Below are 57671 nucleotides of genomic sequence, written 5' to 3'. Positions count from 1 at the left end.
TGCAGCGGCCCGTTTCCGCGCGTCCGCGCGGCCGGGCGCTTCACGTTTCCGCGCGGCCGCGCGGCCGGTCGCATCCGCCGGATCGGCCACCTCACCATGGCGCGAGTCTTGCAGTAGGCTGGTTGAGCGCAGCGCAGCGCTCGCGTCGGCCCCCTGGGCGGCCGACCCGGTGCACGCCGACGTGGCACCGCCCCCCTGCCTGGCCGGCCCGGTGCCGGCGTGCCGCCCTCCCCTTTGACCGCTTCCGGTCGCCCGGGTGCCTCCTGCGAGGCGCCAACGGCGGCGGGCAGCCCACCTCCCGTACCCCCCATGGCTGGCTTCAAGACCTTCCTGCGCTCCGGACACTGGCCCACGCTGCTGGCGTCCTTCCTCTACTTCGACTTCTGCTTCGCGATCTGGGTGCTCAACGGCGCGATGGGCCCCTTCATCAGCGAGACCTACCAGCTCACCCCGGCGCAGAAGGGCTTCATGATCTCGGTGCCCATCCTGGCCGGGGCGCTGATGCGCTTCCCGCTGGGCGTGCTCTCGCAGTACATCGGCCGCAAGAACGCGGCGATGGTGGAGATGGGCCTGATCATCGGCGCGCTGGCCTTTGGCTACTTCTTCGTCGACAGCTACGACCGCGTGCTGGCGATGGGCGTGCTGCTGGGCATCGCCGGGGCCAGCTTCGGCGTGGCACTGAGCCTGGGCTCGGGCTGGTTCCCGCCCAAGTACAAGGGCCTGGCCATGGGCATCGCCGGGGCCGGCAACTCCGGCACGGTGCTGGCGGTGCTGTTCGCGCCGCCGCTGGCGATGAAGTTCGGCTGGCAGACCGTCTACGGCCTGGCCGCGCTGACGATGCTGCTGCCAATGGCGGTGATGTGGTTTGCCGCCAAGGAGCCGCCGGACCGCGAGCACCAGTCCTTCCGGGAACACATCGCCTGCCTGTTCGAGAAGGACGGCTGGGCCTTCAGCCTGATCTACATCGTCACCTTCGGCGGCTTCATCGGCCTGGCGAGCTTCCTGCCGACCTACTTCTACGACCAGTTCAAGGTCACCAAGGTCGAGGCCGGCCAGCTCACCATGCTGGCCACGCTGATGGGCTCGGGCGTACGGGTGGTGGGCGGCGCCATCTCCGACCGCGTGGGCGGCATCAACACGCTCAGCGGCGTGCTGGTGCTGGTGGCCGCCACGCTGGTGCTCTGCGGCTTTGCCGGCACCTCGCTGGCGGCAACCACGCTGCTGTTCATGCTGTGCTTTGCGGCGCTGGGTGCCGGCAACGGCGCGCTGTTCCAGCTGGTGCCGCTGCGCTGGCCACTGGCCACCGCGGTGGCGGGCTCGATGATCGGCGAGGTCGGCGCGCTGGGCGGCGGCTTCCTGCCCAACGCGATGGGCCTGTCCAAGCAGTACGCCGGCACCTACCTCTGGGGCTTCGTGGCCTTCGCGGTGCTGGCCCTGGCCATGCTCGCCATGCTGCGGCTGGTGCAGATCCGCTGGACGCGCACCTGGGCAGAGAAAGGCGGGCGCGCCCGCCCCGACGCCACTCACGGCGCCGCCATCGGCAGCAGCAGCGCGAGCCGCAGCTTTGCCCGCTGACGTGCTGCGTTCCTGCCAGCAGCCGCCGCGGATCCGGCTCTGCCGGTCCGCTGGTGGCGCCCCCTTGAGGGGGGTGAGTGTGGACGGCAGTTCCTGCCTGCGCAGGAACAGTCGCCTCACGAACCGCCGAAGCTCTGCGCAGGCGTGGACCGGCGTGAGCCGCTACGGGGGTGGGCCTATCGGGGCAGGAAGAGCAGCCAGATCACCAGCAGCAGGTTGAAGGCGACCGAGATCGCCAGCGCCACCTTCCACAGCGCGGCCGGGTCGCGCCGCACCAGCGGGGTGGCCGACGGTGCATGGAGCGGGCGCGAGGCCCCACGCTCCAGTGCGAGCGCAAACTCCTCGGCCGTCTCGAAACGCGCCCGGGGGTCGCGCGCCACCGCCTTGAGCACCACGTGATCGAGCCAGATCGGCACCTGCGGGCACAGGCGCGAGGGCGCGGTCGGGTCGCGGCGGTAGCGGGCGGTCTGCCAGGGCTCGATCTCGCCATAGGGCAGCCGCCCGGCCAGCCACTGGTAGAGCGTCACACCCAGCGCAAACAGGTCGCTGCCGGCGGAAGCAGGCTGGCCGTGGTCGCCCTCCCACTGCTCCGGGTTCATGTAGCTGGGCGTGCCGGCGTGCAGGGCGCGCACCGCCTCGGGCTCGCGGCCGGACACGGCCACCCCCAGGTCGAGCAGGCGCCACTGGCCGTCCTCGCCCAGGTGCAGGTTGCCGGGCTTGACGTCGCGGTGGATCACGCCCAGCCGGTGCAACCGGCCCAGCGCGCGGGCCACAGCCAGGCCGGCGCGCACCACCTCGGGGATGTCCAGCGCCGGCTCACCCACCTCGGGGCCGCCCGCCGACGGGGATCCGCGCTGCGCCAGCAGCTGCTCCAGCGTGCGGCCGCTGTGCCAGTCGAACACCGTGTAGAAGGCCGACGCGGCACGCTGCTCGCGCACCCGCACGAAGCCCTGGCTGCCCGCCCCGCCCTGCTCGCCCACGCGCAGGCCCAGCCAGGCCTCGTGCGCGAGCATCTCGCGCTCCTGCGCGTCGCTGACGCGGGACTCATGCAGCGTCTTGATCGCCACCAGCTCGCGCGTGGCGGCGTCGCGCGCCTGGTAGAGCCGGTGCACGCCGGTATCGGCCACCGCCGCGGTGATGGTGTAGCCATCCAGCGCATCGCCCACCTTCAGGCGCGCGGGCACCGGGAGTTGGGCGGCACCGACGCGGGTGTCGGCCAGCTGCCAGCCGGCCAGGCCGCGCACGCACAGCACCAGCGCGGTGGCGTTGTCGGGCGTGCGGGCGGCCAACGCCGCCTCGACCACCCGCACGCTCAGAGCCTGCGCATCCTGGGAGCCCCCTTCGGCGGGGGCAGCGGTCAGCACCGCCTGCAGCTTCGCGCGCGGCAGCACGCCGTGCACGCCGTCGCTGGTCAGCAGCAGCAGGTCACCCACCTGCAGCTCGCCCTGGAAGTAGTCGACGTGCACCGCCTGGTCCAGCCCCACCGCGCGGGTGAGCTGGCTGTGCAGGTCGATGTGGTCGAGCGCGTGGTCCTGCGTGAGCTGGGTCAGCTCGCCGCCGCGCAGCAGCCAGGCCCGGGTGTCGCCGATGTGCGCCACCGTCCAGGTGTGGCCCTGCAGCGCCAGCGCGGTCAGCGTGGTACGGCCGGACTGCTGGTCCCCGCCGGGCCCGCCGCGGCGCCGGTTGTGGTCGAACAGCCAGGCGTTCTGGGCGCCGATCAGGCGGTCCAGCACCACCGTGGTCTCCCAGGTCGCCGGTGCGGCGTGGAAGTCGCGCACCAGCGCCATCACGCTGGTCTGCGCCGCCTCGCGCCCCAGGCCGCCGGTGGACACGCCGTCGGCCACCGCGGCGATGAGGCCGCGCCCCACTTCATGGGCCGCCGGCCGCACGGCGGCGGCGAAGTCCTCGTTGTGCTCGCGTGGCCCGCTCGCGCTGCTGTGGCCGATGTCGACGTCGAAACTCATGGTGGCGCCTTGCAAGCAAGTCCCTTGCCGCGAAGCGGGGCGGTGTGGCGTCCCGAGCCGGTGCAACGAGCCGCCCTACGCACCCTGCTGGTGCACCCAACGCGGTGGCGCTCGGCCGGCCCGCAGCGGAGGCGGCCCCGGCCCGCCTCGGCAGGCCGGATCGACCCGGCACGCTGCTTGCTAATCCTGTGGCAGGGGCCGACGCGCTCCCGTCCCCGTCCAGGACGCGCCAACGGCGGCGCACGATGGTCTTCTGTTCCTGACCGGCTCCCGCCGGCCGGCAACGTGTGCCGGCCAGACCGCCCCTCCACCGGGCGATGTCCGCCGGCCGCCAGCCCACTCCATTCGTCCTTCTGACGCTGCCCCGGCAGCGCAGGCCCCGCTTTTCCTTCGTCTGCCTGGAACTCAGCCATGAAGAAACCTCGTCTCGTCCTGATCGGCAACGGCATGGCCGGAGTGCGCACGCTCGAAGAGCTGCTGAAGATCGCACCGGACCTGTACGACATCACCGTCTTCGGCGCCGAGCCGCACCCGAACTACAACCGCATCCTGCTGTCGCCGGTGCTGGCCGGCGAGCAGACGATTGAGCAGATCATCCTCAATCCGCTCGACTGGTACGCCGATGCGGGCATCACGCTGCACCTGGGCGCCAAGGTCACCCGCGTGCACCGCACCAAGCGCCTGGTCACGGCCCAGCGCGCCGACGGCAGTGTGATCGAGGCCGAGTACGACCGCCTGTTGATCGCCACCGGCTCCAACCCCTTCATCCTGCCGGTGCCGGGCCGCGACCTGCAGGGCGTGATCGCCTACCGCGACATCGCCGACACCGAGACGATGATCGACACGGCGAAGACGCACAAACATGCCGTGGTGATCGGTGGCGGCCTGCTTGGCCTGGAAGCGGCCAACGGCCTGATGCTGCGCGGCATGCAGGTCACGGTGGTGCACATCGCCCCCTGGTTGATGGAGCGCCAGCTCGACGACGTGGCCGGCAAGCTGCTGCAGCAGTCGCTGGCCGAGCGCGGCCTGACGTTCATGCTCGGCGCCCAGACGCAGGCGCTGATCGGCGACAGCGACGATGGCCAGGGCGGCCGTGTCAAGGCGGTGAAGTTCAAGGACGGCACCGAGATCCCGGCCGACCTGGTGGTGATGGCCGCGGGCATCCGCCCCAACAACGAGCTGGCCAAATCGATGGGCCTGCTGTGTGCCCAGGACGGGCGCGGCGGCATCGTCGTCAGCGACACCCTGCAGACCGCCACCGACCCGCGCATCTACGCGGTGGGCGAGTGCGCCGCGCACCGCGGCATCGCCTACGGCCTGGTGGCGCCGCTGTTCGAGCAGGGCAAGGTCTGCGCGAACCACCTGGCCGAGTTCGGCATCGGCCGCTACGTGGGCAGCCAGACCTCGACCAAGCTGAAGGTGACCGGCATCGACCTGTTTTCGGCCGGCGACTTCATGGGCGCCGCCTCCGGGCGTCCCGAGGACGCGAGCGCGGAGGAGATCGTGCTCTCCGACCCGATCGGCGGCGTCTACAAGAAGCTGGTGGTGAAGAACGACCAGTTGGTGGGCGCCTGCCTCTACGGCGACACGGTGGACGGCAGCTGGTACTTCAAGCTCATCCGCGAGGGCCGCAAGATCGCCGATATCCGCGACAAGCTGATGTTCGGCGAGAGCAACATCGGCGACGTCGGCCACCAGGGCCACAGCAAGGCCGCCGCGATGGCGGACAGCGACGAGGTCTGCGGCTGCAACGGCGTCACCAAGGGCGCCATCTGCAAGGCCATCAAGGACAAGGGCCTGTTCACGCTGGACGAGGTGCGCCGTCACACCAAGGCCAGCGCCAGCTGCGGCTCCTGCACCGGCCTGGTCGAGCAGCTGCTGATGTTCACCGCCGGCGGCGACTACTCCGCCACGCCGAAGAAGAGGGCGATCTGCGCCTGCACGGAGCACAGCCACCAGGAGGTGCGCGACGCCATCTTCACCCAGCACCTGACCAGCATCCCGGCGGTGCAGGCCACCCTCGGCTGGAAGACGCCGAATGGCTGCCCCACCTGCCGCCCGGCGCTGAACTACTACCTGATCTCCTCCTGGCCCAAGGAGGCCAAGGACGACCCGCAGAGCCGCTACATCAACGAGCGCAGCCACGCCAACATCCAGAAGGACGGCACCTACAGCGTGATCCCGCGCATGTGGGGGGGAGAGACCACCGCCGACGAGCTGCGCCGCATCGCCGACGCGGTGGACAAGTACCAGATCCCCACCGTCAAGGTCACCGGCGGCCAGCGCATCGACCTGCTGGGCGTGAAGAAGGAGGACCTGGTCAACGTCTGGAAGGACATCGGCATGCCCAGCGGCCACGCCTACGCCAAGGCGCTGCGCACCGTGAAGACCTGCGTGGGCAGCGAGTGGTGCCGCATGGGCACGCAGGACAGCACCCAGATGGGCAAGGACCTGGAGCGCGCGATGTGGCGCATGTACGCGCCGCACAAGGTCAAGTTCGCCGTCAGCGGCTGCCCGCGCAACTGCGCCGAGGCGGGCATCAAGGACGTGGGCATCATCGGCGTCGATTCCGGCTGGGAGATGTACGTGGCCGGCAACGGCGGCATCAAGACCGAGGTGGCGCACTTCCTCGTCAAGCTCAAGACCGCCGAGGAGGTGATGGAGTACACGGGCGCCTTCATGCAGCTCTACCGTCGTGAGGGCTGGTACCTGGAGCGCACCTGCCACTACGTCAGCCGCGTGGGCCTGGACCACGTGAAGAAGAAGATCCTGGACGACACCGAGGGCCGCCGCGCCCTGTGGGCCGAGCTGCAGTTTGCGCTCGACGGCGAGCCCGACCCCTGGTTCGAGTTCGACAAAGCCCGGGTCGACACCCGCCAGTTCATCCCGGTGCACGCCGCCTGAACCTGGGCCTGCGCCCGGGCCTGCACCCCACCCCCTTCTGCGCCCACGACTTCGACCCCGGATCGACCATGACCACCTGGACCACCATCTGCCGCATCGACGACATCCCGCTGCTGGGCGCGCGCCGCGTGGCGCGTGACAAGGGCGCCGCCGTGGCGCTGTTCCGCACCGCGGGCAACCGCGTCTTCGCGCTGCTGGACCGCTGCCCGCACAAGGGCGGCCAGCTCTCGCAGGGCATCGTCTTTGGCGAGAGCGTCGCCTGCCCGCTGCACAACTGGACCATCGGCCTGGGCAGCGGCTGCGCGGCGGCACCCGACGAGGGCTCGACCCCGTCCTTCCAGGTGAACCTGGTGGGCGAGGAGGTGCAGCTCGACGCCGACGAGCTGGCCACCCTGGGCACCGACCTGCCCCTGCCCACGGCCGGCCCCTGCGGCCGCCGCGCCGGCGCCTGCTGAGCCGGTCCTGACACCGCCAGGAGCCGGTTGCCATGCCAGAGACCAAGTCCACCTGCCCGTACTGCGGCGTCGGCTGCGGCGTGATCATCGAGAGTGAAGGGGCGCAGATCACCGGCGTGCGCGGCGACCCGGACCACCCGGCCAACTTCGGCCGCCTGTGCACCAAGGGCAGCACGCTGCACCTGACCGCCTCGCCCGCGGTGCAGCGCAGCGCCCGCCTGCTGCAGCCGCAATGGCGCCGCAAGCGGGGTGCTGCGCCGCAGCCGCTGGGCTGGGACGCCGCGCTGGCGCTGGCCGCGGACCGCTTTGCCGACGCCATCCGCGCCCACGGGCCGGACTCGGTGGGCCTGTACCTGAGCGGCCAGCTGCTCACCGAGGACTACTACGTCTTCAACAAGCTGGCCAAGGGCCTGATCGGCACGAACAACGTCGACACCAACTCGCGCCTGTGCATGAGCAGCGCGGTGGCCGGCTACAAGCGCACCCTGGGCGCGGATGCCCCGCCCTGCAGCTACGAGGACCTGGCCGAGGCGGACACGGTGTTCATCGCCGGCAGCAACATGGCCTGGGCGCACCCCGTGCTGTTCCGCCGGCTGGAAGACGCCAAGCGCGCGCGGCCCGAGCAGCGCTGGATCGTGGTGGACACCCGCCGCACCGAGACCGCCGAGGGCGCCGACCTCTTCCTGCAGATCCAGCCCGGCACCGACGTGGCGCTGTTCCACGGCATGCTGCACCTGATGTTCTGGGAGGGCCTGACCGACGCCGCCTACATCGCCGCGCACACCCGCGGCTTCGAGGCGCTGCGCGACGCGGTGCGCCCCTGGACACCCAAGGAGGCGGCCCGCGTGTGCGGCATCGCCGAGGCCGACCTGATCCAGGCCGCGCGCTGGTTCGCCCAGGCCGACCGGCCGGGCGAGGCGCCGGGCGCCACCCTGTCGATGTACTGCCAGGGCCTGAACCAGAGCGCGGCCGGCACCGACAAGAACGCCGCGCTGATCAACCTGCACCTCGCCACCGGCCAGATCGGCCGACCCGGCGCCGGCCCGTTCAGCCTCACCGGCCAACCCAACGCGATGGGCGGACGCGAGGTGGGCGGCCTGGCCAACCTGCTCGGCGCCCACCGCGACCTGGCCAACCCGGCGCACCGTGCCGAGGTGGCCGCGCTCTGGGGCCTCCCGTCGGTGCCCGAGCGGCCGGGGCTGAGCGCCGTGGAGATGTTCCAGGCCGCGGCCGACGGCGCGCTGCAGGCGCTGTGGATCGTCTGCACCAACCCGGCCCAGTCGCTGCCTGACCAGGCCACCGTGCGCCGCGCGCTGGAGCGCTGCCCCTTCGTGATCGTGCAGGAGGCCTTCGGCAGCACCGCCACCGTGGCCTATGCCGACCTGCTGCTGCCCGCCACCACCTGGGGCGAGAAGGTCGGCACCGTCACCAACAGCGAGCGGCGCATCAGCCGCGTGCGCGCCGCCGTGCCGCCACCGGGCGAGGCGCGGCACGACTGGGCCATCGGCGTGGACTTCGCGCACCGGCTGGAGCAGCGCCTGCCCGACCGGCTGAACGGCCGGCTGAACGGCAGGACCACGCTCTTCCCCTATGCCCTGCCCGAACAGGCCGGCGACGACGGCCGCAGCGGCGCCGAGCAGATCTGGAACGAGCACCGCGAGTCCACCCGCGGGCGCGACCTGGACATCACCGGCCTGAGCTGGGCCCTGCTCGACGAGATGGGGCCCCAGCAGTGGCCGCTGCCCGAGGGCGAGGCCCAGGGCCGGGTGCGCCTCTACGAGGACGGGCGCTTCCCGACCGACGACGGCCGGGCCCGCTTCAGCGCCGCCGAGTTCCGCCCGGTGGCCGAGCCGCGCGATGCGCGCTTCCCCTTTGCGCTGACCAGCGGCCGGCTGCGCGACCAGTGGCACGGCATGAGCCGCACCGGCACGCTGGGCCGGCTGTTCGGCCACGTCAGCGAACCGGTGGTGGAGGTGCACCCGCAGGACCTCGCCCGCCGCGGGCTGAAGGACGGCGAGCTGGTGCGCGTCACCTCCCGCCGCGGCAGTCTGGTGCTGCCCGTGCAGGCCAGCGACCGCGTGGCGCCGACGCTGGCGCACATCGCGATGCACTGGGGCAGCGAGGTGCTCACCGGGCTCGGCACGGACGGCACGCCGATCCCCGGCGTCAACGGCCTGACCAACCCGGCCTTCTGCCCGGGCTCCAAGCAGCCCGAGCTCAAGCACGCCGCGGTGTCCATCGAACCGGCCCGGCTGCCCTGGACCGTGCTGGTGCTGGCCTGGCTGCCGCAGGCGGAGGCGCTGGCCGCCCGCGAGGCGCTCAAGCCGCTGATGGGTGAAGTGGCCTATGCGAGCTGCGTGCCCTTTGGCCGCGAGCCGCATGCCCTCGGCCTGGGCGGCGTGCTGCTGCGCGCGGCAGACACCGACGCGCGGGACGCCGCCCAGGCGAAGCAGCGGCTGGACTGGCTCGACCGCGTCCAGGCCCTCCTCGGGCTCGGTGGGCCGCAGGCCCTGAGCTACGCCGACCCGCGGCGCGCGCATCGCCGCGTGATCCGGCTGGCGCAGAACGGCAACGCCGGGCAGGTGCTGCAGGGCCTGCTGATGGCCGGAGACACCCGCGCCGAGGCCTGGCTGCGCACGCTGCTGGAGGACGAACAGCCCGTGCAGGCCTACGGGCGCCTGCTGCTGTCGCCCGGCGACCAGCCCCCCGTGGCTTCCGCGCCACGCAGCCCGCAGGTTTGCAGTTGCTTCAACGTCAGCGAGGAGGCGATCCGCCTGCATCTGGGCGGCTGCGCAGGCAGCCCGGAAGACCGGGTCACCGGCCTGCAGGCGGCGCTGAAATGCGGCACCCAGTGCGGCTCCTGCCTGCCGACACTGCGGCGGCTGGTGCAACAGGTGGAGGTTGCGGCCTGACGGGCCGCCCGTCGCGCAGCGTGTATCGCGGCCCAAACGGGGTGCCACGGCTGGGGTTTCAGTATTTCCGACTTGGGTGTGTGCACAAATTCACAAATTGACACAATATTTATCAATTGCAACACTTGGTCCCGCAACAACAAGAGGGACCCCATGCTCGATCGTCGTACCGCTCTCAAGCGCAGTGCCCTGGCCGGCCTGACCGGCGCCGCCACGCTCACCCCCGCCACGTCGCAGGCCTTCGGCCTGCTGGGCAACCTGCTGGGAGGCCTGTTCCAGCTGCTGCAGACCGCGCTGCAGCAGATCGTCTACACGCTGCCCTCCGACAGCGGCGGCAGCATCACGAACCCCACTGCAGGCAGCACCCGCCTGAACGGCAACCTGCACCCCAAGTTCGTCAACGCCCTGCCGGACCCGAACCGCTCGCCCAACTGCTTCAACCCGGTCACCGTGGGTGGCTCGGCCTACGTGCTGCGCCTGCGTGAGTTCAACTCGCAGATCGGCCTGGTCAACACCGCCGGCCAGAAGCTGACCACCGTGCTCTGGGGCTATGGCACGACGCTGCAGGCCCCCACCTCGCCGGGCCGGACCTTCAACGTGCGCTCGGGCCGTGGCATCCAGGTCACCTATGTCAACGAGCTGGTCAAGTCGCTGCGGCCGATCCCGCACCGCCTGCCGGTGGACAGCACGCTGATGTGGGCCAACCCGGGCAACCTGGGCGGCCAGGCACCGGTGCCCCTGGTGGCGCACCGCCACGGCGGCAACCAGAAGGCGCTCAGCGACGGCCTGCCCGACGCCTGGAGCACGCCCGACGCCAACCTCAACGGCACCCCCGACTACAAGGGCCGGCTCTGGAGCGTGCCCTACGCCTTCGACAACGCGCAGGAGGCCGGCCACCTCTGGTACCACGACCACGCCCTGGGCGTGACGCGACTGAACGTGCACATGGGCCTGGCGGGCCACTACTTCATCCGCGATGCCAACGAGGACTATCTGGTGCAGCGCGCCATGCTGCCAGCCAGCCAGTTCGAGGTCCCGCTGGCGATCCAGGACCGCATGTACGACAGCACCGGCAAGCTGTACTACCCAGCCAAGGACCCGCTCAACCCCAGCGCCCCCGCGACGACACACCTGCCCGAGTTCTTCGGCGACTTCATCCTCGTCAACGGCGTGCCCTGGCCGAAGCACCAGGTCGAGCCGCGTGCCTACCGCCTGCGCCTGCTCAACGGCTCGGACTCGCGTTTCTACCGCCTGCGCTTCCAGACGGCCACCGGCTTCCTGGGCTTTCACCAGGTCGGCACCGAGCTGGGCCTGATGGACGCCCCGGTGGCGCTGACCGAGCTGCTGCTGGCGCCCGGTGAGCGGGCCGACGTGGTGGTGAACTTCAAGTCCGCCAAGGGCCAGGCGGTCGCGCTGGTCAACGACGCGCCGACCCCCTTCCCGAACGGCACCCCGGTCGACGCCGCCACCGCCGGGCAGATCATGGCCTTCCACGTGGTGCTGAAGTTCGACACCGCCTACCCCGATGTCACGCTGCCCGTCTTCCTGCGGCCGGTGCACGGGCCGCTCCCGGCGGTGAACACCGCGAGCGCCAGCGTGCGCAAGCTGCTGCTGCTCGAAGGCACCGACGCCTACGGCCGCCTGCAGACGATGCTCGGCACCGTCAACCCGGCGGCGGGCAACCCCACCAGCCCGGCGCACGGCACTTTCTTCTACTCGGACCCGGTGACGGAGAACATCCGCATGGGCAGCAGCGAGGTCTGGGAGATCCACAACACCACCGTGGACGCGCACCCCATCCACCTGCACCTGGTCGACTTCCGCGTGCTGAGCCGCCAGCCCTTCACCGGCACCGTGGTGCCCAAGCCGATGGGCGCCAACGGCTCGACCACCGGCGGCTGGCTGACCAACGTGGCCCTGTCCGGGCCGGCCCGCGCGGCCGAGGCGAACGAGGCTGGCCGCAAGGACACCGTGATCGCCTACCCGGGCGAGGTCACGCGCATCCTGGCCACCTTCCCGCGCGCAGGCGAGTACGTCTGGCACTGCCACATCCTCTCGCACGAAGACCACGAGATGATGCGCCGCTTCGTCGTCGCCTGAGCGCCATGACGACGAGCCCGCTGAACAGGCCCGCCCCCGGCCGCCGGACGGCGCTGCGTGCCGGCTGGGCCGCTGTGCTGGCGGGTGCAGCGGCGCCTGGCTGGGCCGCACCCGCTGCCCTGCCCGACCCCGCTGCCGACCTCTGCCACACGCCGCCCGCCGGTGCCGCCGCTTCGGGCAGCGACGGCCTGGTGCGCAGCAGCGCCGCCGTGCAGCTGCCGGCCGTGCGCCTGCGCCGCCACGACGGCGCCACGGTGCTGCTGCCCGCGGCGCTGGGCGAGGAGCAGCCGGTGCTGCTGAACTTCATCTTCACCAGCTGCACGACCATCTGCCCGCCGATGGCGCAGATCTTTGCCGCCACGCAGGAGCAGCTCGGCGCACGGCGCACGCAGGTGCAGATGGTGTCCATCTCGATCGACCCGGCGCACGACCACCCCGCGCGGCTGCGCGAGTACGCCGCCCGCTTCGACGCCGGCCCGCAGTGGCGCTTCCACACCGGCAGCCCGGCCGACATCGACGCCGTGCAGCGCGCCTTCAACGTCTACCGCCCCGACAAGATGGGCCACACGCCGGTGACCTTTGTGCGAGCGCGCGGCGCGCGGCGCTGGGTGCGGCTGGACGGCTTTGCCACCCCACAGCAGCTCATCCGCGAGGCCTTTGCCAGCGCATGAGGGGACGCCGTTCGACGTGGTTCCGGCCGCTCGCAGCGGGGCTGGTCGCCACCTGGCTGGGCGCCTGCGCCCCGGCCTGGGCGGCGCCGATGGACGAGCCGAGCGCCGATGTTGCTGCCAATGCCGCTGCCGATGCCGCCGCGGGTGAACGGCTGTACCGCGAGGGCCGGCGCACGGACGGCACGGCCATCACCGCCGAGCGCCTGCAGGGCCTGCAGGTGAGCGGGCGCGAGGCCGCCTGCGTGCACTGCCACCGGCCCAGTGGCATGGGCGGTGCCGAAGGCAGCCAGGCCGTGCCGCCCATCACCGGCGCCCTGCTGAATGCGCCGGGCCGCCCGGCTGCGGCACGCAGCGGCCGGCTCGCAGCGGGCCTGCAGCGGCAGGCGCCCGCCTCGGTGACCCGGCCGGGCTACACACCGGCCCTGCTGGCGCGCGCGCTGACCCAGGGCCTCGGCGCCGGCGGCCAGCCGCTGGACACCCTGATGCCGCGCTACCGGCTCGACGAGCAGGACCTGCGCCAGCTCGCCGCCTACCTCGACACGCTGGACACCACCGCTGCACCCGGCCTGGCCGACGGCGTGCTGCACCTGGCCACCATCGTCACCGCGGACACGCCCGCCAACGTGCAGCACGCCAGCGGCGACCTGCTGGCCGCCTGCCTGAGCAACCGCAGCCCACCAATTGCCGCACCCGTCACCGCATCTGGCGACAATCCACCCGCCCGGCCACCCGCCTGGCACCTGCACCGCTGGACCCTGGGCACCGACCCGTCCCGTTGGCCGGCCGAACTGGCCGAGTGGCAGCGCCGGCAGCCGGTCTTCGCGCTGATCGGCGGTGCCAGCGGCGCGGATGGGCGCGGGCCCTGGCAGGCGGTGCACCGCCACTGCGAGGCACAGGGCCTGCCCTGCATCCTGCCGAACACGGTGTCGGTGGACGACCAGCTGCCGTCGCGCTGGAGCGTCTACTTCTCGCGCGGCGTCGGCCTGGAGGCCTCCGGCATGGCCGAGCACCTGACGCTGCACGCCCCGCCCGGCGCCGAGGGTGCGCGCCGTGTGCACCAGATCGTGCCGCCCGACGACGAGGCGGCCGCCACCGGTGCCGCGGCCCTGCGCCGCCACCTCGCCGCCAGCGGCTGGCCCGTCATCGACCACCCCGCCGACGAGCCCGATGCCGTGCGTGCCGCCTGGTTGGCCACGCTGGGCCGCGACGACGCGCTGCTGCTCTGGCTGGACGCTGCGCACCTGCGCCGGATCAGCACGCGCCACCCGGCCCCGGCCACGGGTGCCCTGCTGCTGTCGGGCGAACTCCCCGGGCTGGACGCCCAGGCGCTGGCGCCGGCCTGGCGGCCCGCCGCCCGCATGGCGCACGCCTACGAGCCCGCCGAGCGCCAGCTGCCGCGCCTGCTGCGCAACACCGGCCGGCTGCTCGCCAGCCTCGGCCAGCAGCCGGCCGCCACGCCAGCGCTACTGCGCCTGCAGGGGCACAGCCTGTCGGCCTGCGAGATGACGGCCAACGCCCTGCGCCGCATGGGCAGCCAGGCCGGCCGTGCCTGGTTCATGGAGCTGATCGAAAGTGCGGACGAGGCCGCCGTGGCCACCGCCTACCCGCGCTTCACGCTGGGGCCGGGCCAGCGCCACGGTGCCCAGGGCATCGGCCTGATGCGCTACGCCTCGCCGGACCACCAGCGCCTGCAGCCCGCGGGCGAGTGGCTCACCCCGCCCTGACCGCGCTGCACTGCGCCAAATCTGATCCAGGGCAAGACGGGCAAGCCACTGCCGGCGGGCAGTGCCCGGTGCCTCGGTTAAGCTTGCCGGCGACATTCGTCACCATCGTTGTTCATCCCTTGCGTCCCTCGCGCCCCTCACCAGAGGGGGCTCGGCTGCTTCCGTGGCCGTGAAAAACACAGGAACTTGCCCATGACCCGCGTCTTCAATTTTTCCGCTGGCCCCGCCGCCCTTCCCGAAGTCGTGCTGCAACAAGCTGCTGCCGAGATGCTCGACTGGCATGGTTCCGGCATGTCGGTCATGGAAATGAGCCACCGTGGCAAGGAGTTCATCGCCATCCACGCCCAGGCCGAGAAGGACCTGCGCGAGCTGATGGGCATCCCCACCAACTACAAGGTGCTGTTCCTGCAGGGCGGCGCGATCGGCGAGAACGCCATCGTCCCGATGAACCTGCTGCGCGGCAAGGCCAGCTTCGACATCGTCAACACCGGCGAGTGGTCCAAGAAGACCATCAAGGAGGGCAAGAAGTACGCCAAGGTGAATGTGGTCGCCACCTCGGAGGCGGACAACTTCACCTCCGTGCCGGCCTTCGAGACCTGGAAGCGCGACCCGGACGCCGCCTACCTGCACATCTGCAGCAACGAGACCATCGGCGGCGTGGAATACAACTTCACGCCCGACACCGGTGACGTGCCGCTGGTGGCCGACATGTCGAGCAACATCCTGTCGCGCCCGATCGACGTCAGCAAGTACGGCCTGATCTACGCCGGCGCGCAGAAGAACATCGGCCCGGCCGGCCTGACCATCGTGATCGTGCGCGAGGACCTGATCGGCCAGGCGCTGCCGATCACCCCGTCCGCCTTCGACTTCAAGCAGCAGGCCGACGCCGACTCCATGTACAACACCCCGCCCACCTACGCGATCTACATCGCCGGGCTGGTGTTCCAGTGGATCAAGGCCCAAGGTGGCCTGGCCGCGATGGAAGCGCACAACCGCAAGAAGGCCGCGGTGCTGTACGACTACCTGGCGGCCTCCAGCTTCTACAGCAACCCGATCGCCGAGGGCTGCCGCTCGCTGATGAACGTGCCCTTCCGCCTCAAGGACGAGGCGCTCGACGAGGCCTTCCTCAAGGGCGCCAAGGAGCGTGGCATGGTGCAGCTCAAGGGCCACCGCTCGGTGGGCGGCATGCGCGCCTCGATCTACAACGCCATGCCGGTGGCCGGCGTGGAAGCGCTGGTGGCCTACATGAAGGAATTCGAGGCCGCCCATGCCTGATCGCGCCACCCAACGCTTCCCGGTCCTGGTGATGAACCAGATCTCGGCGTCCGGGCTGTCGCGCCTGAGCGCCGAGCGCTATCAGGTGGGCAAGGACGTCACGGACCCGGCCGCCGTCCTGGTGCGCTCGGCCGACCTGCACGGCGTGACCATCCCGGCGACGGTGCAGGCCATCTGCCGTGCCGGTGCCGGGGTCAACAACATCCCCGTGCCGGCGATGACCGCGCGCGGCGTGCCGGTGTTCAACGCGCCCGGCGCCAACGCCAACGCGGTCAAGGAGCTGGTGCTGGTGGGCATGCTGATGGCCGCGCGCCACATCGCCCCGGCGCTGGACTTCGTCGCCAAGCTGGACGGCGCCTCGCCCGATCTCGACAAGAAGGTCGAGGACGGCAAGAAGGCCTTCGCCGGCTTCGAGCTGGCCGGCCAGACGCTGGGCGTGATCGGCCTGGGCAAGATCGGCTGCCTGGTGGCGGACGCGGCCATCAAGCTCGGCATGGACGTGCTGGGCTTTGATCCGGAGATCACCGTCGATGCCGCCTGGAGCCTGCCCTCGCAGGTGCGGCGCGCCGGCAGCGTCAACGAGGTGCTGCGCGCCAGCCGCTTCGTCACGCTGCACGTGCCGCTGGTGGCCGCCACCAAGGGCCTGGTCAACGAGAGCAACATCGGCCTGATGCGGGCTGACGGCGTGTTGCTGAACTTCTCCCGCGAGGGCGTGGTCAGCAACTCCGCGGTGCTGGACGCGCTGGGCGCCAAGGAGCTGGCGCACTACGTGTGCGACTTCCCCGAGGCCAGCCTGCTGGGCCACCCGAAGGTCATCGCGCTGCCGCATCTGGGCGCCTCCACCCGCGAGGCCGAGGAGAACTGCGCCGTGATGGTGGTCGACCAACTGCGCGAGTACCTGGAGCAGGGCCACATCAGCAACGCGGTGAACTTCCCGAACGTCAGCATGGCGCGTGAGTCGGCCTATCGCATCGCGATCGCCAACAGCAACGTGCCCAACATGCTCGGGCAGATCTCCACCGCGATGGCCGCCGCCGGCCTGAACATCCACAACATGGTCAACAAGTCGCGCGGCGAGATGGCCTACACCCTGGTGGACGTGGACAGCCCGGTGACCGAGGACGCGCTGGCCCACATCGCCGCGATTCCGGGCGTGCTGAAGGTGCGCTACCTGCCGGTGCAGGCCTAGCCGCACGCTCGGACTCCCGATCCTCTGGGCGTCCGGGGGAGAGGCTGCGGGGCAGAATGTCGCGATGACGATCGCCCCTTACCTCAAGATCATCGGCCGCGGCCGGGAGGGCGCCCGGGCGCTGGATCGCCTCCAGGCGCGCGACCTGATGCAGCGCATCCTGTCCGGCCGGGTCAGTGACCTGGAGCTGGGCGCCTTCGCGCTGGCCATGCGCATCAAGGGCGAGACGCCCCAGGAGCTGGCTGGCTTCGTCGAGGCAGCACAGGCCCACAGCCTGGCGCTGGCCAGCGCCACCCCGGCGGTGCTGCTGCCCAGCTACAACGGGGCGCGCAAGCTGCCCAACTACACCCCGCTGCTGGCACTGCTGCTGGCCCGCGCCGGCCTGCCGGTGCTGGTGCACGGCCCGCTGCACGATGCGGGGCGCGTGACCAGCGCGGAGATCTTCGAGGCGCTGGGGCTGCCGCCGGCAACCGACGCCGCCAGCCTGCAGGCCCGCTGGGCCGCCGAGCAGCCGGCCTTCATGGCGCTGGAGCTGCTCAACCGCCCGCTGGCGCAGCTGCTCGCCCTGCGCAACGTGCTGGGCCTGCGCAACCCGGGGCACACCATTGCCAAGCTGCTGCCGGCGATCCCCGGCGCGCTGCAGGTGGTCAACTACACCCACCCCGAGTACGCCCGCAGCCTGGCGGACTACCTGCGCCTGCTGGGCAGCGATGCCATGCTGATGCGCGGCACCGAGGGCGAGCCCGTGGCCGATTGCCGGCGCCAGCCGCGCTTTGACGTCTACCTGAGCGGGGAGCCGCAACCGCAGTTCTCGCACGAGCCCGAGACCGGTTCGCTGCTGGCCCTGCCGCCGCTGCCGGACGGCATCGACGCCCACACCACGGCGCGGCACATCGAGGCCATTCTGGCCGGCGCACTGCCGGTGCCGGCCCCCATCGCCACGCAGGTGCACTGCCTGGTCGGGGCCCAGCAGGCCATGAGCGTGCGCGGCTGACGCCCCCATCCCGTGATCCCGTGATCCCGTGATCCCGGGGCCCGGCCGAGCCTCGCTCAGGCGAGGGAGACCACCGTGCGGCCGCGGAACTGCCCCGCCATGATGGCCGCGGCGCGTGCGAACACCGCCTCCCCCAGCGCGATCTCGTCCGTCATCTGCGCCAGCAGCGCGGGGTCGAGGTCGCGCGCCAGCCGAGCCCAGGCGCGCTCGCGCTTCGCGCGCGGCGCCATCACGCTGTCCACGCCGGCCAGGGTGACGCCGCGCAGGATGAAGGGCGCCACCGAGGCCGGCAGGTCCATGCCGGCCGCCAGGCCGCAGGCCGCCACGCAACCGCCGTAGCGGGTCTGTGCGATGGCGTTGGCCAAGGCGGTGCTGCCCAGCGTGTCGACCACGCCGGCCCAGCGCTCCTTCTGCAGCGGCTTGCCGGGGGCGGTGAGCTCGGCCCGGTCGATCACCTGCGCGGCACCGAGCGCGCGCAGGTAGTCCGCCTCGGCCGCCTTGCCGGTGGCCGCCACCACGGTGTAGCCCAGCCGGTGCAGCAGCGCGATCGCCACGCTGCCCACCCCGCCGGTGGCGCCAGTGACCAGCACCTCGCCCGACTCGGGCGCCACGCCGTGGTCCTCCAGCGCCATCACGCAGAGCATCGCGGTGTAGCCCGCAGTGCCGATGGCCATGGCCTGCTTTGCCGAGAAGGCCTCGGGCCGCCGCACCAGCCAGCCGCCCTTGAGCCGGGCGCGCTCGGCCAGGCAGCCCCAGTGGGTCTCGCCCACGCCCCAGCCGTTGTGCACGACGCGGTCGCCCACCTGCCAGTCGGGGTGGCTGCTCTCCAGCACGGTGCCGGCGCCGTCGATGCCCGGCACCATCGGCCAGGACCGCACCACCGGGCTCTTGTTGGTGAGCGCCAGTGCGTCCTTGAAGTTCAGTGTGGAGGCCTCGATGGCCACCAGCACGTCGCCCGCAGGCAGGCGGGACTCGTCCAGCTCGGTGAGGCGGGCGGCAAAGCCCTGGTCGTTCTTTTCCAGCAGGATGGCGCGGAACATGGTGGGCGGTCTCCAGGGTTCGAGGATCGGGGGATTCAGGATGCGGACAACGGCAGGAGCCTAGCAGGCTGGCGGCGAGCACGGCCAGGCCAACCACCCGTCGGCGATGCCCGTGCACCCTGCACGCCGCGCCGCGCCCGGCGGCCGCAGCGGGTGACTTTTGGCTATGGAGCCGCCCTGGCCGGCGAGTCAGTATGGGCTGTTACGAAAGCCGAGCATGTCGCTGCCCTCCGACACCCTCCACCCCGCCTCCACGCCCGCCCCCGATCCCGACCGGCCCGACGACCCGGACGCCACGGTGGTTGTGCCCGCCACGCCGCTGCCCCCGCGGGTGAGCCAGACGCTGCCCACCGGCTCGATCGCCAACGGCGCGCCGGTGCGGCAGGTGGGGCGCTACCAGATCATCGACCTGCTCGGCCGCGGTGGCATGGCCACGGTGTTCAAGGCCCACGACCCTGACATCGACCGCATCATCGCGATCAAGTTCCTGCACGCCGCGCTGTGCGAGGACGAGCAGTACCGCACCCGCTTCCTGCGTGAGGCCCGTGCGGCCGGCGGGCTGTCGCACCCCAACATCGTGACGGTGCACGACGTCGGCGAGATCGAGGGCCGGCCCTACATGGCCATGGAGCTGCTCGACGGTGAGCCGCTCAACGACCTGATGGAGTCGCGCCAGCCGCTGCCACTGAAGGAGGCGATGGAGATCACGCTGCAGCTCGCGCGCGCGCTGGACTACGCGCACGCCCGGGGCATCGTGCACCGCGACATCAAGCCCGCCAACATCGTGCGGCTCAAGGACGGCCACACCATCAAGGTGACGGACTTCGGCATCGCCCACGTCTCGGGCGCGGGCGGCGCTGGCGGCGAGCAGACCCGCGTGGGCGATGTGCTGGGCACACCGCAGTACATGTCGCCCGAGCAGACCCTGGGCAGCGCGGTGGACGGGCGCTCGGACCTGTTCTCCGTGGGCATCGTGCTCTACCAGATGCTGACCGGCCAGCGCCCGTTCGAGAGCGACAGCATCGTCGCGCTGGCGGTGAAGATCGCCCGCGAGGAGCCGCCTGCGCTGAACAAGCAGCGCCCCGACCTGCCGCCCACGGTGCGGCGCATCGTCGAACGCTGCCTGGCCAAGCAGCCGGCCAAGCGCTTCCAGAGCGGCAAGGAGCTGGCCGACGCGGTGCTGAAGGTGCTGCGCGACCTGGACGAGGAGGCGCGCGAGAAGGCGCGCGCGCGCATCGTGCCGCTGCGCGTGAAGTGGGCCGGCATGATGGCGCTGATCGTCGCGGCGGTGATGGCCGCCAGCGCCACGCTGATCTCGCAGCGCCAGAACGCCGCGCTGACGGAGCAGGTGATGGACTACGGCGCCTCGCTGGCGCGCTTCATCGCCGCGCAGAACGCCGTCTCCGCCCTGGAAGAGGAATGGGTGCCGGTGGAGGTGACGGTCCAGGAGGTGATGAAGTCGGGCGACTTCCAGTCCCTCACCGTCATCGACCGCGGTGGCGTGGTGCGTGCCGCCGGCGACGTGGCCCTCGTCGGCCAGCCGTACAAGGCGCCTTCGGCCAGCCGGCTGGCCGCCCTGGCCGGTGGCGTGAACGTGGCCCGCCACCGCCTGGCCAACGAGGAGGACGTGCTCCAGTTCGAGGCGCCCATCACCTTCCAGGGCAAGGCGGTCGGGCGGGTGGTGCTTGGCCTGGCGGAAAAGCCACTGGTGCGCGTGGCGCAGCTCAGCCAGATGCTGATGCTGGCGCTGGTGCTGGTGACCGTGGCCGCCGTGGCGGTGGCGATGTACTTCGTTGCCAACTGGTTCGCCCGGCCGATCAAGCAGCTCGGCGACGCGATGTCCGAGCTGGCGCAGGGGCGGCTCGACCATCGCATCGGCGAGAAGCGCAACGACGAGTTCGGCCTCGCCTACGAGGCCTTCGATGCGATGGCCGCCAGCCTGCAGGCGCGCTATGGCACCGATGAAGAGCCGCTGCCCGGCACGGGCGATGCCCCGCCACCGGACAGCCCCCCCACCGAGCCGCTGCCCCGGCGCAGCGAAGCGACGAGCGAGCCGTCATGACCCCGCGGCAGCCCGCAGCTTGGCGGTGGCCCGCCCGGGTTTCAGCCAGGGTGGCCGCAGCCGGGGTTGCTGCTGCCAGAGCAGCTTTGGCCACCGCTGTGCTGCTGGCTGGCTGCGGCAGCACGCCGCCGCCCATCCCCGGCCCACCGGCCCCCAACACCGCGCCGGCGCCTCGCACCGAGGCAGCGGCGGGCCCGGAGGGCCTGCTGCTGGCCCGCAGCGAGCAGGTGCTGCTGGTGCGCCCCGGTCCTGGCGCCACCTGGGCCAACCTGGCCCGCCACTGGCTGAACGACGCCAGCCGGGCCTGGGAAGTGGCCGCACTCAATGCCACCGATCCGGCCACGCCCGCACCCGCCCCCACGGCCCCGCTTCCGCCTGGCAGAGAGCCGGTGATGCTGCCGCTGCGCCCGGTCAACCCGACCGGTCTGCAGGGCGAGCAGCAGCAGACCGTGACCATCCTGTGCTATCACCGCATCGGCACCGGCCTGGGCCGCATGGGCGTACCACCAGAGCGTTTTGCGCAGCAGATGGAATGGCTGGCCGGCAACGGCTACACGGTGCTGCCGCTGGCCCAGGTCAGCGGCTTCCTGAATGCAGCGCGGGCCCTGCCGCCGCGCAGCGTGGTGGTGACCTTCGACGACGGCTATGAGTCGGTCTACCGACATGCCTTCCCGGTGCTGCGGCGCCTCGGCTTTCCCGCCACCCTCTTCCTCTACACCGACTTCGTCGGCGCCGGTGGCGATGCCCTCAGCTGGGCGCAGGCGCGCGAGATGGCCGCCACCGGCCTGATCGACTTCCAGGCCCACTCGCGCTCCCATGCCAACCTGACGCAGCGTCACGCCGACGAAGCGGAGCCGACCTACCGCCAGCGCATCGACGAGGAGGTGCGCGCACCCCGCGACGCCATCCAGCGTGAACTGGCCGGCGCGACGGCCGGCACGGCGGCGCCCTCGCGCAGCAGGACGGCCACGCGGTCATCGCGCACGGTCCCGGGATCGACACAGGCACCGGCACCAACGCCTGCAGCGCCGACGGCAAGGATGGAGGCGGCCCCGGCCGACCCGGCCGCCGCCGCGGTGCAGCACTTCGCCTACCCCTTCGGCGATGGCAACGAGGCCGCGCGCGAGGCGCTGCGCCGCCAGCGCTACGAGCTGGGGCTGACGGTGAACCCCGGCGGCAATCCCTTCCAGGCCCATCCGCTCATGCTGCGCCGCACCATGATCTTCGGCAGCCATGACCTGGAGGCCTTCAAGGCCCGGCTGCAGGCCCAGCGCCCACTGCCCCCCGCCCGCTCCTGAGCCCAGTGATCATGTCGCACCGTGCCCGGCATCACCTTCCCCGGTGGCTGGCGCCCGGCCTGCTCGGTGTGGCCGGCGTGGTGCTGCTCGGCTGCGCGGGCCAGCGCCCCTCGGCCAGTGGCAGCCCCGCGGCGCCACGGCCATCGGCGACCGGACCCGCTGCAGTGCCCATGGATGCCGACACCGCCTGGCGCATCCGCCAGCGCGAGCGCGCCCGGCGGCTCGAAGACAGCGGCGACTGGCCGCAGGCGCTGCGGCTGTGGGACGCACTCGCCCTGCTCCCGCCCGGGGACGAGGCGGCCCGCCGCGAGCACCACCGGCTGGCCGGTCGCATGGCCGAGGCCGCCTCCGATCACTGGCAGCGCGCCAGCGCCGCGCTGAAGCGCAACGACCTCGACAGCGCGGAGCACCACCTCGTGAAGCTGATGGCGCTGGACCCCGGCCACGCCGAGGCGCTGCAGGCGCTGCGCCGCATCGACCTGCAGCGCCAGCGGCGTCCCAACCCGTCGACACCGCCCTCACCCGCCACGATGCCGCCGTCCGCACCACGCGGTGGCCCGTAGCCACCGGGATCAGGGAGCGAGGTCCCGGGTCAGAGCCTTTCAGCCTTGGCCTTCAGTTTCTCCACCCGCTGCCGCTCGACGCGCGCGGTGTCGTTGCCCGGATCAAGCTCCAGCACGCGGTCCCAGTGGCGCAGCGCCGCATCGAGCTTCTGCTGCGCCACGGCCGCCCGGGCGTCGCGGCTGTGGCGCTCCACCAGCGCCTTGCGCACCTCGGCCACCTGGGCCGCCGCCTTGGGGTGGCCGGCGGCCTCCGCCTTCTGGAACTGCACCAGCGCCGCGTCCAGTTGGCCCGCCCGGCGCGCTGCTGAACCCGCCGCGAAGGCCCGCTCCGCCTCGCTCACCACCGGCGGGGGTGCCGGGGGTGCAGGCGTCGCAGGTGGGGGTGGAGCGGGAGGCACCGGGGCAGGCACCGGGGCTGGGGCTGGCGCAGGTGGGGTCGGGGCAGGCGCCGGCGTTGGAGGCGCCGACGGGTGGCGCTCGGTTGTTCGCACCACCGTCGCGCAGCGCGCCGGGATGCGCACCACCTGGCCTTCGGCCACCCGGCTGGGCACCTTGATGTCGTTGTAGCGGGCCAGGATGTAGAACAGGTGCACGTCGCCCAGACAGGTCCTGGCCAGCTTGGACAGCGAATCGTTCGGCCGCAGCGTGTAGGGCGACGACTCCTTGCCGAGGCGCACCACCGGATCGTCGGTGATCTGCTGCATCAGCAACTGCCCCAGCTTGTGACCCGGGTCGGCCGCCAGGGCGCGCTGCAGGTCGGCACGGGCACGATCTTCCTGTCCGTCCTGCAGGGCGGCCTCGGCACTGCTGACGAGCTTGCTCACCTCGGCCGCGGGCAGCGCCACCGCCGCAGGCGCGGCACCGGCCGGCTCCTTCGTCGTGGGCGCGGGGTCGGCGCCACCGCGCTCCGGCTCGGCGGCCGAGCTTGGCGCGGAGGGCGTGGCGTGGGTCGTGTCGCCGCGTTTTCGTCCCATGGAGCAGCCTGCACACAGCAGCACGGCGATCATCACCGCCGCCCACAGGACCGGGGGCCATGCCCGTGACAGGCGGGACGGGGTGCGCCCAACGGCGAGGCACGCAACGTCGCCGCACGAGGACAGGGCAAGGGGTTTGACGAAGTCGGGCATGACGTGAAGGGGCAGCCGCCGGGCAACCATGATATTGCGCCGCCCCCCTCGCGCGGGCGAGTGACTTTCGGACATTGCCCAGGGGCAGCCCGTGGAAGACGATGCGCCGGTCCCCTGGTGCCCTGGTACCCCGCCAGGGGCCGGCGAGGCGTTGCCCCATGACCCTGACCCTCAGTGCCCTGTCCCTGAACGATCAGCCGCTCACCCAGCCGGTGGTGGCGCATTTCGATGCGTCGGGCGGCACGATCGGCCGCGGTGACCACAACACGCTGACGCTGCCCGACCCGGAGCGCCACATCTCGCGCCAGCACGCCAGCATCCAGGCCGAGGGGGCCGGCTGGCGCATCACCAACCTCAGCGCCGCCAACGCCGTGACCGTGGCCGGGCGCACCCTGGCACAGGGCGAGTCCGCGCCGGTGCGGCACCGCGACCTGGTGCGCATCGGCGGCTTCCTGCTGGAAGTGAGCGATGACGCGATGCCAGGCGAGGCGGTACGCACCATCACGCGCGGCCGGGCCTCGGTGAGCCGGCCCGCGGCGGGGGTGGCCGACCCGTTCGCACCGGCAGCCACCCGCGACGCCCCCCCCGCGCCGCTGCCCCCCTTGCCCCCGGCCACACCCACGGCAGCCTTCACTCCCCCTGCGGCAGGCGCACCGGGCGCCACCGGCGGCGCCGCAGACGACCCCTTCCTGGCCCTGTTCGGCCCAGCGGTGGCCAGTCCTGCCCCCCGCAACAGCGCCACCCCAGCCACAGGCGGTGGAACGCCGCCAACATCCACCGTCGACCCCTTCGCCGTGCTCAACGAGCCCCTGCCAGCCCGGGTGGGTGCAGCATCGGCGGCGACCACGCCCCCGCCTGCGGTTGGCCCGGACCCGTTCGACGACTGGCTGCGCGCGCCACCCCCTCCTGCCGCCGCGGCGAGGCCGGCCGGCGCACCCTCACGGCCCACGGCCGGCGACGCGGCGGCGGCCGACCCCTTTGCTGCGCTGGGTGCGATGCCCGAGCAGTCGATCGACGCCCTGTTCGGCTCCCCCGGCACGGCCGGCTCGGACATCGACGCCTTCCTGCGCCAACCGCTCAGCCCGAGCGAGGCCACAGCGGCGCAGCGCCCGGAGCACTCGGCCACGCCTGCAGCCGATGCCGGCTCCCTGCCGGCATGGCCCGACCATGTCCCCGCCACCCAGGCGGCGCTGGAACTGCCGGCGGTGCGAACGGCACCTGCGGCGATCGAGCCACCGTTGCCGCCACTGCAACAGTCAGCCCCCACACCAATCGCTCCGGCTGAACCCACGCCAGCGGCCTCCCTTGCGCCGCGTGCACGACCAGCCCCCATCCCAACAGCAGGAGCAAGCGCAACAGCAACGGCAACCACACCGGCGCCCGTGCGCCCCCCCATGCCCGCCGCGCCGGCCGAGCCCCTGCGTTGGTCCGAGCCGGTGTCAGCGCCACCCGTGGTCACTGCCGGAACGGGCGCAGCCACCCCGCCCCCCAGCGCCAGCGCGGCCGACGACGACGCCCTCTGGCGCGCCTTCTGCGAGAGCGCCGGCGTGCGCATTGAGCTGCCGCAGGGGCTCAACCCCGAGCTGATGCGCGTGATCGGCAGCCTGCTGCGCGCCTCGATCGACGGCGTCGTGCAGCTGATGGCGATCCGCGCCGCCACCAAGCACGAGCTGCGGGCCGACGTGACGATGATCCAGTCGCGCAACAACAACCCGCTGAAGTTCTCGCCCGATGCCCAGGGCGCGCTGGAACAGCTGCTGCAGCCGCCGCTGCGCGGCTTCATGGCCGGGCCGGCCGCGGTCAACGATGCGATGCACGACCTCGTCGGCCACACCATCGGCACCATGGCCGGCATGCGCGCGGCGCTCGAAGGCGTGCTGCAACGCTTCCAGCCCTCGGTGCTGGAGGGCAAGCTGGTGGGCTCCTCGGTGCTGGACACGCTGCTGCCGATGAACCGGCGCGCGCGGCTCTGGGAGCTTTACCTGCAGCACTACGAGACGATCCGGCAGGAAGCCCAGGAGGACTTCCACGCCCTGTTCGGCAAGGCCTTCGTGGCCGCCTACGAGCAGCAGCTCGACCGCCTGCACGAACAGCAGCACGCCCGCCAGCGTGCCACCCCTGCGGCGCCCGAGGGGCCTGAGGGGCCTGCTTCCGCTGGCGACGCCCGCCATGCCATCCACCGTGGCTGAGGTTGCGTTGCCCGACCTGCTCCCGCTCACGCTGGCCTACCGCAGCGAGACCGGCCAGCGCAGCCGCAACGAGGATGCGCTGCGCGTGGCCCAAATCGGCCCGGTGTGCCACTTCATCGTCTCCGACGGCGCAGGCGGGCACCAGCGCGGCGAGGAGGCCTCGCGCCGCGTCGTCGACCACCTCGACGCCCGGCTGGCCGAGCACGCCCAGAGCGGCGCCAGCCCGGACGCCACGGTGCTGGCAGAGGCGATCTGCGCCGCGCACGACGAACTGCGCCAGCTCCAGAGCGACCAGCACGCCAGCCGGCGCATGCACGCCACCGTGGTGGCACTGTGGATCGACCGCGAAACGCGCGAAGCAGTCTGGTCGCACGTGGGCGATTCGCGCCTGTACCGGCTGCGCCACGGCCGGCTCGACCACGTCAGCGAGGACGACAGCGTCGTCCAGCAGATGGTGCGCGCCGGCTGGCTCAGCCCGGTGCAGGCCCGCACCCACCCGAACAAGAACCAGCTCGTCGCCGCGCTGGGCATGGCCGAGCAGGTACAGCCGCACAGCCACCACGACCACATCGAGGAGGGCGACGCCTACCTGCTGTGCAGCGATGGCTGGTGGGACCCGCTGGACGCGCGGGTGCTGGAGGACACGCTGGCCCGCAGCCTGACGGCGCAGGCCTGGCTGGCGGCCCTGCTCGAACACATCACCGCCCACGCCCCGGCTCGGCAGGACAACCACAGCGCCATCGCGGTGTGGATCGGCCAGCCCGGCGACGTGACGCGCCCGCCCTTCCCATCGCCCCTGTCGAGGTGACGCCCCATGTCGATGCCCCGCGCTCCCCTTCACTCCCCCCCCGTCAACACGCTGAACCGCAGCTTGGTGGCCACCGCGCTGGTCCTCGCTGCCGGGCTCCTGCCTGGCGCCGTCCACGCCCAGGAGGGGGCCGCCGACACCACAGTGCTGCGCGGCGGCGACGTCAACTCAAAAAAGCTGATCGAGGTGCTGACCCCGCCTCCGCAGGTGAAGACACGCAGCCTGCGCGTGGACCGCGAGTCCAGCAAGCCGGCTGCGGTCCGGCGGCCGAGTGCCTCGCTGCTGATCACCTTCCAGACCAACTCCACCGAGCTGACACCGGCCGCCCAGCAGCAGCTGGACGTGGTGGCCGCCGCACTCAAGAGCGACAAGCTGCAGTCCTACCAGTTTGAGCTGGAAGGCCACGCCGACCGGCGCGGCAGCACCGAGAACAACCTGTCGCTGTCGCAGGGACGGGCCGAAAGCGTGCGCGACTACCTGGTGCGCACGCACGGCATCGACGCTGCCCGGCTGGCCCCGGTGGGCAAGGGCGACGCCGAGCCATTGAACAAGGCGGTGGTGGCCGCGCCAGAAAACCGCCGCGTCACGATCATCACGCGCATGCCCTGAGCCCCTCCCGCAGCGGCGCTCAGCGACCCGGCGCCGCCACCTCGTCGATGCGCAGCAGCACGGCGCCGTAGCGCGGGTCGCAGTCCGCACCGGTCGGACAGGCCGCCTCCCCCGCGAAAGCGCTGCGGGGGCCCGCCGGGGCAGCCCAGGCCCGCCGCGCCAACGCGAGGTCGAACCCGGTGAGCGCCTCGCGGGCATCACGCCGGGCCCCGGCGGCCTCGAAGCGGCGCGGCTGCGGTGACAGCAGCACCAGCACGTGGTCGGTGCCTGGCGCACCACCCGCGGTGATGCGCCACTTCGGCCGCGGCAGCACCAGCTCCTGCCCGGCGGCCAGGCGGTTGTCGGCGTCGATCGCATTCGGGAACAGCATCTGCAACGCTCGCCCGTCGGTGCCGACGAAGAGCACGTAAACGTGACCGGTGACGTTGCCGCGCAGGCGGAACTGCAGGCGGTCGCGGTCGATCACGAGACGCTCCTGGTCCGCCCGGGCATCGACCTGGATGGCCGCATCGGCCGTGCGCAAGACCTCCTCCAGCGCCGCGACCGGGCTGAACGGCCCACGTGCCGGCGGTGGCGGGAGGGGGGGCACAGCCACGGCGGAGCCGACGGCAGTGCCCGGCGATGACGCCGCCGCCGCGGCGCCCCCCAGGCCGGGGGCGATGGCCGACGCTGCCGGTGTGGCTGCCGTTGCTCCGGCCACCGAGGCGTCCGGCGGCGCCGGTCGGCGGCCCAGCAGGACCCACCCGGCGGCGAGCAGCACCAGGGTCGCAGCCACGGCACCGACCACCCACCGCCCGCCGCGACGGACTGCTGGGGCGGCGGTGGCGGTGGAAGGCAACGCGGAGGTTGCCGCACCGGCCGTCGCTGCCGATACGCCGACAGCGCCCGGGGGCGGCGCAGCGGCGGCCCGCACCGGCTGCCCGCGCTGCGGCACCAATCCGAGCCGCTGCGCCAGCGCGGCCATGTCCTGCGGGCGGTCCTCGGGCCGCACAGCCAGGCCGGCGTCGATGGTGGCCAGGAAGTCCTCGCTGTAGCGGCCCGCGCAGGCCACGCGCACCGGCACGCACTCGTCGCGGACCATGCGCCCCACCGCGGGCGGTGGCGGCGCGCCGGTCAGCGCGCAGTACAGCACCGCGCACAGGGCGTAGACATCGGTCCACGGACCCTGCTTCATCGAGGCGACTTCGGCGTACTGCTCCACCGGCGCATAGCCCGGCTTGAGGATGACGGTGAGCGCCTGCGTGGCGTCGCCGATGACGCGGCGCGCGGCGCCGAAATCCAGCAGCAGCGGCTGCAGCGCCTCCCCCACCAGCATGATGTTGTCGGGCGCGACGTCGCGGTGGTAGCAGTGCTGGCCGTGCATCAGCGCCAGCGCGTCCAGCAGCGGCGGCAGCCGCTCGCGCCACCAGGCCTCGTCCGGGGGCTGGCCGGTAGCGGCTCTGCGCTCCTTCAACCAGTCCTTGAGCGTGATGCCCTCGTAACAGGGCATCACCATGTAGGCCGTGCCATGGTCTTCCCAGAAGCGGTAGACCTTGAGCAGCGCCGGGTGGTCGAAGGCGGCGAGCAGCCGCGCCTCGTTGATGAAGCTGCGCAGCCCCAGCTCGAAGGTCTCGCGGTGGCGCTCGCTGCGCAGCGTGATCTGGCCGTCGCCCGCGCGCATCGCCAGCGAAGCGGGCATGTACTCCTTGACCGCCACGGTGCGCTGCAGCTGCGTGTCGTGGGCCCGGTAGACGATCCCGAAGCCGCCCTCGCCGATCGTGCCCTCGATGACGAACTCGGCCAGCGCCGTGCCCGGTGGCAGCGCCGCCGGCGGCAGCGCGGTGGTCAGCGTGGTGGCGGCCGACCGGGTCGCCCCGGCGGGCGGCATCCGCGTGCGGTCGTCATCCGGCATGGTCATGGGGTCGCGGCGCCGATGGCGGATCAAGGGCCGATCAGGCCGCCGGCGCCATCAGCTCGGCAAAGGCCCGGCCGTCCGGCAGGCCCCGCAGCACGGTGACGGGCGAGGCCGTTCCGGCCGGTGTCTGGGGCCACCAGACGCTGCAGCCCTCCAGCTGCGCCTGCAGCGCCTGCGCCGCCATGGCAGCCAGGCCGTCGCCCAGGCCGGTGCGGGCGGGCCACTGCAGCCGCTGCGCCGACACCGATGCGCCCGGGACCCATGGCGAAGCCTGCGGCGCACGCTGCAACGACAGGCCGGCCCAGGCAGCGGAGGCCCCCGAGCGGGCCGTCGGCCAGGGAGCAAGGTCCGCCAGCGCGGCCTCGAAGTCCTCCACGGTGGCGCCCTCAGCCAGCGTCAACAGTGCCGCCTGTCCCAGCTGCTGCCACCACAGCTCGAGGTGGTCCAGCGCGATGCGGTCCTGCGGTGGCTGGCGCCGTGACTGCGCCAGCAGCAGCGGGAAGTAGCGGCCCACGGCATCGCAGCTGGGCATCAGCACGCCAAACCACCAAAGCCCTTCGTCCGCCGCGCCCGCCACCCCCGGCGCCCAGGCGTAGCGCCACAGCGGCGCCTGGAGGTAGGCCTGCAGCCAGCGCTCGCCCAGGACGGCGTGGCTGCCGTCCATCACGGTCGCCAGCCAGCGGTCACAGGCCTGCACGTGCGCCTCGGGCAGACGGCGTGTGGCGAAATCCCCCAGCGCGCCGAGCTTGCCGTACCAGCCGGGGGCGTCGATCAACATGGGCAAGGCGGACATCGTGGCGGCTCTCACAGCCCCTGCGGGCAACCGAATTCGGCCAGCTCGCGCAGGCGCAGCGGGTTGCGCACGCTGCTGGCGGTGACCTCGAAGACCGCCTTGCGGCCATCGAGGTCGAAGGTCACCCGCAAGCGCTCGCTGCCGCGCCCGGCCTCGACCTGCATGCGGTCGAACAGGCGATGCAGCGCCCAGGGGCCATCGATGCCGATGCCGTTGCCGCTCGGCCCGGGCGGGCTCAGCTGCAGCCGGATCTGGTTGCTGCCCCGCGGGCCGGGCCACTGCACGGCCGCGGGGATCTGCGGGCCGTGGGCATAGCGCACCACCTGGCCGTCGACGTCCAGCACGAACTGGGTGATGCGCGCATCCATCTCCACCGGCTTGAACTCCAGCCGCATTGCCGGCAGGTTGCCCCCGGCGGCAAAGAAGGTCTCGCGGATCACCTGGGCGCGCTGGAACTGCCGCAGCGTGCCGGCGTCCTCGCCCAGGTCCTTGTTGCGGAAACGCCAGACCGGACGCGCGCTCGTGTCCACCTGGGCCGCCAGTTTTTCCTGGAAGACCCGGTCCATGCGCCCGCCGGGGCCGAACAGCTCGCCGAAGTCGGCCGGCCGCACGTCCGCGCTGGCGCGCGGGTTGAGCGGGTAGCGCCCCGCCACCGCCTGGGTGCAGAAGTCCCCCACCGCCGAGCGGACCTCGCGCGAGAGCTGCTCGCGCAGCAACTCACCAAAGAGGTTGGCACTGCGGGCGGCCAATTCGTTGAGCAGCCCGGATGCCGGAGCGGTAGCCCTTCCCCCTTCGTTCTTCAACCGCAGCGGCACATCGGACGGCGGTGGCTGCCCCCCGCCGCGCAGCGCCAGATCTGCTGCCGCCATGTACAGCTGCGCCTCGGCGAGCAGGGCGATGCTCTCGTCCATCGGCGCCTTGCCGCCGCCTGGGGGCGCCTGCACGTAGCGGCGCAGCAGGGCGAAGCGGTCGTCGACCAGCGTCTTCTCCAGCGGCGGCTGGCCCTGCAGCGCGCCTGGCACCGCCTGGTCGCCCGCCACGCTGGCAATGCCCTCCTTCACCGCCTGGGTGACCTCGCGCACCTTGTCCGTCAGCGCCGCCTTGCGGCTGCCGGGGTCGTCGGGCTCAGCCAGCGTGGTCTCGCGCACCACCGCCTTGAGCAGCGTGCCCATCGGGTTGTCAGGGCCTGAGAGCACGCGGGTCAGCTGCACCAGGTCCGACATGCCCTGCGCCGGGCGCAGGCGCACATCGGCGATGAAGGCCTCCCAGGTGCTGGCGTACTCGTTCAGGTAGAGGCGCCGGGCGTTGTCGGCGATCTGCCGCACGTCGGCCGCCGCCGCTGCGGGCGCCGCGATGCCCAGCACCCAGCCCTGTTCCTCGGCCAGCTCGCGCGCCACGGCATCGAGCCGGGCGCTCACCTCCTGGTGGCCGGCACGGGTGAACAGGCCGGCCACACCCTTGGCCAGAGGCTCGCCGCTGCGGCGCACGAACACCAGGCTGGCCGCGGTTCCGCCGGCCTTGGCAATGACGAAGTCCGGCGCGTTGGCGCCCACGCCCTGCTGGCGCAGCCGGTTGTAGACCCGCTGCGGCAGCGGCAACGCCACCAACCGGGCCCGCGTCTCGTTGACCATCGCCTGGTCCTGCGGCAGCGGCGACACCGCCGGACCCAGCGCCAGCAGCGCCGCCAGGTGCTGGCGCAGCTGCTCGCGCTCGGCCGTGCCCACGGAGCGGGGCAGCGCGGCCTCCCAGTCGGCACGCACCAACTCGCCCAGCGCCTTGGCGTCGAAGTGCTGCGGATCGTGCAGCATCAGATAGGCTTTGAGCGACTCGTACTGCAACTCGGGCGCATCGGCACGCTGGCGCAGCTGCTCCTCGATGCGCAGCGCCAGCCGCGGCAGCACCGCGTCCACCAGCATGCGCTCATAGACGGTGCGCGAGGCCGCATCCAGCTTGGGTCCCTGGAACAGGCCGAAGCCCAGGCCCGGCGGCACCTCGCCCTCGCTGCGCCCGGCCTGGGCCAGCTCGCGCGTGGCGGCCAGCGCCGGCAGCAGGGGCAGCAGATCGGGCGTGGCCCGGTTGGGCGTGGTCTGCACCAGCTGGCGCACCTGCTCGACGCGCGCACGCACCTCGTCCACGTAGCGGCGGTTGTTGGACCAGCTCACCGTCCAGGCCGCCAGCGCGCCGACGCTCAGCAGCGCCAGCAGCGCATAGCCGACGCCCAGCAGCAGGTTGCGGCGGCGCTCCCAGCGCCGCTGGGTACCGGCCAGACCGGCCTCGGCGAACACCACCTCGCCAAGCAGGCGCTCCAGGAAATAGCTGCGCCCGCTGGACTGCAGCGGCGGCAACACCGCCCGGTCGAGCTGCCAGCTGCGCGCGATGCTGCCCAGCAGCCGGTCGATCGGCGAGCCCTCCTGGGTGCCGCTGACGAAGTAGACGCCGCGCAGGAAGGGCTGGGCCTCGAACGGCGACGGCGCGAAGACCTGGCGCACGTAGGGCAGCAGCAGCTCCTGCAGGGCGCTGAACTGCAGCGGGAAGCCGTACATGCGCTGGCGGCGCGGCGCATCCGGCTCGGCCTGCAGGCGGTCGATCAGCCCGGCCTGCAGCCGCTGCGTGAGCGCCTGCAGCTCGCCCGGCAGGCCGTCCAGGCTGCCGGCGGCGGTTTCGCCATCGGGGCCGAGGCGGAAGGTCACGCCCCAGGGGGTGGCACGGCTGTCCTTGTCCAGCGTGGCGAAGTAGTCGGTGAAGCCGGGCAGCAGGTCCGTCTTGGTCACCAGCAGGTAGATCGGGAAGCGGATGCCCAGCTGCTCGTGCAGCTCGTGCAGGCGCTGGCGCACCCGGGTGGCCTGCTCCTCGCGCTCGGCCAGGCTGCGCGCCAGCAGGTCCTGCGCCGACACGGTGACCAGCACGCCGTTGACCGGCTGGCGCGCTCGCGCCCGGCCGAGCAGGCCGAGGAAGCCGCTCCAGGTGTCGCGGTCGCGCGCGGCATCGCTGTCCTGGGTGGTGAAGCGCCCGGCGGTGTCGATCAGCACCGCCTGGCTGGTGAACCACCAGTCGCAGTCGCGCGTGCCGCCCACGCCCCGCACGCGCTCCTGGCCGAGCGCATCGCCGAGCGGGAAGTGGAGGCCGGCGTTGCGCAGCGCGGTGGTCTTGCCCGAGCCGGGCGCACCGATGATCAGGTACCAGGGCAGCTCGTAGAGGTAGCGCCCGCCCAGCTGGCCGAAGCGCCCCGCGAGGCGGTCGCGCCAGGCAGGCCAGCCCTTCTTGCCGACCGCAGCGGCCCCGCTGCCGCCCACCGCCGGGCCTTCAAAGCGCGCCCGCCGCAGGGTGAGCATCGCCTTTTCGAAGCGCTGGCGCACGGCGGCCAGGTCAGCGCTTTCCGCCGGTGTGGCCGCCCCGGCGGCGGGCGCCGCGAGCAGTTGATCCACCACCGCCTGGTTGCGCCGCCCGGCACGCCAGTGCTGCCAGAGCAGGCCGCCCAGCACCAGCAGCCACAGCAGGCCGATGCAGGTCCAGCGCACCGTGGCGCGCTCGAAGGGGCGCGCCGTGCCCACCGCCACCGCCGGCCCGATCCACGCGATCACCAGGCTCAGTGCCAGCAGGCCGAGCACCGCCAGAGTCCAGCGACTGAAGATCCAGCCCAGGAGCTTGCGGATCATGATGCACTCCCGCCCGATTGGGCCGAGGGGGCCGCCTGCGAGGCGGCCGGCGCCGTCGGCCTGGGCACGGCCGCCGCCTGGCCCGGCTCGCGGCCGACGAACAGCGTCACTTCCACCCGGCGGTTCAGCGCCCGGTTGCCCGGCGTGTCGTTGGCCACGACCGGCTCGCCGTCGGCACGGCCCTCGGCTCGCACACGCGCGGCATCGACGCGGCGCGCCACCAGCAGGTCGCGCACCGTGCGGGCGCGCTCCTCGGACAGGTGCCAATTGGAGGGAAAGCGTGCCGAACGGATCGGCTGGCTGTCGGTGTGGCCGGTCACCAGGACCGCCCCGCGCACCTGCGTGAGCGCCTCGGCAATGCGCCCGAGCAGCGCCTCGCGGGCCGGCTGCAGCTGGGCACTACCGGCATCGAACAGGCCGTCGCCACGCAGGATGACCACGCTGCGGTCCACCTCGTCACGCACCGCCACCTGCGCCGCGGCGATCTCCGGCCGCAGGAACTGCGCCAGCCGCGGTTCGGCCGCCGGCTGTGCCACCGCCGCCACCGGGGCGGGCAGGCGCAGGCCCTGGATCTGGCCGAACACCGGGTCGGAGCGCTCGCCCAGCGCGTAGCTGAAGCCCATGTAGGACAGGCTCAGCAGCAGGCAGGCCAGCGCCGCACTCACCCCCCAGGGCAGCCAGCCGGGCAGGCGCCGCCGCGCCGCGGGCGTGCCCTGCCAGTGCTGCGCCAGCCCCTGCGGGTAGTCGCCGCGGGCCTGGCGCAGGATGCGACCGAGCTTGTCGCGCACCGCGTCCAGCTGGGCGCGGCCGTTCTCGACGGCGCGAAAGCGCCCCTCGAAGCCCAGCGCCAGCGCCACGTAGATCAGCTCCAGCAGGTCGAGGTGCTGCTCGGGCTGGGCCGCCAGCTTGGCCATGAGCTGGAAGAGCTTCTCGCCGCCCCAGGCCTCGTTGTGGAAGAGCACCAGCAGGCTGTGCTGGGCCCACACGCCCGAGCCACCCCAGGGCGTGTCGCCGGCCGCCTCGTCGATCAGGGTGCACAGCACGTAGCGGGCCGCCATCGCCGTCTGCGGCGTGATGCCCTGCGCGGCCGTGGCGGAGGCGAAGTCGCGCAGCGCCTGCGCCAGGCTGTGCTTCAGCGCCGCCGGGTCGGCCACGTGGCGGGTCGAGCGGATCTGCGGCACCGCCAGCAGCAGCCGATTGGCCAGCGCGAGCAGCGGGTTGAGGGCCTGGTCGGGCCAGGCCACGTCCGGCAGCCCTGCACTGCCCAGGCCGGCCATCGCAGGACGCGCTGGCGCGGGCCGCCCGCCCGGGTTCGGGCGGATGATGGTCGCGCCGCTGTCGGGCAGGGCGAAGGGATCGTTGGGGTCGATGGGGTTGCTGGGACCAGGAACGGACATGGGCAAGCCTCCTCAGCTCGTCGCAGTGCATCAGGGCCGGATGGCCCAGAGCTGCAGTTCCAGGCCGGGGAAATCGCCCGCCACGTGCAGCGCCAGGTTGCCGCTGCGCTCGAACTGCTTCCACAGCTCGCCGCTGCGGTCCACCTCGAAGTAGTGGTAGCCGGCGTGGTAGGGCAGCTGCCGCGGCGCCACCGGCAGGTTGCGCAGGCCCATGCCGGGCAGCGCCAGGCTGACGATCTCGCGGATGCGCTCCACCGGGCCAACCTTGGCCTGGGCCAGGAAACGCTGGCAGAGCTGTTCGGCGGGCAGCTGGGCCTGCACCGCCAGCACGTAGCTGGCCTGCTGCAGCAGCTCCGTGTCACGCACCACGGCGGTCCGGAAGCCGTGCTGGCGGTCGGTCAGCTCGATGATCGTCGCACGCGGCACCGGCACCTGCGCCAGCTGCACCGCGATGAACTGCAGCAGGGGCGCAAAGCAGCCCTGCAGGTCGTCATGCCGGTAAGGTGGGAAGGCCTGGGGCAGGCGCGCACCGGCATCGCTGCCGAAGCTGCTCAGCTCACCGGCCAGGTACAGGCAGGCCAGGTGCAGCGTCTCTGGGTGCACGTGGGGGCCCAGCGCAAACTGGCGCAGCACCGGCTGGTGGCGGTTGAGCAGCATCAGCATCAGGAAGTCGGCGATCTCCGACACGCCCTGGCGGGCGTCGCCCATGCGCGCCGTCAGGGCCCGCGCATAGGCGTCCATCGCCGCAACCAGCTTGCCGGCCTGATCGGAAAGCTGGCGGCTGGCGTCGATGCGCAGCTGTGGCGCGATGTAGCCCCGCTCCAGCACCAGCTGCCGGTCGGCACGGCGCTCCAGCACCCGCACCACGCCCAGCGCGGCCTCGCCATCGTTGAGGTCACGCCGGCGCACCAGGCGCAGGCGCAGGCGCCCGGTCTGGATCGGCACCGGGTCCTCCGTCGCATCGGTCAGGTCTCGCACCGCATCCTCCTGCACCGCATAGCGGCAGGGGCCGGGCGCCACCTCGGCACCGAAATCGAAGTCCGTCGCCCCCACCCGCTGCAGCGGCGCGGCCAGGAAGACCACCTCGTCCTTCAAGTCGTCGCCGACGTCCAGCGGCGCGGGCAACGGCAGCTGGTCGGGCACAGAGAAGGGCGTGCCATCGGGCAGCACGCCGCGCGCGCGGGTCAGGCCCACGCGGCCCTGGGCCAGCAGCGCCTCGTCGATCACCAGCTCGGCATGGCCCCAGCCGTGGGCCCGCAGCGCCTGCGCCCGGGCCTCGACCAGCTGCTCCAGGTGGCGGGTTTCCTGCTGGAAATGCTGCGGCTGCAGGAACATGCCCTGCGACCACACGACCTTGTCGTAAACGCTCATGGGTCGCCCCGGTTCCTGCTGGGCGCTCAGCGCGCCGGGTTGATCGACACGCCCAGCGCGTCCGCCTTGATCTCCCAGGTCTGGCTGGCCCCCACCTTGAGCGGCGCCAGCGCCCGCCAGCGCGCCCGGTCCAGATCGCGATAGGCAGCGAAGACGCCCACGAAGCGCGCCTGGGCATCGACGGTGCGATCGAGCTTGCGGCTCTCGCCGGGCTGGAGGATGAACTCCTCGCGGGCGACGACATCGGCGCCCAGCTCGGCCTGGTCGCGCTGGAACAGCGACATGAAGTCGAGGTTCGAAAACACCGCCGCGGCCTTGAGCTCGTACAACCGCAGCAGGATCGGCGAGGGCCGGCGGCGCAGGTCCGGATTCACGTCGGTGGAAGCCTGCACCACGCCACCCAGGCGGGTGAGCTTCTGGCCGATGACTGCATCGACCACGCCGGAGCCGCGGCTGGCACAGCCGGCCAGGGCCCACAGCCCCAGTGCGGCCATGGGAAGGAGCAGCCCGCGGCGCGCCGCATCAGCGCCGACATCGCCGCCGAAGGCGCCGCTTGGCTGTGGCGGGGCGGAGGGAAATCCAACAACGGTGGGGAGCATCTTCACGCTGCCTCTGGTGGCCGCCTCTGGTGGCTGCCTGTGGTGGTGACCTTGTGGGGCCGCCGAGGTGGCCCGCTCATGCAGGCACCGCACGGCCTGCAATCAGCTTAGTCACTCGCTGCGGCCGCCCAGGGTGACTTAGGTAACGCAGCGGCGCCCCCCGTCCACACAGCGCACCACTCATTCAAAGCAGTGTTCGGCATCGGCCACCAGGCACACCGGCAGGGCCGCGCTGCCGCGCATCGCCGGCCGCGCCCTGGTGAACCACTCGCGCGCTTCGGCCCTGGGCACCAGCAGCCAGACCCGGCCGCGGTGGTTGGTCCGCGCCGCCTGCCGCCCGGCCTCACGGCCGAAGCCCCAGAAGTGGTCGATGCGTACCGCGCCGCGGATCGCACCGCCGGTGTCCTGTGCAAACACCAGCTTGCGCATGCCCCCACCGCCAGCCCGGTCGGATTCGGCCGTGAGGAACAGCGGGTAGCCCAGCGGTGCGCTGCGGGGATCGACCGCCACCGAACGGCCGGCCGTCAGTGCCACACCCAGCGCCCCGACCGGCCCGGGGTCGGGTGCCTGATCCTCGGCGATGCGGAAGAACACATAGCTGGGGTCGCGGGCCAGGGCCTCGGCCACTCCCGGGCGGGCGGCCTTCGTGGGGGCTGTGGCAGGCGCTGCCGGGGCGGCTGAAGTGACTGAAGGGGCTGAAGGAGCCGGACGGGCCGCCGCGGGCCGGGCGGGCGGGCGGGCCCGGGCGCGCGCCGGCGCGGCTGCGCCGTCCTGCGCCGGCAGGAGCTGTTCGATCACCGCCCGGGTGGCCTCCTGGCCATCGGCCGCCGCGCCACGCCGGGGCTCCGGCTTCGCTGCGGGGCGCTGCAGGCCGCGCGTGGGCGGCGCCGGTTCGGGCGGCATGTCCCCTTCGAGTTCAAAGGTCTGCGGCTCCTCACCAGCCGGCTCACCGGCGGCGAGGCCCAGGCCGCGCGTGCGCAAGGCGGGCGCCACATCGCGCGGCTTTACCCGCAGCGGGCGGAAGGGGTGGCCGTTCTGCTCACCATAGAACAGGCGCAGCACCCGGCCGTCGGTGAGCCGGATGCGCCCGGAGCCCTGGATCTGCATCGCGTACAGCGCCAGTGGGTCATCCACCCAGGCAATGACCGGGGCATCGACCTCGCCGCGGCTGGTCAGCTCGGCCCGGCTGAAGTAGGGCACCGCCCGGTCGCCTTCCCGGCGCAGGCGCAGGCGGCGGTCGTGCGGCTCGCCGGCCACGCTGTCGAGGTCCAGCCGCAGGCTGCCGGGCTCGGCGCGCGCCAGTGGACGCAGCTCGCGCCCCTCCTGCCGCACGTCGATGACCCCGCTGCGCTGCGTTGGCGCCAGCTCACGCCGGTCGAGCAGCAGCAGGTCGCGCGGCACGCCGTAGACCGGCACGCGGAAGCCCCCCTGCGGCTGAAGCGCGCCGGCCAGCAGGGGCTCGAAGTAGCCGGTGACGGCCCCTTCGGCCGAGGCATCGGGGTGCAGCAACTGCAGCGCCGTGAAGGATCGCTCGAAGAAGGCCCGCAGTGCCTCGCTGCTGCGCTCACGCTGTGCCAGCGCCTGGGCGCAGGGTGCGGCCCAGTGCGCACGCCGGGCCAGTACCTTGCAGGAGCGCTGGAAGGCGTCCCAACCCGCGGCGGGATCGTCGTCCGACCAGCCCGGCAGGTCCTCGAAGCGGGCCACCCGCAGCCGGGCCGTGCGCGTGCGCAACTCGGCCCCGGGCACCGGGTCCGCGCGGCTGCCCGCCGGCAAGGCCTCGCGGTCTCGATCGGGCTCCGTGGGCCCGCTGGCCGCGGCCCCGGGCGGCACGGGCGACACGCCGCCGCGGGCCCCCTCGACGGTCCCGGCGGGCGCCATCCGGTCCGTGTCGGCCGGGCTGGCCGCAGCGGGCGACACCGGCCGCGACACGGTTCCCCCCGTGGAACAGGCCGTCCCCACCAGCATCAGGGTGACCCCGATCAGGCCGCACACCCCCCTTATGGGTGACCAACGGGGTACAAGCGAGGCTAGACACTGTTCAGTCATGGCAGCGCGGACCTTACGCAGCGCAACAGATCCCTGCCGCTGACCAAGGTAATGTCGACGGCCCAACGGAGCGTGACTAAAGTCACAAAAGACGACACTCTGCGCCGCAAGGAGACAACGCAGGTCAATAGCAGGTCTTGCCAGTGTTTTCAAATCAGACCATGGAGGGTGGTGCCAGATGTTTCGGGCCACGATCCATGGGAGGCACGGAGGAACAGCCTTATGGAAATGATCGCCAGCGCACCCGAGGTCACGCGAGTGACACGGCCCTTCGACGGGCCGCCCCAGGCCGCCGGGCGCCGAGCACGCGTACTCCTCGTTGACGACCATGAGTTGGTACGCTGCGGTGTCAAGTCGATGTACAGCCGCATCGACGATCTGGACATCGAGTGGCTCGAAGCCTCGACGCTGCAGGAAGCGATCCAGGTCCACCAGCGCGAGCAGGGCATTGACGCCGTGCTGCTGGACCTCAACCTGAGCGATTGCAAGGGCCTGCAGGGCCTGCGTCAGTTCCTGCAGAGCCAGCCTGATGCCCGTGTGGCGATCTTCAGCGGCACGCAGGACGAGTTCGTCGTGCGCCAGGCCCGCGCGCTCGGCGCGGTGGCCTATGTCGGCAAGGGGGGCGACGCGGCATCGCTGCGCACCGCCCTGCTGAACCTGCTGCGGCCGGCCGGCACCCCCGCCCCTGCGCCCGGTGGCATGCCCAGTTCGGCCCTGTTCCCACGCTTCCCCTCATCGGCCATGTATGACCGCGTGGCCGAACTCGGTGCGCGGCACCTGGAGATCCTGGAGCTGGTCTTGTCGGGCTGCACCAACCAGGAGATCAGCAGCGCCACCCAGCTGTCGCTCGGCACGGTGAAGAACTACGTGTCCTCACTGCTGCTGGCATTGGACGTGCGTTCGCGCTCGCACCTGATCAGCCTGTTCCGCTGAGTCCCCTGTGACCGCCGCGGCAGCGCAGCCAACCCCTGCTAACGCCCCCCCGCCTGCCTCCGAGACACCCCAGCAGGCCGTGACGACGCGGCTGCAGATCGTCCCGGAACCGTCCGAGGCCGCCATGCGCGGCGCGGCGCGGCAGCCCGAGCGCCGCAGCGCGGCGCGGCGCAGCAGGGACGCCGGGACGGGCTACTTCTTTCGCGCGGCGCTGCCGCTGGCGGGGCTGCACACGGCCGCCCTGCTGATGGGCGGGCTCAACGGCCTTTGGACCTTCCCCTTCGGTGGCGTGCGCACCGAGGCCGCAGCGCTGGACGGCCTGCTGCTGCTCATCGGCATTGCCCTGCTGGCCGCCTGGTGGGCCGCGCTGTGGGCCTACCGGCATCGCCGGCCGGCCTGGTCGGCACGCTGGCAGGACCGGCGCCGCTGGCAGCGCACGCTGGAGACGCTGGTGGGCGCCAACCTGGTCTGGCTCGGTGTCACCTCGTGGCTGGACGGGGTGGCCGGCAGCGAGCGGCTGGCCGTGGCCACGCTGCTGCACGTGACCGTGGCCGTGACCGCAGCCGCCACGCTGCCGATGGCGCCGCGGGCCGCCGGGTGGAGCCTCGCCGGGCTGGCCTCCCCGACGCTGGCCTGGTGGCTCACCGGCCAGCCGCTGGGCCACGGCATGGCGGCCCTGCTGCTGATCGCCGCGCTGGCCGTGGCCGCCCTGCTGTGGCGCCATGGATCGCATTGGCAGCGCATGGGGCAGCGCCTGATCGAGGTGGGCGACCGCGTCCGCCACCTCACCGAAGAGCGCGACGCGGCCATCCGCGCCGACCACGACAAGCTGCGCTTCGTGGCCGCGGCCAGCCACGACCTGCGCCAGCCGATGCACGCGCTCGGCCTGTTCGTCGCCACGCTGGAGGGCCGACTGCAGGGCACGCCCGACGAGCCGCTCACGCACAGCATGATGCGCTCGGTCGAGACGCTGGACCGCTCGTTCACCGCGCTGCTGGACATCTCGCGCCTGGACGCCGGCACCGTCTGCCCCAACCTGCAGCGCTTCCCGCTGCGCGACCTGTTCCGGCGCCTGCACATGCACTTCGCCGGGCTGGCCGAGGAGCATGGCCTCGGGCTGCGCTTCTCCCCGGGTGGCAAGACGGTCACCAGCGACCCGCAGCTGCTGGAGCGCATCTTGGCCAACCTGATCCAGAACGCGCTGCGCTACACCCGCGAGGGGGGCGTGGTGGTGCTGGCGCGCACGACGCGCAGCCACATCCACGTGGAGGTGTGGGACAGCGGCTGCGGCATCTCGGCGGCCGACCTGCCGCACATCTTCGATGAGTTCTACCGCGCCGGGCACGCCGGGCGCGACGCCGCCCAGGGCCTGGGCATGGGGCTGGCCATCGTCAAGCGCCTGGCGGTCCTGCTGGGCCTCACGCTGGAGGTGGCCTCGCGCCCGGGGCGGGGCACCATGTTCCGCGTCGGCATCCCGATCGGCAGCGCCCCCGACGTGGCCGATGCCACCGCGGCGGCCGACACCATCCCGGCCCCGGTGCTGCAGGCCGGCACCATCCTGGTGATCGACGACGAGGCCGACATCCGCGACGGCCTGGCCACGCTGCTGCGCTCCTGGGGGTTCGACGCGCACGCCGCCGCGGACATCGCGGCCGCACGGTCGGTGGCGCAGGTGCTGGACGGCCAGCTCGACCTGGTGATCTCGGACCTGCACCTGCTCGACGGCGAGGACGGCCTCGACGCCGTGGCCGCCGTGCGGCAGGCCTGCGGGCGGCGCGTACCGGCCATGATCGTCACCGGCGACACCAGCCCGGCCGAGATCCGGCGCGCCTCGGCCAGCGGCAACATGGTCCTGTTCAAGCCGCTGCAGCCCAGCAAGCTGTTCGGTGTGCTGCGCAGCATCGTGCGCTGAACGGCGCGCCACCGTCAGCAGTCACGGCTCACCCCCTCTCCCCAGCCCTCTCCCCAGCCCTCTCCCCAGCCCTCTCCCGCAAAGGAAGAGGGAGCCGTCGCGGCAACTGCCCAGGGCCACGCCGGCAGTGACTTTCGGCTACTGCCGCCGGCAGGGCCGCTCGCTACATTGGATTCATCATCTGCTGTGCGAGGCCACCGTTCATGTCGTCGGACTTCGATCTGGAAGCCCTGTTGTCCCCCCTGGAAGGCGATGCCCCCAGCGGACCCAACCTGGAGTACGACAGCGCCTTCATCGCGATGAACGAGGCGGGCCGCGCGCGCGCGGAGCAGGAGTACGGTGCCACGCTGATCGAGGGCGAGGGACCGGACTGGAGCGCGGTGCAGCAGCACGCCCTGGCGCTGCTGGCGCGCAGCCGCGACCTGCGCCCCGCCGTGTGGCTGGCACGCTGCGGCGCGCGCCGCGGCGGGCTGGCGGGTGCGGTCCAGGGCCTGGCACTGGTGCACGGCCTGCTGGACCGGTTCTGGGACAGCCTGCACCCGCAGCTCGACGCCGACGACGGCAACGACCCCACCGAGCGGCTCAACGCCCTGGCGCCCCTGGTGCACTACGCCGAGTTCATGGCCGACCTGCGCGCCGCCGCACTGACCAGCGGGCGTGGCGCGGCGCTGCGGGTGCGCGACGTCGAACTCGCCCTGGGGCATGCCACGCCGACCGAAGGCGAGTCCCCGCCCACCGAGACCGGCGTGCGCGAGGCGCTGCGCGATGCGATCGCCGCGGCACCGGCGTTGAGCGACACGCTGCGCCGCGGCTGGGAAACCGCCCGCGCCATCGTGGCGCTGATCGACGAGCGCGCTGGCGGCGCCCAGGGCCCCGACCTGGCGCCACTGGTGCAACTGCTGCGCGTGCTGGCCAAGGCCGCGCCCGACGATGCCACCGATGCCGCAGGGGCCCAGCCCGGCGCGGCCGAGGACCAGGGCGCGGGCAATGCGACCGGCCCCGCCGAGGCCCGGCTGCCTCGGGCTGCGGCGGCGCAACCGGGTGCCATCGGCAGCCGCCAGGACGCCATCGACGCCTTGGGGCGCGTGTGCAGTTGGATCGAGACGAACGAACCCAGCCACCCGGCGCCGCTGCTGATCCGCCGCGCCCAGCGGCTGATGAGCAAGAGCTTCATCGAGATCATCCAGGACCTCACCCCGGAGGCCGAGGCGGAGGTGCGCCGGCTGGCCGGCGTCACCGGCGATTGACCCGTCCGCCTGTCACTCCCGTCCCCAAAGCCGCCCCTCAACATCCCTGTCCCCTTCTTCCCCTTCTTCCACGGAGCCACCCATGGCCACCAGCAGCCAGAAGTTCATCGCCCGCAACCGCGCCCCGCGGGTGCAGATCGAATACGACGTCGAGTTGTACGGCGCCGAGAAGAAGGTGCAGCTGCCCTTCGTGATGGGCGTGCTCTCGGACCTCTCGGGCAAATCCAACAGCGAGCTGGCGCCGGTGGCCGAGCGCAAGTTCGTCGACATCGACGTCGACAACTTCGATGCGCGCATGAAGAGCATGAAGCCCAGCGTGGCCTTCCAGGTGCCCAACACGCTGACCGGCGAGGGCAACCTCTCGGTGGCGATCACCTTCGAGAACATGGACGACTTCTCGCCCGCCCGCGTGGCCGAGAAAGTCGACGGCCTGAAGCAGCTGCTCGAAGCCCGCAAGCAACTGGCCAACCTCATCAACTACATGGACGGCAAGACTGCCGCCGAGGAGCTGCTGGCCAAGGTGATCAAGGACCCGGCGCTGCTCGAATCGCTCAAGGCCGTCCCGCCGAAGCCGGCCGAGCCCGCCGCCGAGTGAAGACGCCGGTGTGAACGCGCCCCACAGAACGACCCCACCGATCCCAGCGGAGACCCCTCATGGCTGACGACACCCTGGCCACCTCGCAAAGCTCGCTGCTGCAGGGCATCACCTATGGCGAGAACGAGCTGTCCGCCCTGCTCGACCAGGCCTTCAAGTTCAAGACCGACGACGCCAAGACCGCCGTCGAGCAGGCCGTCCTGACGCTGGCGCAGCAGGCCCTGGCCCAGACCACGCTGATCAGCTCGGACGTGGTGGCCTCGATCGAAGCCCTGATCGCCGCCATCGACGCCAAGCTGTCCGCCCAGGTCAATGCCATCCTGCACCACGCCGACTTCCAGAAGCTCGAAAGCGCCTGGCGCGGCCTGCACTACCTGGTCAACAACACCGAGACCGACGAGATGCTGAAGATCCGCGTCTTCAACATCTCCAAGGCCGAGGTGGGCAAGACGCTGAAGAAGTTCAAGGGCACCGCCTGGGACCAGAGCCCGTTGTTCAAGCGCGTCTACGAGGAGGAGTATGGCCAGTTCGGCGGCGAGCCCTTCGGCTGCCTGGTGGGCGACTACTACTTCGACCACAGCCCGCCCGACGTGGAATGGCTGGGGGAGATGGCCAAGGTCTCGGCGGCCTCGCACACGCCCTTCATCGCAGCCGGCTCGCCCTCGCTGATGCAGATGAGCTCCTGGCAGGAGCTGGCCAATCCGCGCGACCTGACCAAGATCTTCACCACGCCCGAGTACGCCGCCTGGCGCTCGCTGCGCGAGTCGGATGACGCCCGCTACATCGGCCTGGCGATGCCGCGTTTCCTGGCCCGCCTGCCCTACGGCGCCAAGACCAACCCGGTGGAGGACTTCAACTTCGAGGAAGTCACCGACAGCGGCACCCACGCCAACTACACCTGGGCCAACTCGGCCTACGCGATGGCGGCCAACATCAACCGCTCGTTCAAGCTGTACGGCTGGTGCTCGCGCATCCGCGGCATCGAGTCGGGCGGCGCGGTGGAGGGCCTGCCTACGCACACCTTCCCGACCGACGACGGCGGCGTGGACATGAAGTGCCCCACCGAGATCGCCATCAGCGACCGCCGCGAGGCCGAGCTCGCCAAGAACGGCTTCATGCCCCTGGTGCACCGCAAGAACAGCGATTTCGCCGCCTTCATCGGTGCCCAGTCGCTGCAGAAGCCCGCCGAGTACGACGACCCGGACGCCACCGCCAACGCCGCGCTGGCCGCCCGCCTGCCGTATCTCTTCGCCACCTGCCGCTTCGCGCACTACCTGAAGTGCATCGTGCGCGACAAGGTCGGCTCCTTCAAGGAGCGCGACGACATGGCCAAGTGGCTGAACGCCTGGATCATGAACTACGTCGACGGCGACCCGGCGAACTCCTCCGAGGTCACCAAGGCGCAGAAACCGCTGGCCGCCGCCGAGGTGGTGGTCGAGGAGATTCCCGGCAACCCCGGCTACTACAGCTCCAAGTTCTACCTGCGCCCGCACTACCAGCTCGAAGGACTGACGGTGTCGCTGCGGCTGGTGTCCAAGCTGCCCTCGCTCAAGAAGGCCTGAAGCACCCGGAGCACAGCCGAACGAGCCCCGGCCACCCACCAAGTTCGACAAGCAACGAGCGTCAGCCCACTGACCACCGGCCGCCCAGCGGCCTCGCGCATCCGCCGCCTTCACATCGCGTCCCCACCCAGCACCCGCACCCGTTCACCGATCCATTCAGCTCATATTCATTAGGGGTACATCATGACGATCGACTGCCACATCAAGTTCGACGGTGTCACCGGCGAAGCCACCCACAAGGACCACAAGGGTGAGATCGAGGTCCTGTCCTGGAGCTGGGGCGCCAGCAACGCCAGCGGCCTGGCCGGCGGCGGCTCCGGCATGGGCAAGGGCAGCGCGTCGGACTTCAACTTCATGCACAAGTACGACAAGGCCTCGCCCGTGCTGGCCAAGCAATGCGCCTCGGGCAAGCACTTCCCGACCGTGGTGATGACGGCGCGCAAGTCCGGCGAAGGCCAGAAGGACTTCTTCAAAGTCTCGATGAAGGAGGTCTTCATCACCAGCGTGCAGCCCTCGGGCTCCAGCGGCGGCGAGATCATGGAGTCGGTGTCGATGAGCTACAAGGACATCGAGTTCTCCTACAAGCCGCAGGACGACAAGGGCGGCCTGGGTGGCGAGGTCAAGTTCGGCTGGAACCTGGCCACCACCGAGACGCGCTGAGCGCGCATCGCGCGCGGACCACGCTGACCGCGCGGCGCCGGCACGCTGCACCCGCCTGCGCCGGGCAATCGGCGCGGGGCCGGGCGTGGCTGCGCCAGCCCCGACGTCCATTCCACCGGGAGGCGGGCATGAGTGCCGACACCTACCTCAAGATCCAGACGCGCCGCGCCGGTGCGGTCAAGGGCGAGTCCACCGCGCCCGGCCATGCCGACGAGATCCAGCTGATCGGCTGGAGCTGGGGCGCCAGTGCCAGCTCGGCCATCGGCGCAGGCGTCAGCACCGCTCGCCGCTCGTACCGCAACCTGTGCGTCACCAAGGCGATCGACAGCGCCTCCACCGCCCTGCTCAGCGCCCTGGCCACCAACGACGAGGTCAAGGAAGCGCGCCTGATGATGCGCAAGGCCGGCGAGGGCCAGCAGGATTTCTACAGCATCACCCTCAAGGGCGCTCGCGTGGCGGGCATCGAACTGGAGTCCGATGCCGAGGGCCGCACCCAGGAGCGGGTGACCTTCACCTTCACCAAGGTCGAGGTGGAGTACCGCACGCAGCAGGTCAGCGGCTCGCGCGGTGCAGCCTTCACCTTCACCGACGAGTTGATCCCCACATGAACGCCGCCCAGGAGCTGATTCGGCAGGGCCGACCCCGCGCTGCGCTGGCCGCGCTGCAGCAGGAGGTACGCGCCCACCCGGGCGACGCGAAGCTGCGCATCTTCCTGTTCCAGCTGCTTTGTGTGCTGGGCCAGTGGCAGCGTGCGCTCGCCCAGCTGCAGGTCTGCGCCGAACTCGATGACGCCACGCTCGCGATGGTCGCCACGTACCGGGACGCGGTGCAGTGCGAGGCGGTGCGCGAGGCCGTCTTCGCCGGGCGCACCACGCCGATCGTCTTCGGCCCGCCGCCGGGCTGGGTGGCCCAGCTGGTCCAGGCCCTGCAGTGGCAGGCCGAGGGTCGCAGCGCTGCAGCCGCCAAGGCACGGGCCCAGGCGCTCGACACGGCGCCAGCGATCAGCGGCCAGCTCGACGGAGCGCCCTTCATCTGGCTGGCCGACGCCGATTCGCGCCTCGGCCCGCTGCTGGAGGTGGTGATGAACGGGCGCTACTGCTGGATCCCGCTGGCCACGCTGCGCCGCGTGGCGATCGATCCACCGGCGGACCTGCGCGACCTCGTCTGGGCACCGGCGCACCTGGCGTTCAGCAACGGCGCCGAATCGGTCGCACTGATCCCGACCCGCTACGTGCAGACCGCCGAGCTCGGCGCCGACGACGAGGCGCTGCTGATGGCCCGGCGCACCAACTGGCTGCCGCTCGACGCGCCCGGCCCCAGCGCCGACGGTGCGGAAGATTCGGCCCAGTACGCCGGCCTGGGCCAGCGCCTGCTGATCACCGACCAGGGCGAGCGCGGCCTGCTCGAGGTGCGCGAGATCGTGTTCGACGCACCGGCGAGCTGATGGCGAGACGCCTGATGTGATGGCCACCGCCGAGCCCCGCGAACGCCTGCAGCCGGCCTTGCTCGATCGCCTGCGCGACGACACTCGCCGGCAGGACGCCCTGCGCCAGTGGCGCGCGCCCAGCCGCTGGGGCCAGGCGGCGCTGGACCGCCTCGCCAGCGTGATCCCGACCCCGCCCTTGGCGCCGCCGCTCGGCGCCGCCGCGGCGGCGGAACCGGGCACCGGGCCGATCACGCCTGCCACGCCAGCCGCACCGGCAGCCGCCGCGGCCCCAGTCGGCATCGACGACCACCGCGTGATGACCAAGGCCGAGTTGCGCGAGGCGGTGCTGCGCGACCTGGCCTGGCTGTTCAACGCGGTGCAGTCGCTGTTGCCCGCCGAGGTCCAGCGCACCCCGGCGCTGGGAGACAGCGTGCTGAACTACGGCCTGCCGGCGCTGTCGGGCCAGCTGGCCTCGCGCATCGACGTCCCCTGGCTGGAACGCGCGATGCGCCAGGCGATCCTGCGCTTCGAGCCGCGCATCATCGCGGCAACGCTGAGCGTGCGCGCCATCGAGTTCTCCAGCGTGCTCGACACCCACAACGTGATCGAGTTCGAGATCCGCGGCGAGCTCTGGGCCCAGCCGATCCCGCTGGAGCTGCTGCTGCGCACCCAGGTGGACCTGGAAGCCGGGCAGGTGGTCGTGCGCGACTCCGGCGCGGCCGCCGCCGGCTCGCTGCGCTGACGGCCAGCGCCAACCCCGCTACCCCATGGACCCCCGCCTGCTGCGCCTGTACACCGAGGAGCTGGCCTACCTGCGCGAGATGGGCGCCGAGTTCGCTGCGGAGTTCCCGAAGGTGGCCGCCCGCCTGGGCATGGAGACGCTGGAGGTGGCCGACCCCTACGTCGAGCGGCTGCTCGAAGGGGTGGCCTTCCTCACCGCGCGTATCCAGCTCAAGATCGAGGCCGAGCAGCCACGCCTGATCGCCCACCTGTTGGAGTCGATCTACCCGAACTTCCTCGCGCCCGTGCCATCGATGCTGGTGTCGCGCCTGCACGTCGATCCGGCCGACCCCAACCTGACGCGCGGCCACCGCGTGCCCCGCGGCAGCGCACTGCAGTCGCAGCTGCTGCGCGGGCAGGAAACGCGCTGCGAGTTCCGCACCGCTCAGGACGTGACGCTCTGGCCGATCGAGCTGCTGGACGTGCGCTACTTCACCCACGCGCCCGACCTGCCGCTGGCGCGCCTGCCCCAGGCCCAGGGCGCACGCGGCGGGCTGCGCCTGCGCGTGCGCCTGGGTGGCGGCCTGCAATGGTCGCAGCTGCCGATGGACCAGCTGCGCCTGTACCTGAGCGCGCCGGACGACGTGGCCTGGCGGCTGCACGAGCTGCTCAGCACCGCGACGCTGGGCAGCTGGATCCACGCCCCAGCGCAGGGCGGCACCGGGGCCACTGCGCCGGCGGCGGCCAACGGCAGCCGCGCCTGGCTGGACGACCTGCCGCGGCGCTGGCGCGGGCCCGACAGCCTGCGCCCGGCCGGCCACGCCAACGACGAGGCGCTGCTGCCGGTGAGCCTGCGCGCCTTTTCCGGCTACCGCCTGCTGCAGGAGGTGGCCGCGCTGCCGCAGCGCCTGCTCTTCTTCGACCTGTGCGACCTGGCCGCGCGGCTGCAGGGGGCGCCGGGGCGCGAGGTGGAGTGGGTCATCCTGTTTTCGCGCGGGGATCCCGCCCTGGAACCGCTGGTGGACGCCGGGAGCCTCGCGCCTTTTTGTACCCCGGCGATCAACCTGTTCCCGAAACGGCTCGATCGCATCCAGCTCGGCCCCGGCGAGTGGGAGTACCACGTCGTGCCCGACCGCACCCGGCCGATGGACCACGAGGTGCACAGCCTGCTGTCGGTGCAGGGCTTCGGCACCGGCCGGCACGCGCTGCAGGACTTCCAGCCGCTGTACGCCAGCACGCACGCCGCGTCATCCGGCCCCGCGATGGACGGCGAGGCCGCCGCCGCACCGGGCCCCGCCGGGGCGCAGGGCTTCTACACGCTGCGACGCGAGCCGCGCCTGCTGTCGGCCAGCCAGCGGCGCAACGGCCCGCGCAGCGCCTACGTCGGCACGGAGGTCTTCCTCTCGCTGGTCGACGCCCGCCACGCCCCTTATGGCGAAGACGTGCGCCAGCTGGCCGTCCAGGCGCTGGTGACCAACCGCGACCTGCCGGTGCTGCTGCCCCAGGGCGGCAGCGGTGCGGCGGGTGCCAACGGCGCGGCCGGTGGAGCGGGTGCCGGTGCCGCCAGTACCGCCAGTACCGCCAGTGTGGCCGGCGCGTCGGCCTGGCGGCTGGACGCGCCCGGGCCGGTGCAGCGCGTGGACGTGCTGCGCGGCCCGACTCGGCCGGTGAGCCGCCAGCCGCTGGGCGAGATCGGCTGGCAGCTGGTCAGCCACCTGACGCAGAACCACCTCTCGCTGACCGGTGCCGACCCGCTCGCCAACGCCGCTGCGCTGCGCCGGATGCTGGCGCTGTACGGTGGACCGGAGGACGGCGGCTGGCAGCGCATGGTCGAGGGCGTGCAGAAGCTCGAGGTGCGCAGCGTGGTGCGGCGCCTGCCCTACCCCGGGCCGCTCGCCTTCGGCACCGGGCTGGCGCTGACGCTGGAGCTGGACGAGCTGGCCTTCCAGGGCTGCAGCGCGGTGCTCTTCGCCAGTGTGCTGGAGGTGTTCTTCGCCCGCCATGCGGCGATCAACAGCTTCAGCCAGCTCACGCTGCGCAGTACCCAGCGCGGCGAGCTGATGCGCTGGCCGCCGCGGCTGGGGCAGCGGGAGGCGGTATGAACTCGCCCGGCGCTGCGCCCGGGATGTCCACCACGACGGCAGTGGTCGACCCGCGCCTGGCCACCCTGCTGGCCGACGCGCACCTGCGGCCCTGGGCGCACGACTTCTACGCGCTGCTGCGCGCCATCGAGGCGCTGGCCGGCTCGCCGCGCTTCGGCCAGGCGCGCCGCCCGGCCCACGAGCCGCTGCGGCTGGGCCAGGACGCCGAGCTGGATTTCGCCAGCGCGCCGCTGGCCAGGCTCGAACTCGACCGGCCCCATGCCCCTCGCCTGGGCGTGCGCTTCTTCGGCCTGCTCGGCCCGCAGGGACCGCTGCCGCTGCACCTGACCGAGTGGGTGCGCGAGCGCCAGCGCAGCGCCGCCGATGACACCGCCGCCCGCTTCCTGGACCTGCTGCAGCACCGCCTGCTGGCGCTGTTCTACCGTGCCTGGGCCGAGGTCCAGCCCGCGGTGCAGAACGACCGCCCGGCGCAGGACCGCTATGCCGCCTGGCTGGGCGCGCAGATCGGGCTGGACCGGCAGGCCATCGCCGCGGATGCGGCCCAGCCCGCCGCGCTGCCGGCGCGCGACCAGCTGTTCCAGACCGGCCTGCTGTCCGGGCGCAGCCGCCACCCGGAGGGCCTGCGCGCGCTGCTGACGCAGGCCTTCGGTGTGCCGGTGCACATCATCGAGCACGTGGCCCATTGGATGGTGCTGGAGGACGAAGACCGCACCCGCCTGGGACGCCCCGGCCTGAGCCGCAGCGCGGCCCGCCCCTCCGGCAGTGCCCGCTCCGGCAGCCCCACATGGACGGCGCCCCGGCTGGGTCTCAACACGGTGGCCGGCCACAGACGGCGCGACCGCCAGTTCAAGTTCCGCATCATCGTCGGCCCGCTCGGGCTGGCGGACTACCGCAGCTTCCTGCCCGGCGGCGCCCGCGCCGCGCGGCTGGCCGACTGGGTGCACCGCTACGTTGGCGCCGACCTCGTCTGGGACCTCACGCTGTGCCTGCATGTCGATCAGGTGCCCGAGCCACGGCTGGGCCGCGACATCGCCCTGGGCCACACCAGCTGGCTGCGTTCGCCCCGGCCGCCTGCTGCCGGGGTGACGCCGCAGCACCGCGCCGACCTGCACCTGCACCCGGGCCGCCGCCGCGCGGCCGGCCCCGCTGGCGGGGCGAGCCCACCCATTCCATGACCTCCAGGAGCGCACCATGACCGACATCTCCCGCCGGGCCCTTTTCGGCAAGCTCAACCCGCTGGCCTACAAGGCCGTGGAGGGCGCGACGGTGTTCTGCAAGCTGCGTGGCAACCCCAAGGTCGAGCTGCAGCACTGGCTCTACCAGATCCTCAACACCCAGGACAGCGACCTGCACCGCCTGGTGCGCCACTACGGGCTGGACGCCGCGCAGCTCAGCCGCGACATGATCGCCGCGCTGGACCGCCTGCCCGGCGGCGCCAACGCGGTGACCGACCTGTCGATCTTCGTGGAGAACGCGGTCGAGCGCGGCTGGGTCTACGCCACGCTCCTGCTGGGCGAGATGCAGGTGCGCAGCGGCCATGTGCTGCTCGGCCTGCTCAAGACCGAGGGGCTGCGGCCCGCGCTGCTGGCGGTGTCGCGCCAGTTCGACCGCATCCCGGCCGACGACCTGGCCAGCCGCTTCCACGAGGTGCTGGCCGGCTCGCCCGAGGCGGCGCTGCGTGCCAGCGACGGCACGGTGGCCGGCGCCGTCGGTGACGAGGGCGCCGCCCCCGGCGAGGCCAGCGGCGCCCTGCCGCCGGCCGCACTCGGCAAGCAGGAAGCCCTGAAGCGCTACGCCGTGGACCTGACCGAGAAGGCGCGCCGGGGCGAACTCGACCCGGTGGCGGGGCGTGACGAGGAAATCCGCCAGATCATCGACATCCTGATGCGCCGGCGCCAGAACAACCCCATCCTGACCGGCGAGGCCGGCGTCGGCAAGACCGCGGTGGTGGAGGGCTTTGCCGCCCGGCTGGCGCAGGGCGACGTGCCGCCGCTGCTGCGCGACGTTTCGCTGATGGCGCTGGACATCGGCCTGATGCAGGCCGGCGCCAGCATGAAGGGCGAGTTCGAGCAGCGCCTGCGCTCGGTGATCGACGAGGTGCAGTCCTCGCCCAAGCCCATCATCCTGTTCATCGACGAGGCCCACACCCTGATCGGCGCGGGCGGCGCGGCCGGCACCGGCGACGCCGCCAATCTGCTCAAGCCGGCGCTGGCGCGCGGCAAGCTGCGCACCATCGCGGCCACCACCTGGGCCGAGTACAAGAAGCACATCGAGAAGGACCCGGCGCTGACGCGGCGCTTCCAGGTCGTGCAGGTGGGGGAGCCCGCCGAGGACCGGGCCGTGCTGATGCTGCGCGGCGTGGCCGGCGTGCTGGAGAAGCACCACCGCGTGGCGCTGCTGGACGAGGCCATCAGCGCGGCGGTGCGGCTGTCGCACCGCTACATCCCGGCGCGGCAGCTGCCCGACAAGGCGGTCAGCCTGCTCGACACCGCCTGCGCCCGCGTGGCCGTCAGCCAGCACGCCACCCCGGCCGAGCTGGAGGACACGCGCCACCGCCTGGAGGCGCTGAAGGTGGAGCGCGACATCATCGGCCGCGAGGCCGCCATCGGCATCGACGCCACGCGCCGCCAGGCGCGGGTGGACGAGGCCATTGCCCGCGAGGAGGCCCGCGCCGAGGCACTGGCCACGCGCTTCGAGCAGGAGAAGGCGCTGGTCGAGCGCGTGCTCGCGCTGCGCGCCCGGCTGCGTGGCGATGCTGCCCCAGCCGCCCCGGCCGCTCCGCTGCCCACCGCCGCGGCACCGGCCCCTGCCGTGGACGCTCCCGCGAGCGAACCGGCCGCGCCGCCCCTCACCGAGGAGGAGCGCGCCGCCGCGCTGGCCGAGCTGCAGGGCCTGCAGACCGAGCTGGGTGCCCTGCAGGGCGAGGCACCGCTGATCCTGCCCACCGTCGACGAGCAGGCGGTGGCCGCCGTGGTGCAGGACTGGACCGGCATCCCGGTGGGCCGCATGGTGCGCAACGAGGTGGAGTCCATCCTGCACCTGGCCGACACGCTGGAGCAGCGCATCATCGGCCAGCGCCATGCGCTGGACATGATCGCGCGGCGGGTGCAGACCTCGCGCGCCAAGCTCGACAACCCCGGCCGCCCGATCGGCGTGTTCATGCTCGCCGGCAGCTCCGGCGTGGGCAAGACCGAGACCGCGCTGGCGCTGGCCGAGGCGATGTACGGCGGCGAGCAGAACGTCATCACCATCAACATGAGCGAGTTCCAGGAGGCGCACACCGTCTCCACGCTCAAGGGCGCGCCCCCCGGCTACGTCGGCTATGGCGAAGGCGGCGTGCTCACCGAGGCGGTGCGCCGCCGGCCGTACAGCATCGTGCTGCTCGACGAGATCGAGAAGGCCCACCCGGATGTGCACGAGATCTTCTTCCAGGTCTTCGACAAGGGCTGGATGGAGGACGGCGAGGGCCGCTACATCGACTTCAAGAACACCATCATCATCCTCACCACCAACGTCGGCACGGACCTGATCGTCAGCCTGTGCAAGGACCCCGAGCTCCTGCCCGAGCCCGAGGCGGTGGCGCGCGCGCTGCGCGAGCCGCTGCTCAAGGTCTTCCCGCCCGCGTTGCTGGGCCGGCTGGTGACGATCCCCTACTACCCGCTGTCCGACGAGGTGCTGGCCGGCATCGTGCGGCTGCAGCTGCGCCGCATCGTCAAGCGGGTGCAGGACAACCACGGCATCCCGCTGGAGTACGGCGACGACCTGGTGCGCCACGTCATCGGCCGCTGCACCGAGACCGAGTCGGGCGGGCGGGCAATCGACGCCATCCTCACCAACACGGTGCTGCCGCGCATCTCGGTGGAGTTCCTGCAGCGCCTGGCCTCGGGCGAGCCGCTGCACCGGGTGCGGCTGGGGGTGGAGCACGGCGACTTCGCCTACGGCTTCGAGTGACCCGCGGCCCGGGCAGTGCCCGGGCATGACCTTCGTCCTTTGACCGTGACGGACTGCACACCTAGGCTGGCGGCGCTGTCCACGGTCGAGGATCCCATGCCCGCCACCCGGTTCTGGTTCCGGTTCCCTTTTGGGCCCCGCTCGGCGGTGGTCCTCATTGCGGCGCGCTGCCTGCTCGGCGCCGGACTGGCGCTGGGCACGACATCGGCCCCGGCGGCCGACCCGCCGGGGAGTACGGCCACGCTGGAGGTGAGCGCCTTCGAGGTCACCGGCAACACCCTGCTGCCCTTCCTCGACATCCAGCGCACCCTCGAGCCCTTCAAGGGCCGGCGCAGCGCGGCTGAACTGCAGGCTGCAGCGGACCGCCTGCAGGCGCTCTATGCCGAGGCCGGCTGGGGCGGCGTGGTGGTTTTCCTGCCCCCGCAGGACGCCGCCCGGCGCGCGCGCGGCATCCTCGCCCTGACGGTGCTGGAGGGCAAGGTGGGCCGCATCGTGGTGCGCGGCCAGGAGCAGTTCAGCGAGGCGAACGTGCGCGCCAGCCTGCCCGAGCTCGCCCCGGGGCGCACGCCCCACCTGCCCCGGCTGGATGCGCAGCTGCAGCTCGCCAACGAGAACGCCGCCAAGCACCTGCGCGTGCTGCTCAAGCCCGGCGAGCGCGCCGGCGAGACCGATGCGGAGGTGAGCGTCAGCGACATCCCCTACCAGCGCTTCACCCTGCTGGCCGACAACAGCGGCAACGCCCGCACCGGCCACTGGCGCGTCGGCCTGGGCTGGCAGCACGCCAACCTGAGCGACCACGACGACACGCTGGCGCTGCAGTACCAGACCTCCCCCACCCACACCTCGCGGGTGGACGTGCGCAGCCTCGCCTACCGCGTGCCCTTCTACGGCCCGCGCCTGCTGCTGGACGCCTTCGCGGCCCGCTCGGACATCGACGGCGGCAGCGTCGCGACCGCGCTGGGCGACATCCGCTTCAACGGCACCGGCCAGATCGCTGGCCTGCGCCTGGGCCACCTGCTGCCGCGCCTGGGCGGGGCCGACCAGCGCATCGCCCTCGGGCTGGACTGGCGCAAGTACCTGAACCGCTGCGAGATCGCCGGCCTGCCCACCGGCGCCTGCGGCACGGCGGCCGGCCGCGTCGTGGTGCTGCCGCTCTCGCTGGACTACAGCCTGCAGTCACCGGCCCCCAACGCGCTGGGCGGCAGCCTGTCCCTGCAGACCAACACCCGGCGCAGCGGGCGCGACAGCGACCTCGCCGCCTTCCAGGCCGTGCGCGCCGACGCCAAGCCGGGCTACTCGCTGCTGCGCCTGGGGCTGAACGGCGAATGGCGGCCCGCCCCGGCCTGGGGCCTGCGCGGCCGGCTGGCCTCGCAGCTCACCCGCGCGGCGCTGATCCCAGGCGAGCAGTTCGGTCTGGGCGGTGCAGGCTCGGTGCGCGGCTACCGCGAGCGCGAGCTGGCGGGCGACCAGGGCAGCGCGGCCTCGCTGGAGCTCGTGCAGACCCTCTGGCCCAACGAGGCGGCGACCGACGCCAGCGCGCCGCCCAGCCTGCTCCTGACTGGCCTGCGGGCGCAGTGGCTGGCCTTCATTGACACCGGGCGGGTGAGCAACCGCTACGGCACGCCCTGCCTGGACGGCCGCAGCGCCTGCAGCGCCCTGTCCTGGGGCCTGGGCCTGCGCCTGGGCTGGGGCGGCTGGCAGTTGACCCTGGACGTGGCGCGCGCCGAGCGGGCCGCCGCCGAGACCGAGCGGGGCGACTGGCGCGGCCACCTCGCCGCCAGCTACAGCCATTGAGCCCATCGAGCGACACCGCGGGAGCTCCCATGAACCGATCCCCGTTCCCCCACCCCGCCGCCGGCCGCCCCGCCGCCGGCCACCCCCCGGCCCGGCGCTGCCCCGGCACCTTCCGGCTGCACCCGCTCTGCCTGGCCCTGCTGGTGGCCTGGCTGCCAGTGCAGCCCACCGCCACCCTGGCGCAGGCACCGGCTCAGGCACCCGCACGCAGCACGCTGCCCAGCGGCATGACGGTGGTGCAGGGCCAGGCCAGCACGGTGACCCATGGCAGCCGGCTGACCATCACCAACTCGGCCAATGCGCTGCTGAACTGGCAGAGCTTCTCCATCGGCAGCGATGCCGCCGTGCGCTTCGAGCAGCCCGACGCCGCCAGCCGGGTGCTCAACCGCGTCACGGGCAACGACCCCTCGGCGATCTTCGGCCAGCTCAGCAGCAACGGCCAGGTCTGGCTGCTCAACCCCAACGGCGTGCTGTTCGGTCCCGGCGCTCGCATCGACGTGGCCGGGCTGGTCGCCTCGACGCTGAACATCGGCGATGCGCAATGGCGTGCCGGGCGCAGCCTGCTCACGGCGGGGGACAGCGCCCCGTCGGGCAGTGTCGTCAACCAGGGCGAGCTGCGCACCACCACCGGCGGGTACGTGCTGCTCGTGGGTGGCGTGGGCAGTACGGGCGGCGTGCGCAACGAAGGTGTCATCGACGCCCCGGGCGGCCGGGTGGCCCTGGCGGCCGGGCGCAGCATCGACCTGGCCGACAGCAGCACGCCCAACCTCGTCGTGCGCGTGGACACCAGCGCAGGCGACCCGGGGAGCGTCAGCAACCTGGGGCGCATCAGCGCGGCGGGCGGGCGCATCGACCTGGCGGCGGCCATCGTCAACCAGAGCGGCATCGTGCGCGCCGATACGCTGGACGACCTGGCCGGCCACGTCAGCCTGCGCGGCAGCGCGTCGGTCACGACCTCGGCCACCAGCCTGACCAGCGCCAGCGCGGGCAGCGGCACGATCGCCACCGCCGCCGGCACGATCCTGGCCGACAGCGGCCCCACGGGCACCTCGCTGCTGGCCGGCCAGTGGCTGGCCGAGAGCACCGGCGGCCAGGGCGGGCAGATCCGGCTGCTGGGCGAGCGCGTCGCGCTGCTCGATGGTGCCCGGGTGGACGCCTCCGGCGCGCGCGGCGGTGGCGAGGTACTGATGGGCGGTGGCGCGCAGGGGCGTGACCCCACCGTGCGCAATGCCCGCGCCACCTACGTGGCCCGCAGCGCACGCATCGCCGCCGATGCCACCGGCGAGGGCAACGGCGGTCGCATCATCGTCTGGGGCAGCGACACGGCCCGCGCCTACGGCCACTTCAGCGCCCAGGGCGGCCCGGCCGGCGGCGACGGTGGCCTGGTCGAGACCTCCGGCGGCTGGCTCGACGCCCGCCCGGCCTCGATGCGCACCGGCGCGCCGAAGGGCCGGGCCGGGACCTGGTTGCTCGACCCCTATGACCTGACCATCACCGACGCCGCCAACCTGACGACCGGCGATGTGCCGGTGACTGGCTCGGTCGATCCGCCGA

The 57671-nt window shown here is 72.5% G+C and carries 40 protein-coding genes (1 of these 40 only partly in view); 30 read left to right on the top strand and 10 right to left on the bottom strand.

Going from position 1 to position 57671, the window contains the following annotated elements:
• Nucleotides 1-309 precede the first annotated feature (309 nt).
• On the top strand, nt 310-1575 hold the full coding sequence (locus NGK70_RS09405; RefSeq protein ID WP_251972982.1) for an MFS transporter: 1266 nt from the start codon (nt 310-312) through the stop codon (nt 1573-1575).
• A gap of 176 nt (nt 1576-1751) precedes the next feature.
• Here NGK70_RS09405 and NGK70_RS09400 read toward each other — a convergent pair whose 3' ends face one another.
• Nucleotides 1752-3539, bottom strand: a complete 1788-nt coding sequence (locus NGK70_RS09400; RefSeq protein WP_251972981.1) for a bifunctional protein-serine/threonine kinase/phosphatase — start codon at nt 3537-3539, stop codon at nt 1752-1754.
• 411 nt (nt 3540-3950) lie between these two features.
• Here NGK70_RS09400 and nirB point away from each other — a divergent pair, with 411 nt between their 5' ends.
• From nirB to ybiB, 9 genes are all read left to right on the top strand, one after another.
• Nucleotides 3951-6443: a nitrite reductase large subunit NirB gene (gene nirB, locus NGK70_RS09395; protein WP_251972980.1), complete on the top strand. Its 2493-nt coding sequence runs from the start codon at nt 3951-3953 to the stop codon at nt 6441-6443.
• Nucleotides 6444-6511: 68 nt separating this feature from the next.
• Entirely contained in the window at nt 6512-6898 is a 387-nt protein-coding gene (gene nirD, locus NGK70_RS09390) for a nitrite reductase small subunit NirD (protein WP_251972979.1), read from the top strand.
• A gap of 32 nt (nt 6899-6930) precedes the next feature.
• The gene (locus NGK70_RS09385) at nt 6931-9810 is read left to right on the top strand and encodes a nitrate reductase (RefSeq protein ID WP_251972978.1); all 2880 of its coding nucleotides are present in this window, start codon (nt 6931-6933) and stop codon (nt 9808-9810) included.
• Between the two features lie 153 nt (nt 9811-9963).
• A complete protein-coding gene (locus tag NGK70_RS09380; RefSeq protein ID WP_251972977.1) occupies nt 9964-11910 on the top strand; it encodes a multicopper oxidase family protein in 1947 nt (648 codons plus the stop codon).
• Between the two features lie 5 nt (nt 11911-11915).
• Nucleotides 11916-12581, top strand: coding sequence for an SCO family protein (locus NGK70_RS09375; RefSeq protein ID WP_251972976.1), 666 nt, complete (start codon nt 11916-11918; stop codon nt 12579-12581).
• Entirely contained in the window at nt 12578-14305 is a 1728-nt protein-coding gene (locus tag NGK70_RS09370; RefSeq protein ID WP_251972975.1) for a c-type cytochrome, read from the top strand. The genes NGK70_RS09375 and NGK70_RS09370 overlap by 4 nt, the downstream gene beginning before the upstream one ends.
• Nucleotides 14306-14497: 192 nt before the next feature.
• Nucleotides 14498-15580, top strand: coding sequence for a 3-phosphoserine/phosphohydroxythreonine transaminase (gene serC, locus NGK70_RS09365; protein WP_251972974.1), 1083 nt, complete (start codon nt 14498-14500; stop codon nt 15578-15580).
• Nucleotides 15573-16769, top strand: a complete 1197-nt coding sequence (locus NGK70_RS09360) for a phosphoglycerate dehydrogenase (protein WP_251972973.1) — start codon at nt 15573-15575, stop codon at nt 16767-16769. Before serC ends, NGK70_RS09360 begins: the two co-directional genes overlap by 8 nt.
• 64 nt (nt 16770-16833) lie before the next feature.
• Nucleotides 16834-17763 carry a DNA-binding protein YbiB gene (gene ybiB, locus NGK70_RS09355; RefSeq protein WP_251972972.1) on the top strand — a complete coding sequence of 310 codons (930 nt, stop codon included), beginning with the start codon at nt 16834-16836 and terminating at the stop codon, nt 17761-17763.
• A 56-nt stretch (nt 17764-17819) separates the two neighbouring features.
• On the opposite strand, the gene acuI is transcribed toward ybiB, so the two are convergent.
• Nucleotides 17820-18803, bottom strand: a complete 984-nt coding sequence (acuI, locus tag NGK70_RS09350; RefSeq protein ID WP_251972971.1) for an acrylyl-CoA reductase (NADPH) — start codon at nt 18801-18803, stop codon at nt 17820-17822.
• A gap of 217 nt (nt 18804-19020) precedes the next feature.
• Between acuI and NGK70_RS09345 the strand changes: the two genes are divergently transcribed.
• From NGK70_RS09345 to NGK70_RS09335, 3 genes are all read left to right on the top strand, one after another.
• A complete protein-coding gene (locus NGK70_RS09345) occupies nt 19021-20865 on the top strand; it encodes a protein kinase domain-containing protein (RefSeq protein ID WP_251972970.1) in 1845 nt (614 codons plus the stop codon).
• A gap of 86 nt (nt 20866-20951) precedes the next feature.
• Nucleotides 20952-22163 (top strand): polysaccharide deacetylase family protein, encoded by a 1212-nt coding sequence (locus NGK70_RS09340; protein ID WP_251972969.1) that lies wholly within the window; start codon nt 20952-20954, stop codon nt 22161-22163.
• 11 nt (nt 22164-22174) lie between these two features.
• Nucleotides 22175-22726, top strand: coding sequence for a tetratricopeptide repeat protein (locus NGK70_RS09335; RefSeq protein WP_251972968.1), 552 nt, complete (start codon nt 22175-22177; stop codon nt 22724-22726).
• 29 nt (nt 22727-22755) lie between these two features.
• Here the strand turns inward: NGK70_RS09335 and NGK70_RS26455 are convergent, their stop codons facing one another.
• A complete protein-coding gene (locus tag NGK70_RS26455; protein ID WP_310742591.1) occupies nt 22756-23700 on the bottom strand; it encodes a LysM peptidoglycan-binding domain-containing protein in 945 nt (314 codons plus the stop codon).
• A 311-nt stretch (nt 23701-24011) separates the two neighbouring features.
• Here NGK70_RS26455 and tagH point away from each other — a divergent pair, with 311 nt between their 5' ends.
• The 3 genes from tagH to NGK70_RS09310 are packed head-to-tail and all read left to right on the top strand — an operon-like array spanning nt 24012 to nt 27459.
• Entirely contained in the window at nt 24012-26042 is a 2031-nt protein-coding gene (gene tagH / locus NGK70_RS09320) for a type VI secretion system-associated FHA domain protein TagH (protein WP_251972966.1), read from the top strand.
• A gap of 7 nt (nt 26043-26049) precedes the next feature.
• On the top strand, nt 26050-26850 hold the full coding sequence (locus NGK70_RS09315; protein WP_251972965.1) for a PP2C family protein-serine/threonine phosphatase: 801 nt from the start codon (nt 26050-26052) through the stop codon (nt 26848-26850).
• 6 nt (nt 26851-26856) lie between these two features.
• Nucleotides 26857-27459, top strand: coding sequence for an OmpA family protein (locus NGK70_RS09310; RefSeq protein WP_251972964.1), 603 nt, complete (start codon nt 26857-26859; stop codon nt 27457-27459).
• Nucleotides 27460-27478: 19 nt separating this feature from the next.
• Here the strand turns inward: NGK70_RS09310 and NGK70_RS09305 are convergent, their stop codons facing one another.
• From NGK70_RS09305 to NGK70_RS09275, 7 genes are all read right to left on the bottom strand, one after another.
• The gene (locus NGK70_RS09305) at nt 27479-29356 is read right to left on the bottom strand and encodes a serine/threonine protein kinase (RefSeq protein WP_251972963.1); all 1878 of its coding nucleotides are present in this window, start codon (nt 29354-29356) and stop codon (nt 27479-27481) included.
• 34 nt (nt 29357-29390) lie between these two features.
• A complete protein-coding gene (gene tagF / locus NGK70_RS09300; protein ID WP_251972962.1) occupies nt 29391-30146 on the bottom strand; it encodes a type VI secretion system-associated protein TagF in 756 nt (251 codons plus the stop codon).
• Nucleotides 30147-30157: 11 nt separating this feature from the next.
• The gene (gene tssM / locus NGK70_RS09295; RefSeq protein ID WP_251972961.1) at nt 30158-33802 is read right to left on the bottom strand and encodes a type VI secretion system membrane subunit TssM; all 3645 of its coding nucleotides are present in this window, start codon (nt 33800-33802) and stop codon (nt 30158-30160) included.
• Nucleotides 33799-35199: a DotU family type VI secretion system protein gene (locus NGK70_RS09290; protein WP_251972960.1), complete on the bottom strand. Its 1401-nt coding sequence runs from the start codon at nt 35197-35199 to the stop codon at nt 33799-33801. Before NGK70_RS09290 ends, tssM begins: the two co-directional genes overlap by 4 nt.
• A 30-nt stretch (nt 35200-35229) precedes the next feature.
• Nucleotides 35230-36570: a type VI secretion system baseplate subunit TssK gene (tssK, locus tag NGK70_RS09285; protein ID WP_251972959.1), complete on the bottom strand. Its 1341-nt coding sequence runs from the start codon at nt 36568-36570 to the stop codon at nt 35230-35232.
• Between the two features lie 26 nt (nt 36571-36596).
• Complete coding sequence (gene tssJ, locus NGK70_RS09280; RefSeq protein WP_251973726.1) at nt 36597-37169, bottom strand: type VI secretion system lipoprotein TssJ; 573 nt, start codon at nt 37167-37169, stop codon at nt 36597-36599.
• Between the two features lie 180 nt (nt 37170-37349).
• Nucleotides 37350-39047, bottom strand: coding sequence for an MltA domain-containing protein (locus NGK70_RS09275; protein WP_251972958.1), 1698 nt, complete (start codon nt 39045-39047; stop codon nt 37350-37352).
• A gap of 390 nt (nt 39048-39437) precedes the next feature.
• Between NGK70_RS09275 and NGK70_RS09270 the strand changes: the two genes are divergently transcribed.
• The 14 genes from NGK70_RS09270 to NGK70_RS09205 form a co-directional block, all read left to right on the top strand.
• A complete protein-coding gene (locus NGK70_RS09270) occupies nt 39438-40148 on the top strand; it encodes a response regulator transcription factor (RefSeq protein WP_251972957.1) in 711 nt (236 codons plus the stop codon).
• Between the two features lie 79 nt (nt 40149-40227).
• Nucleotides 40228-42060, top strand: a complete 1833-nt coding sequence (locus NGK70_RS09265) for a hybrid sensor histidine kinase/response regulator (protein ID WP_251972956.1) — start codon at nt 40228-40230, stop codon at nt 42058-42060.
• Nucleotides 42061-42263: 203 nt separating this feature from the next.
• A complete protein-coding gene (gene tssA / locus NGK70_RS09260) occupies nt 42264-43307 on the top strand; it encodes a type VI secretion system protein TssA (protein ID WP_251972955.1) in 1044 nt (347 codons plus the stop codon).
• Nucleotides 43308-43389: 82 nt separating this feature from the next.
• Entirely contained in the window at nt 43390-43902 is a 513-nt protein-coding gene (gene tssB / locus NGK70_RS09255; protein WP_251972954.1) for a type VI secretion system contractile sheath small subunit, read from the top strand.
• A 59-nt stretch (nt 43903-43961) separates the two neighbouring features.
• A complete protein-coding gene (gene tssC / locus NGK70_RS09250) occupies nt 43962-45464 on the top strand; it encodes a type VI secretion system contractile sheath large subunit (protein ID WP_251972953.1) in 1503 nt (500 codons plus the stop codon).
• A gap of 183 nt (nt 45465-45647) precedes the next feature.
• The gene (locus NGK70_RS09245; RefSeq protein WP_251972952.1) at nt 45648-46124 is read left to right on the top strand and encodes an Hcp family type VI secretion system effector; all 477 of its coding nucleotides are present in this window, start codon (nt 45648-45650) and stop codon (nt 46122-46124) included.
• Nucleotides 46125-46252: 128 nt separating this feature from the next.
• Nucleotides 46253-46732 (top strand): Hcp family type VI secretion system effector, encoded by a 480-nt coding sequence (locus NGK70_RS09240; protein WP_251972951.1) that lies wholly within the window; start codon nt 46253-46255, stop codon nt 46730-46732.
• Nucleotides 46729-47568: a type VI secretion system accessory protein TagJ gene (locus NGK70_RS09235; RefSeq protein WP_251972950.1), complete on the top strand. Its 840-nt coding sequence runs from the start codon at nt 46729-46731 to the stop codon at nt 47566-47568. The genes NGK70_RS09240 and NGK70_RS09235 overlap by 4 nt, the downstream gene beginning before the upstream one ends.
• A 19-nt stretch (nt 47569-47587) precedes the next feature.
• On the top strand, nt 47588-48292 hold the full coding sequence (gene tssE / locus NGK70_RS09230; RefSeq protein ID WP_251972949.1) for a type VI secretion system baseplate subunit TssE: 705 nt from the start codon (nt 47588-47590) through the stop codon (nt 48290-48292).
• Between the two features lie 25 nt (nt 48293-48317).
• Nucleotides 48318-50372 carry a type VI secretion system baseplate subunit TssF gene (gene tssF, locus NGK70_RS09225; RefSeq protein WP_251972948.1) on the top strand — a complete coding sequence of 685 codons (2055 nt, stop codon included), beginning with the start codon at nt 48318-48320 and terminating at the stop codon, nt 50370-50372.
• Nucleotides 50373-50395: 23 nt separating this feature from the next.
• Entirely contained in the window at nt 50396-51547 is a 1152-nt protein-coding gene (gene tssG, locus NGK70_RS09220) for a type VI secretion system baseplate subunit TssG (RefSeq protein ID WP_251972947.1), read from the top strand.
• Nucleotides 51548-51563: 16 nt separating this feature from the next.
• Entirely contained in the window at nt 51564-54323 is a 2760-nt protein-coding gene (gene tssH / locus NGK70_RS09215) for a type VI secretion system ATPase TssH (protein ID WP_251972946.1), read from the top strand.
• 96 nt (nt 54324-54419) lie between these two features.
• The gene (locus tag NGK70_RS09210) at nt 54420-56117 is read left to right on the top strand and encodes a ShlB/FhaC/HecB family hemolysin secretion/activation protein (protein ID WP_251972945.1); all 1698 of its coding nucleotides are present in this window, start codon (nt 54420-54422) and stop codon (nt 56115-56117) included.
• Between the two features lie 29 nt (nt 56118-56146).
• On the top strand, nt 56147-57671 hold the 5' end (the start) of the coding sequence (locus NGK70_RS09205) for a YDG domain-containing protein (protein WP_251972944.1). 3332 nt of this gene lie beyond the right edge of the window; only the first 1525 of its 4857 coding nucleotides appear in the window; it begins with the start codon at nt 56147-56149; the stop codon falls past the right edge of the window.

Origin of the sequence: Sphaerotilus microaerophilus, from assembly GCF_023734135.1 — a bacterium.
Classification (GTDB): domain Bacteria; phylum Pseudomonadota; class Gammaproteobacteria; order Burkholderiales; family Burkholderiaceae_C; genus Sphaerotilus; species Sphaerotilus microaerophilus.
This window is presented reverse-complemented; position numbering and strand designations above follow the sequence as displayed.

Coding starts and splice junctions, on each gene's coding strand:
- NGK70_RS09405 (WP_251972982.1), top strand. CDS start 310: ATGGCTGGCTTCAAGACCTTCCTGCGCTCCGGACACTGGCCCACGCTG.
- NGK70_RS09400 (WP_251972981.1), bottom strand. CDS start 3,539: ATGAGTTTCGACGTCGACATCGGCCACAGCAGCGCGAGCGGGCCACGC.
- nirB (WP_251972980.1), top strand. CDS start 3,951: ATGAAGAAACCTCGTCTCGTCCTGATCGGCAACGGCATGGCCGGAGTG.
- nirD (WP_251972979.1), top strand. CDS start 6,512: ATGACCACCTGGACCACCATCTGCCGCATCGACGACATCCCGCTGCTG.
- NGK70_RS09385 (WP_251972978.1), top strand. CDS start 6,931: ATGCCAGAGACCAAGTCCACCTGCCCGTACTGCGGCGTCGGCTGCGGC.
- NGK70_RS09380 (WP_251972977.1), top strand. CDS start 9,964: ATGCTCGATCGTCGTACCGCTCTCAAGCGCAGTGCCCTGGCCGGCCTG.
- NGK70_RS09375 (WP_251972976.1), top strand. CDS start 11,916: ATGACGACGAGCCCGCTGAACAGGCCCGCCCCCGGCCGCCGGACGGCG.
- NGK70_RS09370 (WP_251972975.1), top strand. CDS start 12,578: ATGAGGGGACGCCGTTCGACGTGGTTCCGGCCGCTCGCAGCGGGGCTG.
- serC (WP_251972974.1), top strand. CDS start 14,498: ATGACCCGCGTCTTCAATTTTTCCGCTGGCCCCGCCGCCCTTCCCGAA.
- NGK70_RS09360 (WP_251972973.1), top strand. CDS start 15,573: ATGCCTGATCGCGCCACCCAACGCTTCCCGGTCCTGGTGATGAACCAG.
- ybiB (WP_251972972.1), top strand. CDS start 16,834: ATGACGATCGCCCCTTACCTCAAGATCATCGGCCGCGGCCGGGAGGGC.
- acuI (WP_251972971.1), bottom strand. CDS start 18,803: ATGTTCCGCGCCATCCTGCTGGAAAAGAACGACCAGGGCTTTGCCGCC.
- NGK70_RS09345 (WP_251972970.1), top strand. CDS start 19,021: ATGTCGCTGCCCTCCGACACCCTCCACCCCGCCTCCACGCCCGCCCCC.
- NGK70_RS09335 (WP_251972968.1), top strand. CDS start 22,175: ATGTCGCACCGTGCCCGGCATCACCTTCCCCGGTGGCTGGCGCCCGGC.
- NGK70_RS26455 (WP_310742591.1), bottom strand. CDS start 23,700: ATGGGACGAAAACGCGGCGACACGACCCACGCCACGCCCTCCGCGCCA.
- tagH (WP_251972966.1), top strand. CDS start 24,012: ATGACCCTGACCCTCAGTGCCCTGTCCCTGAACGATCAGCCGCTCACC.
- NGK70_RS09310 (WP_251972964.1), top strand. CDS start 26,857: ATGTCGATGCCCCGCGCTCCCCTTCACTCCCCCCCCGTCAACACGCTG.
- NGK70_RS09305 (WP_251972963.1), bottom strand. CDS start 29,356: ATGACCATGCCGGATGACGACCGCACGCGGATGCCGCCCGCCGGGGCG.
- tagF (WP_251972962.1), bottom strand. CDS start 30,146: ATGTCCGCCTTGCCCATGTTGATCGACGCCCCCGGCTGGTACGGCAAG.
- tssM (WP_251972961.1), bottom strand. CDS start 33,802: ATGATCCGCAAGCTCCTGGGCTGGATCTTCAGTCGCTGGACTCTGGCG.
- NGK70_RS09290 (WP_251972960.1), bottom strand. CDS start 35,199: ATGTCCGTTCCTGGTCCCAGCAACCCCATCGACCCCAACGATCCCTTC.
- tssK (WP_251972959.1), bottom strand. CDS start 36,570: ATGAGCGTTTACGACAAGGTCGTGTGGTCGCAGGGCATGTTCCTGCAG.
- tssJ (WP_251973726.1), bottom strand. CDS start 37,169: ATGCTCCCCACCGTTGTTGGATTTCCCTCCGCCCCGCCACAGCCAAGC.
- NGK70_RS09275 (WP_251972958.1), bottom strand. CDS start 39,047: ATGGCGCCCGCCGGGACCGTCGAGGGGGCCCGCGGCGGCGTGTCGCCC.
- NGK70_RS09270 (WP_251972957.1), top strand. CDS start 39,438: ATGGAAATGATCGCCAGCGCACCCGAGGTCACGCGAGTGACACGGCCC.
- tssA (WP_251972955.1), top strand. CDS start 42,264: ATGTCGTCGGACTTCGATCTGGAAGCCCTGTTGTCCCCCCTGGAAGGC.
- tssB (WP_251972954.1), top strand. CDS start 43,390: ATGGCCACCAGCAGCCAGAAGTTCATCGCCCGCAACCGCGCCCCGCGG.
- tssC (WP_251972953.1), top strand. CDS start 43,962: ATGGCTGACGACACCCTGGCCACCTCGCAAAGCTCGCTGCTGCAGGGC.
- NGK70_RS09245 (WP_251972952.1), top strand. CDS start 45,648: ATGACGATCGACTGCCACATCAAGTTCGACGGTGTCACCGGCGAAGCC.
- NGK70_RS09240 (WP_251972951.1), top strand. CDS start 46,253: ATGAGTGCCGACACCTACCTCAAGATCCAGACGCGCCGCGCCGGTGCG.
- NGK70_RS09235 (WP_251972950.1), top strand. CDS start 46,729: ATGAACGCCGCCCAGGAGCTGATTCGGCAGGGCCGACCCCGCGCTGCG.
- tssE (WP_251972949.1), top strand. CDS start 47,588: ATGGCCACCGCCGAGCCCCGCGAACGCCTGCAGCCGGCCTTGCTCGAT.
- tssF (WP_251972948.1), top strand. CDS start 48,318: ATGGACCCCCGCCTGCTGCGCCTGTACACCGAGGAGCTGGCCTACCTG.
- tssG (WP_251972947.1), top strand. CDS start 50,396: ATGTCCACCACGACGGCAGTGGTCGACCCGCGCCTGGCCACCCTGCTG.
- tssH (WP_251972946.1), top strand. CDS start 51,564: ATGACCGACATCTCCCGCCGGGCCCTTTTCGGCAAGCTCAACCCGCTG.
- NGK70_RS09210 (WP_251972945.1), top strand. CDS start 54,420: ATGCCCGCCACCCGGTTCTGGTTCCGGTTCCCTTTTGGGCCCCGCTCG.